General features: G+C 62.5%; 51 protein-coding genes, 1 tRNA gene and 1 pseudogene. 26 read left to right on the top strand and 27 right to left on the bottom strand.

Features of this window, described 5'->3' with window-relative positions:
• From Q0O05_RS01490 to ccsA, 7 genes and pseudogenes are all read right to left on the bottom strand, one after another.
• A pseudogene (locus tag Q0O05_RS01490) lies at positions 1-291 on the bottom strand (ribonucleotide-diphosphate reductase subunit beta); the annotation flags it as partial.
• A 119-nt stretch (positions 292-410) separates the two neighbouring features.
• Entirely contained in the window at positions 411-3,329 is a 2,919-nt protein-coding gene (locus tag Q0O05_RS01485; protein WP_293660065.1) for a ribonucleoside-diphosphate reductase subunit alpha, read from the bottom strand.
• Positions 3,330-3,722: 393 nt separating this feature from the next.
• Positions 3,723-4,331: a 1,6-anhydro-N-acetylmuramyl-L-alanine amidase AmpD gene (ampD, locus tag Q0O05_RS01480; protein WP_293660069.1), complete on the bottom strand. Its 609-nt coding sequence runs from the start codon at positions 4,329-4,331 to the stop codon at positions 3,723-3,725.
• The gene (locus Q0O05_RS01475; RefSeq protein ID WP_293660064.1) at positions 4,324-5,781 is read right to left on the bottom strand and encodes a sigma-54 dependent transcriptional regulator; all 1,458 of its coding nucleotides are present in this window, start codon (positions 5,779-5,781) and stop codon (positions 4,324-4,326) included. The genes ampD and Q0O05_RS01475 overlap by 8 nt, the downstream gene beginning before the upstream one ends.
• 4 nt (positions 5,782-5,785) lie before the next feature.
• Positions 5,786-7,495, bottom strand: coding sequence for a PAS domain-containing sensor histidine kinase (locus Q0O05_RS01470; protein ID WP_293660062.1), 1,710 nt, complete (start codon positions 7,493-7,495; stop codon positions 5,786-5,788).
• On the bottom strand, positions 7,495-7,833 hold the full coding sequence (locus tag Q0O05_RS01465) for a PP0621 family protein (RefSeq protein ID WP_293660061.1): 339 nt from the start codon (positions 7,831-7,833) through the stop codon (positions 7,495-7,497). The genes Q0O05_RS01470 and Q0O05_RS01465 overlap by 1 nt, the downstream gene beginning before the upstream one ends.
• Positions 7,722-8,525, bottom strand: a complete 804-nt coding sequence (ccsA, locus tag Q0O05_RS01460) for a cytochrome c biogenesis protein CcsA (RefSeq protein ID WP_293660059.1) — start codon at positions 8,523-8,525, stop codon at positions 7,722-7,724. Before ccsA ends, Q0O05_RS01465 begins: the two co-directional genes overlap by 112 nt.
• 77 nt (positions 8,526-8,602) lie before the next feature.
• On the opposite strand from ccsA, the gene ffh reads away from it, so the two are divergent.
• A complete protein-coding gene (gene ffh, locus Q0O05_RS01455; RefSeq protein ID WP_293660057.1) occupies positions 8,603-9,967 on the top strand; it encodes a signal recognition particle protein in 1,365 nt (454 codons plus the stop codon).
• A 39-nt stretch (positions 9,968-10,006) separates the two neighbouring features.
• On the opposite strand, the gene Q0O05_RS01450 is transcribed toward ffh, so the two are convergent.
• Positions 10,007-10,990: a sodium-dependent bicarbonate transport family permease gene (locus tag Q0O05_RS01450; RefSeq protein ID WP_293660055.1), complete on the bottom strand. Its 984-nt coding sequence runs from the start codon at positions 10,988-10,990 to the stop codon at positions 10,007-10,009.
• Between the two features lie 89 nt (positions 10,991-11,079).
• On the opposite strand from Q0O05_RS01450, the gene Q0O05_RS01445 reads away from it, so the two are divergent.
• Entirely contained in the window at positions 11,080-11,967 is an 888-nt protein-coding gene (locus Q0O05_RS01445) for a LysR family transcriptional regulator (protein ID WP_293660053.1), read from the top strand.
• A gap of 48 nt (positions 11,968-12,015) precedes the next feature.
• Here Q0O05_RS01445 and miaB read toward each other — a convergent pair whose 3' ends face one another.
• The 8 genes from miaB to Q0O05_RS01405 form a co-directional block, all read right to left on the bottom strand.
• Positions 12,016-13,344, bottom strand: a complete 1,329-nt coding sequence (miaB, locus tag Q0O05_RS01440) for a tRNA (N6-isopentenyl adenosine(37)-C2)-methylthiotransferase MiaB (RefSeq protein WP_293660052.1) — start codon at positions 13,342-13,344, stop codon at positions 12,016-12,018.
• Positions 13,345-13,485: 141 nt separating this feature from the next.
• Entirely contained in the window at positions 13,486-13,893 is a 408-nt protein-coding gene (locus Q0O05_RS01435; RefSeq protein ID WP_293660050.1) for a hypothetical protein, read from the bottom strand.
• 77 nt (positions 13,894-13,970) lie between these two features.
• Positions 13,971-15,200, bottom strand: coding sequence for an FAD-binding domain-containing protein (locus tag Q0O05_RS01430; RefSeq protein WP_293660049.1), 1,230 nt, complete (start codon positions 15,198-15,200; stop codon positions 13,971-13,973).
• A gap of 4 nt (positions 15,201-15,204) precedes the next feature.
• A complete protein-coding gene (locus Q0O05_RS01425; RefSeq protein ID WP_293660048.1) occupies positions 15,205-16,794 on the bottom strand; it encodes a cryptochrome/photolyase family protein in 1,590 nt (529 codons plus the stop codon).
• A complete protein-coding gene (locus tag Q0O05_RS01420; protein WP_293660047.1) occupies positions 16,787-16,954 on the bottom strand; it encodes a DUF2256 domain-containing protein in 168 nt (55 codons plus the stop codon). The genes Q0O05_RS01425 and Q0O05_RS01420 overlap by 8 nt, the downstream gene beginning before the upstream one ends.
• 178 nt (positions 16,955-17,132) lie before the next feature.
• Positions 17,133-18,566, bottom strand: a complete 1,434-nt coding sequence (locus tag Q0O05_RS01415) for a deoxyribodipyrimidine photo-lyase (protein WP_293660046.1) — start codon at positions 18,564-18,566, stop codon at positions 17,133-17,135.
• A 190-nt stretch (positions 18,567-18,756) separates the two neighbouring features.
• Positions 18,757-19,173, bottom strand: coding sequence for a PIN domain-containing protein (locus tag Q0O05_RS01410; protein ID WP_293660044.1), 417 nt, complete (start codon positions 19,171-19,173; stop codon positions 18,757-18,759).
• Entirely contained in the window at positions 19,170-19,415 is a 246-nt protein-coding gene (locus tag Q0O05_RS01405) for an AbrB/MazE/SpoVT family DNA-binding domain-containing protein (protein WP_293660043.1), read from the bottom strand. The genes Q0O05_RS01410 and Q0O05_RS01405 overlap by 4 nt, the downstream gene beginning before the upstream one ends.
• A 402-nt stretch (positions 19,416-19,817) precedes the next feature.
• On the opposite strand from Q0O05_RS01405, the gene Q0O05_RS01400 reads away from it, so the two are divergent.
• From Q0O05_RS01400 to Q0O05_RS01385, 4 genes are all read left to right on the top strand, one after another.
• On the top strand, positions 19,818-20,228 hold the full coding sequence (locus tag Q0O05_RS01400) for an HIT family protein (RefSeq protein ID WP_366519032.1): 411 nt from the start codon (positions 19,818-19,820) through the stop codon (positions 20,226-20,228).
• Positions 20,225-21,130: a phosphorothioated DNA-binding restriction endonuclease gene (locus tag Q0O05_RS01395; protein WP_293660042.1), complete on the top strand. Its 906-nt coding sequence runs from the start codon at positions 20,225-20,227 to the stop codon at positions 21,128-21,130. Before Q0O05_RS01400 ends, Q0O05_RS01395 begins: the two co-directional genes overlap by 4 nt.
• A gap of 179 nt (positions 21,131-21,309) precedes the next feature.
• Positions 21,310-21,639, top strand: coding sequence for a type II toxin-antitoxin system PrlF family antitoxin (locus Q0O05_RS01390; protein WP_293660041.1), 330 nt, complete (start codon positions 21,310-21,312; stop codon positions 21,637-21,639).
• A complete protein-coding gene (locus Q0O05_RS01385; protein WP_293660040.1) occupies positions 21,636-22,139 on the top strand; it encodes a type II toxin-antitoxin system YhaV family toxin in 504 nt (167 codons plus the stop codon). The genes Q0O05_RS01390 and Q0O05_RS01385 overlap by 4 nt, the downstream gene beginning before the upstream one ends.
• Before the next feature lie 89 nt (positions 22,140-22,228).
• On the opposite strand, the gene Q0O05_RS01380 is transcribed toward Q0O05_RS01385, so the two are convergent.
• The 5 genes from Q0O05_RS01380 to Q0O05_RS01360 all read right to left on the bottom strand — a co-directional run bounded on the left by Q0O05_RS01380 (position 22,229) and on the right by Q0O05_RS01360 (position 26,909).
• Positions 22,229-22,305 (bottom strand) — tRNA-Met (locus tag Q0O05_RS01380).
• A gap of 24 nt (positions 22,306-22,329) precedes the next feature.
• Positions 22,330-23,109 carry an enoyl-CoA hydratase gene (locus tag Q0O05_RS01375; protein ID WP_293660039.1) on the bottom strand — a complete coding sequence of 260 codons (780 nt, stop codon included), beginning with the start codon at positions 23,107-23,109 and terminating at the stop codon, positions 22,330-22,332.
• A 49-nt stretch (positions 23,110-23,158) separates the two neighbouring features.
• Positions 23,159-25,003 carry a peptidase M61 gene (locus tag Q0O05_RS01370; protein WP_293660038.1) on the bottom strand — a complete coding sequence of 615 codons (1,845 nt, stop codon included), beginning with the start codon at positions 25,001-25,003 and terminating at the stop codon, positions 23,159-23,161.
• Entirely contained in the window at positions 24,990-25,718 is a 729-nt protein-coding gene (locus Q0O05_RS01365) for a DsbC family protein (protein WP_293660037.1), read from the bottom strand. Before Q0O05_RS01365 ends, Q0O05_RS01370 begins: the two co-directional genes overlap by 14 nt.
• A gap of 60 nt (positions 25,719-25,778) precedes the next feature.
• A complete protein-coding gene (locus Q0O05_RS01360) occupies positions 25,779-26,909 on the bottom strand; it encodes an FAD-dependent monooxygenase (RefSeq protein ID WP_293660036.1) in 1,131 nt (376 codons plus the stop codon).
• 71 nt (positions 26,910-26,980) lie between these two features.
• On the opposite strand from Q0O05_RS01360, the gene ychF reads away from it, so the two are divergent.
• Entirely contained in the window at positions 26,981-28,072 is a 1,092-nt protein-coding gene (gene ychF / locus Q0O05_RS01355) for a redox-regulated ATPase YchF (protein ID WP_293660035.1), read from the top strand.
• Between the two features lie 35 nt (positions 28,073-28,107).
• Here ychF and Q0O05_RS01350 read toward each other — a convergent pair whose 3' ends face one another.
• Entirely contained in the window at positions 28,108-29,058 is a 951-nt protein-coding gene (locus Q0O05_RS01350; protein ID WP_293660034.1) for a LysR family transcriptional regulator, read from the bottom strand.
• A gap of 109 nt (positions 29,059-29,167) precedes the next feature.
• On the opposite strand from Q0O05_RS01350, the gene Q0O05_RS01345 reads away from it, so the two are divergent.
• Together Q0O05_RS01345 and Q0O05_RS01340 are read left to right on the top strand one after the other, a co-directional pair.
• On the top strand, positions 29,168-29,689 hold the full coding sequence (locus tag Q0O05_RS01345) for a glutathione S-transferase family protein (protein ID WP_293660033.1): 522 nt from the start codon (positions 29,168-29,170) through the stop codon (positions 29,687-29,689).
• A 133-nt stretch (positions 29,690-29,822) separates the two neighbouring features.
• Entirely contained in the window at positions 29,823-30,641 is an 819-nt protein-coding gene (locus Q0O05_RS01340; protein ID WP_293660031.1) for a CmcJ/NvfI family oxidoreductase, read from the top strand.
• A gap of 31 nt (positions 30,642-30,672) precedes the next feature.
• Here the strand turns inward: Q0O05_RS01340 and Q0O05_RS01335 are convergent, their stop codons facing one another.
• Entirely contained in the window at positions 30,673-31,137 is a 465-nt protein-coding gene (locus Q0O05_RS01335; protein WP_293660029.1) for a YqaA family protein, read from the bottom strand.
• Positions 31,138-31,328: 191 nt separating this feature from the next.
• Between Q0O05_RS01335 and dusB the strand changes: the two genes are divergently transcribed.
• Genes dusB through Q0O05_RS01315 form a run of 4 tightly spaced genes read left to right on the top strand, consistent with a single transcriptional unit; the run spans position 31,329 to position 34,893 of the window.
• Complete coding sequence (gene dusB / locus Q0O05_RS01330; protein ID WP_293660028.1) at positions 31,329-32,381, top strand: tRNA dihydrouridine synthase DusB; 1,053 nt, start codon at positions 31,329-31,331, stop codon at positions 32,379-32,381.
• Complete coding sequence (locus Q0O05_RS01325) at positions 32,378-32,614, top strand: helix-turn-helix domain-containing protein (protein ID WP_293660026.1); 237 nt, start codon at positions 32,378-32,380, stop codon at positions 32,612-32,614. Before dusB ends, Q0O05_RS01325 begins: the two co-directional genes overlap by 4 nt.
• Positions 32,615-32,637: 23 nt before the next feature.
• Complete coding sequence (purH, locus tag Q0O05_RS01320; protein WP_293660025.1) at positions 32,638-34,290, top strand: bifunctional phosphoribosylaminoimidazolecarboxamide formyltransferase/IMP cyclohydrolase; 1,653 nt, start codon at positions 32,638-32,640, stop codon at positions 34,288-34,290.
• A gap of 9 nt (positions 34,291-34,299) precedes the next feature.
• Positions 34,300-34,893, top strand: coding sequence for an SIS domain-containing protein (locus Q0O05_RS01315; protein ID WP_293660024.1), 594 nt, complete (start codon positions 34,300-34,302; stop codon positions 34,891-34,893).
• A 54-nt stretch (positions 34,894-34,947) separates the two neighbouring features.
• Here Q0O05_RS01315 and hemL read toward each other — a convergent pair whose 3' ends face one another.
• Together hemL and Q0O05_RS01305 are read right to left on the bottom strand one after the other, a co-directional pair.
• On the bottom strand, positions 34,948-36,252 hold the full coding sequence (hemL, locus tag Q0O05_RS01310) for a glutamate-1-semialdehyde 2,1-aminomutase (RefSeq protein WP_293660023.1): 1,305 nt from the start codon (positions 36,250-36,252) through the stop codon (positions 34,948-34,950).
• A gap of 8 nt (positions 36,253-36,260) precedes the next feature.
• The gene (locus tag Q0O05_RS01305) at positions 36,261-37,181 is read right to left on the bottom strand and encodes a bifunctional hydroxymethylpyrimidine kinase/phosphomethylpyrimidine kinase (RefSeq protein ID WP_293660021.1); all 921 of its coding nucleotides are present in this window, start codon (positions 37,179-37,181) and stop codon (positions 36,261-36,263) included.
• A 120-nt stretch (positions 37,182-37,301) separates the two neighbouring features.
• Here Q0O05_RS01305 and Q0O05_RS01300 point away from each other — a divergent pair, with 120 nt between their 5' ends.
• The 6 genes from Q0O05_RS01300 (at position 37,302) to Q0O05_RS01275 (ending at position 46,645) form a co-directional block, all read left to right on the top strand.
• Complete coding sequence (locus tag Q0O05_RS01300) at positions 37,302-37,475, top strand: rubredoxin (RefSeq protein ID WP_293660019.1); 174 nt, start codon at positions 37,302-37,304, stop codon at positions 37,473-37,475.
• A 65-nt stretch (positions 37,476-37,540) separates the two neighbouring features.
• On the top strand, positions 37,541-37,939 hold the full coding sequence (locus Q0O05_RS01295) for a response regulator (RefSeq protein WP_293660018.1): 399 nt from the start codon (positions 37,541-37,543) through the stop codon (positions 37,937-37,939).
• Positions 37,939-38,304 (top strand): response regulator, encoded by a 366-nt coding sequence (locus tag Q0O05_RS01290; RefSeq protein ID WP_293660017.1) that lies wholly within the window; start codon positions 37,939-37,941, stop codon positions 38,302-38,304. The genes Q0O05_RS01295 and Q0O05_RS01290 overlap by 1 nt, the downstream gene beginning before the upstream one ends.
• Before the next feature lie 12 nt (positions 38,305-38,316).
• On the top strand, positions 38,317-38,847 hold the full coding sequence (locus Q0O05_RS01285; RefSeq protein ID WP_293660016.1) for a chemotaxis protein CheW: 531 nt from the start codon (positions 38,317-38,319) through the stop codon (positions 38,845-38,847).
• Between the two features lie 20 nt (positions 38,848-38,867).
• Positions 38,868-41,102: a methyl-accepting chemotaxis protein gene (locus tag Q0O05_RS01280; RefSeq protein WP_293660014.1), complete on the top strand. Its 2,235-nt coding sequence runs from the start codon at positions 38,868-38,870 to the stop codon at positions 41,100-41,102.
• A 68-nt stretch (positions 41,103-41,170) separates the two neighbouring features.
• A complete protein-coding gene (locus Q0O05_RS01275) occupies positions 41,171-46,645 on the top strand; it encodes an Hpt domain-containing protein (RefSeq protein WP_293660013.1) in 5,475 nt (1,824 codons plus the stop codon).
• Here the strand turns inward: Q0O05_RS01275 and Q0O05_RS01270 are convergent.
• Positions 46,591-48,153: a deoxyribodipyrimidine photo-lyase gene (locus Q0O05_RS01270; RefSeq protein WP_293660012.1), complete on the bottom strand. Its 1,563-nt coding sequence runs from the start codon at positions 48,151-48,153 to the stop codon at positions 46,591-46,593. The genes Q0O05_RS01275 and Q0O05_RS01270 overlap by 55 nt on opposite strands.
• Positions 48,154-48,174: 21 nt before the next feature.
• On the opposite strand from Q0O05_RS01270, the gene Q0O05_RS01265 reads away from it, so the two are divergent.
• From Q0O05_RS01265 to Q0O05_RS01235, 7 genes are read left to right on the top strand one after another with little or no spacing between them, the layout of a single operon-like run.
• Positions 48,175-48,774, top strand: coding sequence for a YqgE/AlgH family protein (locus Q0O05_RS01265; protein WP_293660011.1), 600 nt, complete (start codon positions 48,175-48,177; stop codon positions 48,772-48,774).
• On the top strand, positions 48,771-49,217 hold the full coding sequence (gene ruvX, locus Q0O05_RS01260; RefSeq protein ID WP_293660010.1) for a Holliday junction resolvase RuvX: 447 nt from the start codon (positions 48,771-48,773) through the stop codon (positions 49,215-49,217). The genes Q0O05_RS01265 and ruvX overlap by 4 nt, the downstream gene beginning before the upstream one ends.
• Before the next feature lie 5 nt (positions 49,218-49,222).
• On the top strand, positions 49,223-49,750 hold the full coding sequence (pyrR, locus tag Q0O05_RS01255) for a bifunctional pyr operon transcriptional regulator/uracil phosphoribosyltransferase PyrR (protein ID WP_293660066.1): 528 nt from the start codon (positions 49,223-49,225) through the stop codon (positions 49,748-49,750).
• Positions 49,751-49,752: 2 nt separating this feature from the next.
• Complete coding sequence (locus tag Q0O05_RS01250) at positions 49,753-50,715, top strand: aspartate carbamoyltransferase catalytic subunit (protein WP_293660009.1); 963 nt, start codon at positions 49,753-49,755, stop codon at positions 50,713-50,715.
• A gap of 37 nt (positions 50,716-50,752) precedes the next feature.
• Positions 50,753-52,048, top strand: a complete 1,296-nt coding sequence (locus tag Q0O05_RS01245) for a dihydroorotase (RefSeq protein WP_293660008.1) — start codon at positions 50,753-50,755, stop codon at positions 52,046-52,048.
• A 29-nt stretch (positions 52,049-52,077) separates the two neighbouring features.
• Entirely contained in the window at positions 52,078-52,812 is a 735-nt protein-coding gene (locus tag Q0O05_RS01240; RefSeq protein WP_293660007.1) for a lysophospholipid acyltransferase family protein, read from the top strand.
• Between the two features lie 12 nt (positions 52,813-52,824).
• Positions 52,825-53,193 (top strand): FxDxF family PEP-CTERM protein, encoded by a 369-nt coding sequence (locus tag Q0O05_RS01235; RefSeq protein WP_293660006.1) that lies wholly within the window; start codon positions 52,825-52,827, stop codon positions 53,191-53,193.
• A 274-nt stretch (positions 53,194-53,467) separates the two neighbouring features.
• Here Q0O05_RS01235 and Q0O05_RS01230 read toward each other — a convergent pair.
• Positions 53,468-53,661, bottom strand: a 194-nt coding sequence (locus Q0O05_RS01230) for a transposase (protein WP_293660005.1), incomplete at its 5' end; no start/stop codon positions are given.

Genomic DNA, 53,661 nt, shown 5'->3' with positions numbered 1-53,661 from the left:
CTGTGGCATCCAATGGTTGGCGCAAGTGGCCAGATACTTTTCCCAAGCCCACTTGTACTTAAAGGGTACGAGCTGATTGACGTCGGTCTGGCCGTTGATGATGCGCTTGTCAGAGGCATTGACTCGCCGGCCACCTGAGCTCGTAGTGCTGGCCTGTACTGCCTCGGCAGTCACCGGGTTTGACGCAAAAGCCGGAGCGAGAAGCGCCTGTGCAAGGCCCAAGCGGTCAGGCGGATTGCGTGCGAAATTCGACGGCGATACGGGCTTGATTTCTTCTTCCCAGGACAACATAAAAAATTCCAATCAGCGGATTATGAGAGCAGTGGATTAAATTGAAAAGCAATCAAGCAGTTCACAGAAAACTAGTGTTGTTCAGTCGCATCGCAGTGTCATCTGCGATGCGATCGCCATTACTGACAAGCCTCGCACGTGGGGTCATCAACGCCGCAGAATTTGATATCTGTAGCTGCGTTGCCGGCCATCTCCATTTGGGCTTTGGCAGCCGCAGCCGCTGCCTCTAGAGCGCTGGACATTTTGGTAGAGCCTTGCGCGTCGTTGCCCGATGAAACCGCATTAAGGCGCCCCGCGGTGACCGTCGACTTTTCGGCATGAGTCGCCGACATGGTGCGCAGGTAGTAGGTGGTTTTCAGGCCGCGCAACCATGCGAGCTTGTAGGTCTCGTCCAGCTTTTTACCGGAGGCGCCTGCCATATAGATGTTCAGTGACTGCGCTTGGTCAATCCACTTCTGGCGACGCGCGGCAGCTTCCACCAGCCACTGCGTCTCGACTTCAAACGCGGTGGCGTAGAGTTGTTTGATTTCTTGCGGCACACGGTCGATGGGGCTGAGTGAGCCGTCAAAATGCTTCAGGTCCATCACCATCACGTCGTCCCACAGCCCCAGACGCTTGAGGTCTCGCACCAGGTAACTGTTAATCACGGTGAACTCGCCTGAGAGGTTGGACTTCACCGACAGGTTGCCGAAGCAAGGTTCAATGGAGGCGTCGACGCCGATGATGTTCGAAATCGTAGCGGTCGGGGCAATCGCTACGCAGTTGGAGTTGCGCATGCCATCAGCAGCAATTTTGTTGCGCAGTGCGTTCCAGTCCAGGGTGGACGAGCGGTCCACTTCTACATAACCGCCCCGGGCGTTGGCCAGCATGTCCAGTGTGTCAAGAGGCAAAACTCCCTTATCCCAAAGGCTGCCCTTGTAGCTGTTGTACTTGCCGCGCTCCCGCGCCAGATCTGTGGAAGCCCAGTAGGCGTAGTAGCTGATTGCCTCCATGGAGCGGTCCGCAAAAGCCACCGCAGCATCGCTCGCATAGGGAATACGCAGTTCATACAGGCTGTCTTGGAATGCCATCAAACCCAGGCCCACGGGGCGGTGTCGCATGTTCGAGTCGCGCGCCTTCTTGACCGCGTAGTAGTTGATGTCGATCACGTTGTCCAGCATGCGCATCGCGGTAGAAACAGTGCGCTTGAGTTTGTCGTGGTCGAGGTCGCCGTCCTTCAAGTGCTGGAGCAGATTCACCGACCCGAGGTTGCAGACCGCGGTTTCAGTGTCGGAGGTGTTGAGCGTGATTTCGGTGCAGAGGTTGGAGGAGTGCACCACGCCGGCATGTTGCTGCGGCGAGCGGACATTGCACGCATCTTTGAATGTGATCCAGGGGTGACCGGTTTCAAACAGCATCGTCAGCATCTTGCGCCACAGGTCGCTCGCCTGGATGGTGCGCGATGGCTTGATTTCACCGCGTGCCGCTTTCTCTTCGTATGCCACATAGGCTTTTTCGAAGTCTGACCCGAACAGGTCGTGCAGGTCGGGCACGTTGGAAGGAGAGAACAATGTCCAAGTGCCTTTTTCCATCACGCGACGCATGAACAAGTCTGGAATCCAGTTCGCGGTGTTCATGTCGTGTGTGCGGCGGCGATCGTCGCCGGTGTTCTTACGCAGTTCCAGAAACTCCTCAATATCAAGGTGCCAGGTTTCGAGGTAGGTGCAGACAGCGCCCTTGCGCTTGCCGCCTTGGTTCACCGCTACAGCCGTGTCGTTCACGACTTTGAGGAAAGGCACCACACCTTGAGATTCGCCGTTGGTGCCTTTAATGTGGGACCCCAGTGCGCGGACGCGGGTCCAGTCATTGCCCAAGCCGCCAGCGAATTTGGAGAGCAGAGCATTCTCTTTGATGGATTCGTAAATGCCGTCCAGGTCATCGGGCACGGTGGTCAGGTAGCAGCTCGAAAGCTGAGAGCGCAGGGTGCCGCTGTTGAAAAGTGTCGGTGTACTCGACATGAAGTCAAAGGTGGACAACACCTCATAAAACTCGATGGCGCGTGCTTCGCGATCGATTTCATTCAGCGACAGTCCCATCGCGACGCGCATGAAGAATGCCTGGGGTAGTTCAATGCGAACTTTGGCGGTGTGCAGGAAATAGCGGTCGTAGAGTGTTTGCAGGCCGAGGTAGTCGAACTGCAGGTCGCGGTCAGCCTTGAGGGCCCGGCCCAGGCGGTTCAGGTCGAACTGCTGGAGCTTTTCGTCGAGCAGCTCAGCTTCCACACCGCGCTTGATGAAGCTGGGGAAGTAGTCTGCATAGGCTTCCTGCATGTCAGCTTGTGCCACATCGCGGCCCAGCACCTCGCGGGAGATGGTGTGGAACAGCAAGCGTGCGGTGGCGTAGGTGTAGTCCGGGTCTTTTTCAATCAGGGTGCGGGCAGCAAGAATGGACGCTTTGTAAACCTCGTCCAGCGGCACACCGTCGTAGAGGTTGCGCATGGTCTCCGCCTGGATGGGGCCGGCCTTTACGTCGGCTCCGAGTCCCGCGCAAGCGTTCTCGATGCGGGCCTGCAGTTGCGCCAAGTCCAAGGGCACGCGTTGGCCCTGGTCGATCACATGCAGGGTGGGCGTAGCGGGGGCTGCACTGGCTACCTGTTTCGCACGTTCCTGGGTACGGCGTTCGCGGTACAACACGTAAGCACGGGCAATCTCGTGATGTCCGCCCCGCATCAGGCCTAACTCCACCTGATCCTGTACGTCTTCTATATGGAAGGTGCCGCCGCCGGGGCGTGAGCGCACAAGCGCGCGAATCACTTGCTGCGTGAGGCTGTCCACGGTTTCGCGGACGCTGGCAGATGCCGCACCTTGTGTGCCGTGGACCGCGAGGAACGCCTTCATCATGGCGACCGCAATTTTGTTGGGCTCAAAGGGCACGACCGCGCCATTACGGCGAATGATTTGGTACTGCGCGTACATCGTGGAGGAGTGTGCTTCATCCTCGGCGATGGGAGTGAGCAGCGGTTGCGTACCAGCGGGCACTGCGGTGGAGATAGCTTGCATGATTTCCTCGTCTAAATCGGAATTTTTTGTCGTATTCCGGAGCCTGCAAAGATTGTTGCGCTGATGCCGAGCATCGGATTGCAACAAGCAGGCCACACTATATCTGGTGTCTGAACGGGTGGCAAGGCACTACCGGTAGTGTTTTCCTGCCTTATTCAAGATTTATGTGTGAGAACTATTTTTATTTATCGGCCGTGGAATCCGGGTGCCTCGCGCGGGCCGCAACCTGTCGTGTTTTGCACGGTTGCAGCGAGTCTGGATGGGGCTCCGCAAGGGTTTTGGCCCGCTAGCGCCCGTCCTTATTAGGTCGAGGTCTGAGCCAGCGACTATTCAAGCGACAGAAAATTTTCCCGAGTCTGTGAAGCGATGGGGTGACGGGTTGTACCCGCGCTGTCAGGCCGGAAACTGCCACGCCGCCAATTCAGGCCAGGCGCGGACATCTGTCCACAGAAAGCCGGTTCCCGGGTCATTTTTTCGGCCCGGGGCGATGTGCTCGTGTCCGGCTACATGGCCGATGGGGTAGTGCTGCGCAATGGCGGCGCACAGCGTGCGAAGGCTCTGGTACTGCGGGGGCGTGAACTGATCGCCCTCCAGGCCCTCCAGCTCAATACCGATGGAGTCATCGTTGCAGTTGTCGCGCCCCCGGTACGAGGACCGCCCCGCATGCCAAGCCCGCTCGTCGCATCCCACGAATTGCCATACCTGACCCTGGCGGGTGATAAAGAAGTGGCTGGACACCTCAAGGCCCCGGATGCTCTGAAAGTAAGGGTGCTCGTCCCAGTCCAGGGTGTTGGTAAACAGGCGCTGGACTTCGCCCCCACCGTAGCGGCCCGGCGGCAGAGAAATGGAATGCAGCACCACCAGGTCAATGATGGCCCGTGCGGGGCGAGGGCCGAAATTGGGCGAGTGTGCATGCTTTGCCCCAAGCCACCAGCCGCCTTGCCACGTCGGTGCCAGTTCGACAGGCCCGATGACCGGCTGCATCAGAGAAGGATCAGGCATCGTCGACATCGTCATCTCCGGGAGCTTCGATGTTCAAGCGCTGCATGCGGTAGCGAATCTGGCGCAGGCTGATGCCCAGACGCTGCGCGGCGGCGGTGCGATTGAACTTGCTGTCACGCAAGGCGCAGACCAGGATTTCGCGCTCTTGTGCGTCGAGGTGGCCTTGCAAATCAGATGGAATGTCAACCGGGGGCTTGGCGGTCTCTGGATGGTTGGGCTCGTTATCCGGGGCCACTGGGGCTGAAGCGCCGTCCCATCGCAACTCTTTCCCGTCGGAGAGGGCCATGGCGCGGTGCAGCAGGTTCTCCAGCTCCCTGACATTGCCGTGGAGCGGGTGCGATGCAAGTTGCGCGAGCAATTCCTCAGTGAGGGCCGGCACGGGCGCTCCCGTCTCCAGGCCGATCCGCTCGAGGATGGCACGGCTCAACAGGGGTAAATCTTCTTTGCGCTCACGCAGCGCCGGCAGGTGAATATCGATGACATTCAGCCGGTAAAACAAGTCTTGCCGGAATGCGTTGGCAGCTACTTCGGCACGCAGGTCCTTGTGGGTGGCGCTGACCAGCCGCACATCTACCAGCTCCTCGCGGTTGCTGCCCAGAGGCCGGACTTTGCGTTCCTGAATAGCGCGCAGCAATTTCGACTGCATGGTCAGCGGCAGATCTCCGATCTCGTCGAGGAACAGAGTGCCTCCGTGCGCAGCCTGAAAAAAGCCTTCGCGGTCCTGGGTGGCGCCGGTGTAGGCGCCTTTACGCACGCCGAAAAACTCTGCTTCCAACAAAGCTTCCGGGATAGCGCTGCAATTCACCGCCACCCAAGGGCCGCGTCCGCGGTGGCTGCTCGCGTGTATTGCGCGGGCTGCCAGTTCCTTGCCGGTGCCGGATTCTCCGCTGATCAGGACCGGGGCCATGCCGCGGGCTACTTTGCTGATGCGCTCTTTGACCGCCAACATCGGGGCCGACTCGCCGACTAACCGGTCCACAGCGCTCACCGCGCCACTACCGCGCTCCGGGGCCACACTCCGAACAAGGGCGGGCGTGTCGCCTACTGTGGTTTCGGTCCGGTCCATAACGCCTGCCAGGGCCGAGGCAACCGCCGCTCGGAACTGCTTGAGGTCCACCGGCTTGGTCAGGTAATCAAAAGCTCCGGCTTTGAGGGATTCCACAGCGTTATCTGCGGAGCCATAGGCGGTGATGACGATACAGCGCTCGCCGTCCCGCCGCTCGCGCAGGGTGTGCAAAAGGTCGATGCCCGTTCCGTCGGGCAAGCGCATGTCCGAAATCACCAATTCGTAGCGACGCGACTGTAATGCCTGACCCGCCTCAAACACCGAGCCCGCGGTGTCCACCTGGTGGCCTTCACGCAGGAGAGTGAGCTCATAAAGCGTGCGCAGGTCGGGCTCGTCGTCCACAACCAATATGCAGGGTGACGTGATGGGCGAGTGGCTTCTCATGGGCTTAGGGCGCAACATCAATCTGGGCGGCGGATGGCAACAGCTGCAGCGCTAGAAGGAATTCGTTGCCTTCCATTTTCCGGCCCTCGCGAAGGCGCATCGTGCGCTGGTAGGTCAACGTGCCGCCATGTCTCTCGCACAGCTCGCGCGCAATGTACAGCCCCATGCCGCTGGAGCGGCTTTCCGAAGAAAAGAAGGGCTCAAACAAATGCCGCTCCACGGTCTGATCCATGCGCGCGCCATCGCTCCACACTGACACCCAGGCCTGTTCCTGGCTGTAACGGACCGCAATTTGTACGGCCTCCGGCGAGGCGCTGGCATACCGCAGAGCGTTGTCCAGCAAATTGATTAAAACTTGTCGCAGGTGTTCGAGATCAAATCGCACGGCATGGGCTAGGGGGTCAACGTCCATCAAAATCAGCGCGGTCTTCGGGTGTTGCCCCGCCCATTCCCGGGTGATGTGCTGCACCGATTCGCTCAGGCCGAACAAGGTGCCGTTCTCAGCGTGGGAGGCCACCCGTGCCCTCGCCACATTCAATATGTCATCCACAATCTTTTCCAGCCGCAGGGCATTTTGCGAGACCATGCCGGTCAGGCGCAGCTGCGCGGGGTCGGTCAATTCCTCGGCCAGAAGGGCGTTAGCCTGGCTGATGGCCGCCAGCGGGTTGCGGATTTCGTGTGCAACGGCGGTGGACATACGCCCCATGCTGGCCATCTTCTCCGTGCGAAGCCGCGCTTCGGCCTGCCGCTGGTCTTGCAGGAAGAGCACGCACAGGCTGTCTTCGCCAATGCCTTGCGGCGCGGCCAGCCGGGTCCTGGCCAGCATCTTCAGCGGGCCACTGCTCTCGCTGGATAGGGATACCTCCGCCTCTTGATTGCCGCCGCTGCGCAAGCTCAGACGCGCCAGAGCCAGCAGGGGCTGCCACGCGTGCTCGGCCTTCAGGTCAAAGGCGTGGGCCTGGCGGTGCAGGTCGGTGCCCAGCATGGCGCGCGCTGCGGGGTTGGCAGCGCGGACGATGTCGCCGTGGTCCACAATCATCACTCCCTCGGGAAGGGCATCGATGACTAACTCATTCACCTCGCGCTGGATGTTGGCGGCCACTTGACTTTGCCGGGCGCGGCGCCCCTCATTGGCCAAGCGCGTGGCCAGTTGATTGGCCAGGAATGCGATGGCGAAATAGCCCAGGCCGCTGACACCGATTTGCACCAGCGACGCTGTACCACCCAACTCGCTTTGTAGCTGCGCCCAGGCCGCGCCGGCCAGCAGAATCATGGTAACCCCCGCTGCCGTTCCCAGCGCCAGCCGGAGTGACCCGAGCACTGAGGCCACCAGCACCGGTAGGGCGAACAACGGGGCGTAATTTAAGTTGCCGCCTTGCAGCCACTGCAATGCCGAAAAGACCAGTACATCGATGCCTATCAGGCCTCCCCAGCTGCGGGTGAAGGCGCCGCCCAGCGGCCGCGGGCGCAGAAAGAGGCGCGTTGCTACGGTGCCTGCAAAATAGGCAAAGCACAGAGCGAGTATCGCCTCGCTGTGGGTCGAACCGCTGAGATACAGCGCGGTTTGCATCAGGGCCAGCACGGTGCCCAGCACCAGCCGCGCGGTCATAAAAGCCTGCCAGAGGCGTTTGAAGTCGCCGGCGCCGTCGGCGACCTTGAGGGATTGCGGCAGGGACGGGCCGAACCACGAGTGTTCCGCAGCGTCGTGACGCATCAGCGCTCTGCGAGTTGCCGGTGCTCGGTGCTGCAGTAGAGGCCGGCAGGGCCCTGCACCATATCGGCGGCGGGCATGTGCAGGCCGCAGTGTTGACAGGGTCTCATCTCTGCAGCGTTTGGCGGCTCCGCCGGTGGTCGGGGAGGGGCCGGCTCGCGGGACGCGGTCTTTTTGTTACGCCAAAACCAAACGACCACCACAATCACGCCGAGCAAGATCAGGTATTTCACGTCGCGCGTCCCAACAAAACTTCCAGAACAAAGCGCGAGCCGACGTAGGCCAGCAGCAGCAGCACCGACCCCGCGTACAACACCGCCACAGCATGCTTGCCGCGCCATCCGAATCGGCTGCGCCCCACCAGCAGGCCTGCGAAGGTCATCCACGACAGCACGGAGAAAATCGTTTTGTGATCCCAGCGCCAAGCGTGGCCCGCGCCATACACCACGTCCCCAAAAACGTAGCCCATCACCAGAGTGGCGGTGAGCAGGGCAAAGCCAGCCCCGACAAAGCGGTAGGTCAGGCGCTCCAGAGTGAGCAGGGGCAGGCCGCTTTGTGGCTCTGCCGCGCGGCGGATGCGCGCTTCGGTGCGGCTCATCAACCACGCATGCACCACCGCAGTGCCGAAGAGCCCGTAACTTGCCACGCCCAAGGCCAAGTGAATCGGAAGCCACATCGACGCGGATTGCGGCAGGGCTGCGCCCGGGAACACGCATGCCAGCACCACCGCCACTGCCCCCACGGCGGACAGCGTCCACCTGGTTTGAAGCTGGGGGTAAATCTGGATCTCAATGGCGTACACCGCAGCGACCAGCCATGCCGTCATCGACAAGGCCGGCGCAAAACCAAAGAATGCGGGCGTTTGAAGCAGGCCCCAGGTGAGCACCGCACCGTGCAGAAACCAGGCCAGTGCCACCCACGCGCGGGCAATGGATGCGGACTGGCGCGAGGCGCGCAGGGCCGGCCAGGCGTAGGCGCATGCCGCCAAAACCGACAGGCTCACGCTCACGGGGGACGCACTGGCTAAAATCATGTGCACAGTTTAGCGTTTTGCTCCCTGCCGGCACCTTCCGGCTTACACCGCAGGTTGCACCTGCCGCACTACCTCCTATGGCCTCCGCTCTTACCGACAAACTTTCCCGCCTCGTCAAAGACCTCCGGGGCCAGGGGCGCATCACCGAATCCAATGTGGCTGACATGTTGCGCGAAGTGCGCATGGCGCTGCTGGAGGCCGATGTGGCCCTGCCGGTGGTGCGGGACTTCATTGCCCGGGTGAAAGAAAAGGCCCTGGGCGCCGAGGTGCAGGGCTCCTTGCAACCTGGCCAGGTGCTGGTCAGCATCGTCAACCGAGAGCTCGCCGCCACCATGGGTGAGGGCGTCAGTGACATCAACCTCGCGGCCCAGCCGCCGGCGGTGATTTTGATGGCGGGCCTGCAAGGTGCCGGTAAAACCACCACCACCGCAAAGCTTGCCAAGCACCTGATTGAAAAGCGCAGGAAAAAGGTGCTCACCGTGTCCGGCGACGTGTACCGCCCTGCGGCGATCGAGCAGCTCAAGACCGTCACCGCCCAGGCCGGGGCCGAGTGGTTTCCTTCCACGCCCGATCAGAGGCCGGTAGACATTGGCCGTGCCGCGCTGGATTACGCCAAGAAGCATTTCTTTGATGTGCTGCTGGTCGACACCGCCGGTCGCCTGGCGATTGATGACGCGTTGATGCTGGAAATCAAGAACCTGCACGCTGCGCTGAACCCGGTCGAGACGCTGTTTGTGGTGGATGCGATGCAGGGGCAGGACGCGGTCAACACCGCCAAGGCATTTAAGGACGCGCTGCCCCTGACCGGCATCATCCTCACCAAGACCGATGGCGACTCGCGCGGCGGCGCGGCCCTCTCGGTGCGGCAAGTCACGGGCGCGCCCATCAAGTTCGCCGGAACCAGCGAAAAGCTCGACGGCCTCGAGGTATTTGACGCCGACCGCCACGCCGGCCGCATCCTGGGCATGGGCGACATCGTGGCGCTGGTGGAGCAAGTCACCGCCGGCGTGGACATGCAGGCCGCCAAGAAGCTGGCTGACAAGGTCAAGAGCGGAGGTGACTTCGACCTGAACGATTTTCTGGCGCAGATCCAGCAGATGAAGCAAATGGGCGGCCTCTCCAGCCTGATGGACAAGCTGCCCGCCGCCATGACGGCCAAGGCGGGTCAGATCGACATGGACAAAGCCGAGCGCGACATTCGCCGCAAGGAAGGCATCATCCACAGCATGACCCCTATGGAGCGCCGCAAGCCCGACATCATCAAAGCCACCCGAAAGCGCCGCATCGCGACTGGGGCCGGCGTCCAGGTGCAGGATGTCAACCGCATGCTCAAAGAGTTTGAGCAGATGCAGGACATGATGAAAAAGATGAAGGGCGGCGGCATGATGAAAATGATGAAGCGCATGGGAGGCATGAAGGGCATGCCCAAAATGCCCTTCTGAGGGCGCATTCCTTTTTCGCGGGGTACCTAGGAGCGCCGCTTAGCCTCTGGCGCAGGCATAGGCAATCTGGACGTAGGCCGGTATTCCGATAATCAAGTTGATCGGCAGCGTGATACCCAGGGACATCCCCAGATAGATGGCCGGGTTGGCCTCCGGCATCGAGTGCTTGAGGACTGCCGGCACCGCAATGTATGACGCGCTTGCTGCCAGCACCATCAGCAAAGCGAGGTCTGCGGCCGGCAAGCCGGAGGCATATCCCAAACCCAGCGCAATCGCGGCGTGAACCACTGGCGCTGCGATGGCGTAGGCGTAAATCCAGGGTGTCTGCCCCTGCAGTTGAGGCAAATTGCGCGCAGCGCTTAAGCCCATGTCCAGCAGAAAAAAAGCCAACATTCCTTTGAACAAATTGTCGGTAAACGGTTCGAGCGCCAACTTGCCTTCCTGGCCGGTCATAAAGCCGACCGCCATCGACCCCAGTAGTAAGAACTGAGCGCCATCGGTGAGTGATTCGTGCAGCAGGCTGCGCACGCTGTGGCCGGATCGCCCGGTTGCCGATGGCACGCCGCCCGCAGATTTCGTCTTGCGGAGGGCTGCCGCGATCGCAATTGCAATGATGATGGCGGGGGATTCCATGAGCGCCATCGCGGCTGTCATGTGCCCGCTGGTGGCATACCCCCGGTTTTCCATGTACTGGACTGCGGTGATGAAAGTCACCGCACTGACCGATCCATAGGTGGCGGCAACAGCGGCGGCATCAAAGGGCGCCAAAAGTCGGCGCATCAGCAAATAGCCAATGCAGGGGATGACCGTCGCCAACAGCACGGACAGCGCCAACGCAACCCCGACATCAGCGGTCAGCCCCGAATTCGATAAGCCAAAACCGCCCTTGAGCCCTAAGGCCATCAACAGGTAAAGGGACAGGAAGCGGGAAATTTGGGGTGGTACTTCAAGGTTGGATTTCAACAGGCCCGCAGCAACGCCCAGCATGAAGAAGAGGATGACGGGATCAAGAAGCGCATGCATGGGGTGCCTTTCAGGGATTCCCCTGATCCTATGGACTGACTTGTATAAAGTAAACTAAATTTAACTTAATTAAATATAGATAAATATCTATGAATCTGACTTTCCGCCAGTTGCGCGCCTTTTTGGCCTTGGTGGAGCAGGGCAGCATTACCGGGGCCGCCCGTGCCCTGTGCGTCACGCAGCCCACGGTATCCATGCAGCTGAAAGAAATGACCGAAAGCGTCGGGTTGCCGCTGTACGAAGTCACCGGGAAAAAACTGCATCTCACCGATGCCGGGAATGATCTGGCCGCCACTGCGCGCGCAATGTTTCAGGAGTGGGACCGTTTTGAGCAGGGCATTGCCGCCAAGCGGGGCCTGACTGCGGGCCGATTGCGCCTGGCTGTGGTGAGCACCGCGAAGTACTTTATTCCGCGCATGCTCGGGGACTTTTGCCGGATGCACCCCGACGTTGAAATCGCATTGGAAGTCTTGAACCGCGACGGCGTGATCCAACGCCTACGCGACAATTTGGACGACCTCTACATCATGTCCAAGCCGCCTGCCGATGTGGATGCGGTCACCCATGCTTTCCTGGCCAATCCGCTCGTCCTGATTGCCCCGTTGTCCCATCCGCTGGCGGACCGCGCGAACATCACACTGGCCGACCTGCAGGAAGAACGCTTTGTATTGCGGGAAAAAGGCTCAGGCACCCGGTTAAACGCGGTCTCCCATTTCGAGTCGCAACGGTTTGTTCCAAGGATCCGTTTGGAAATGGGCAGCAACGAGGCCCTCAAGCAAGCAGTCGCCGGCGGGCTGGGGCTGTCTGTGGTGTCCCAACACGCGCTCGGGACGGACCTCACCGGACAAGGGCTCACCGTGCTCAGTGTCCAGGGTTTTCCCATCTTTTCCAGCTGGTACACCGTTCACCTCTCCGGTAAGCGCTTGTCGCCATTGGCCGAAGCCTTTATGGGGTATTTGTCCAATTTTTCGGAATGAATGGGCGGCTCTCGGCCCACCTTTTCAGCAGACATTTTTTCAACCGATTTACCCTGCCATGCAAACCTCACCCCTCAAGGTGTAGCTGCGCGTCTCGGTGATCGTCACGTCCACCAGCTGCCCCACCAGGCGCGGTTGGCCGGCAAAGTTGACGACGCGGTTGCATTCGGTGCGGCCCATGAGCTCGCCGTTGTCGCGCTTGGAGGGGCCTTCCACCAGAATGCGTTGCACCGTGCCCAGGCGCTGGTTGCTGATGGTGGCAATGTTGGCGTTAATGGCGGCTTGCAGCTCTTGCAGGCGGGCCAGTTTCACTTCGTGGGGGGTGTCATCGTGCAGGTTGGCGGCGGGTGTGCCGGGTCGGGGGCTGAAGATGAAGCTGAATGAGTTGTCAAAGCCGATGTCGGCAATGAGTTTCATCATCTTGGCGTGGTCGTCGTCGGTCTCGCCCGGAAAGCCGACGATGAAGTCCGAGCTGATGCTCATGTCGGGGCGGATAGCGCGCAGCTTGCGGATGGTGCTCTTGTATTCCATGGCGGTGTAGCCGCGCTTCATCGCCATCAAAATTTTGTCGCTGCCGTGTTGCACCGGCAGGTGCAGGTGGCTCACCAGTTTGGGCAACTTTTCGTACGCGGCAATCAGGCTGGGCGTGAATTCGTTGGGGTGGCTGGTGGTGTAGCGGATCCGCTCGATGCCGGGGATGTCGCTCACGTATTCGAGCAGGGTGGCAAAGTCGGCCATCTCGCCCGAGTCTCCCATCGCGTGCCGCCAGGCGTTCACGTTCTGGCCCAGCAGGTTCACTTCCTTCACGCCCTGGTCGGCCAGGCCGGCAATCTCTACCAAGACGTCTTCAAAAGGCCGGTTGATTTCGGTGCCACGGGTGTAGGGCACCACGCAGTAGCTGCAGTATTTGTTGCAGCCTTCCATGATGCTCACAAAGGCGGATGCGCCGTCTACCTTGGCGGGTGGCAGGTGATCGAACTTCTCGATTTCAGGAAAGCTGATGTCGACCTGCGGCTTGTCCAGCGCGACCCGGGCATTAAGCAGCTCCGGCAGTCGGTGCAGGGTTTGCGGGCCGAACACCACGTCCACATAGGGCGCGCGCTTAATGATTTCTGCGCCCTCCTGGCTGGCCACGCAGCCGCCCACGCCGATTTGCACGCCCCGGGCCTTGAGGTGTTTGATGCGCCCCAGGTCGCTGAACACTTTCTCCTGCGCCTTCTCGCGCACCGAGCAGGTGTTGAACAGAATCAGGTCGGCCTGCTCGACATCGTCGGTGGGTTCATAGCCTTGGGCGGCGCCCAGCACGTCGGCCATCTTGTCCGAGTCGTACTCGTTCATCTGGCAGCCGAAGGTTTTGATAAAGACTTTTTTGGACATGATGAAATCTGTGGTGCTATGAATTAAGGAGCTGCTTGCGCATATCCGGTGAGGGTGAAACGCATATTTGGTGCTAAAAACAGCCGCTTCGGCCAACGCCGTACCGGCAAGCTATCCGCGATGCGCCGGCAGGAAATTGGCTCAGCGGGAGTAGGAAGGCTTGATGGGCATTCGCTGGGCCTCCGGCTCGGTGAGCACCCATACCTCGTGCACCATGCCGCCGGGTTCGCGCAGGTAAACCACCGGCAGCTTCTGTCCTGCCAGCGTGGCCGACAGCACCAGCATGCCATTGGGCCCGCGGATGCGCGAGCCGGGCGAAAGGCGGTCGGTCTTGTCGTCGAGCAACACCTCCGGCGGCGTTTGAACTTCGAGGGTGCCGCGCACCGCATTGGCGGGAAAGGTGCGCAGTGCCAGCACGGTGCCGTCGTCTGCGGTGACGTTCTGGCGGGTGGGGCCGGTTTGCGCTGTGGCGATCTGGGCCAGGCAGCTCAGCGCCAAGGCGCCTGCGGCCGCGCCAAGGGTGCGGCCCCAAAAATTGCAGCGGTTCATGGTGTGTATCCAGAGGCTGTGGAGGGAGCGCGCATTGTACGGGCGGCTACCTGCGCCCCAAAACCCCATCCGCAAGCTCAGGCCAGCAGATGGGTCCGCTTCCACCAGCCCGCGAAGCTGGGGCAGAGTGGCTCTACCGCCGCAAACAGGGCCGGTATTTCCTGCGCCCCGTGGGCTATGGCTGGCGCGGTCTGGCGCAGGCATTGGCCGAGCTGCGCCAAGGCTGCATCAGCATGGGGGTCGGGGTGCCATTGCACCGAGCGCGCAAAGCGCAGGGCGTGCGCCATGGCCTCTGGGCTGCCCCACCAGCGCTGAGCAGTGGTGGCCTGCAAACCTTGGGTTACAAACTGCCAGCGTTGCGCGCTCCAGGGGAAGGCTGCGTGGCAATCGGCGAAACCGGCCCCTACATGCACCGCGCCGGCTGGCGCGATGGCGGGTTCTGCGGCAAGGGCCCACGGATGGTGCAGCCAGACATCCCGCTCGCGCAGGGTTTCTGCGTCTGCTGCCTCGGGGCCTTGCCAGGCCTGCGCAGTGGTGGGGTCACAAGTGAGGGGGCTGGTGTGAAGATTGTTGTGAAGTGGGGGTGCGCCTGCCGCCGCGCCGGCATCTGCCCCCCGCTCCGGCGCGAACGCATCCGGCGCACAGGCCATGGCGTTTAGCGCTTCGTAGCTGGTGTCCAGCACGGTGCCAAAGCTGTGCCACGGCTCGGGCGCGTACTTGGCCACGTTGCCGGCGTTGAATACATAGGGTTTGACGCTGCCGGTACCCGCCACCCACTGCCAGCTCAGGCTGTTACTGGCCACATCGCCATCGAGCAGGTGGGCCAGCATCCAGTCGGCGCCCGCACGCCAATGCACCTTTCTCAGGTGCACCAGGTAGCTGGCCAGCCACATACGCGCGTGGTTGTGCAGGTAGCCGGTGGCATACAGGCAGCGCACGCCCATGTCGATGACGGGTATGCCGGTGCGGGCTTCCAGCACGTCGGCGGGCATGGCTCGGGAATAGGCATCTTCGGGCAGCGGGCCCGCGTGCAGCGACTGCAAAATGCCGTCCCCCCGGTGGGCCCACACGTGCCGGTAATACGCTCGCCAGCCCAGCTCGAACACCAGCTTGTGTTGCGGCTCCAAGGGGTGGCGGGCGTGCACTGCGGTGTAGGCCTCGCGCAGGCTCAGCAGGCCGTGGCTGAGGTAGGGCGAGAGGCGGGTGACTGCGCCGTTCAGGTCATTGCGGGTTGTGGCGTAGGCCGCGGGGTCGATGGCGGCCAGTCGTGCTAAGGCGGCGTCGCGGGTGGGAATGAATTTCGTCATGGCGTTATGGCTTTGCCGTGTTGGCTTGGGCGGCGCGGTGTGCTGCGGCCTGCGCGGCAATGGCGTCGCGGGCTGGTGCATCCAGCCGCCCCAGGTTTTTGAGCTGCATGGCCATGCGGGGGTTTTTCTTCAGCAGGGGCTCGTGGCGTGCCAGAAAGTCCCAGTAGAGCGTTGTGAACGGGCAGGCGCGCTCGCCGGTGGATTGGGCGGGGTCAAAGCGGCAGCCCTTGCAGTGGTTGCTCATGCGGTGGATGTATTTGCCGCTGGCCACATAAGGCTTGCTGGCCATCAGGCCGCCGTCGCCGAACTGGCTCATGCCCAGCGTGTTGGGCAGCTCCACCCACTCCACAGCGTCCACATACACCGCCAGATACCAGGCATGCACCGCCTGGGGCTTCGCGCCCAGCAGCAGGGCATAGAGCCCGGTCACCATCAGGCGCTGGATGTGGTGGGCGTAGCCGTGCTCTAGCGTTTGGGTGATGGCGTCGCGCAGGCAGGCCATGTCGGTCTCGCCGCTCCAGTACCACGCCGGCAACTCGGCCTGCGCGTCCAGCGCGTTCAGCTGCAGGTAGTCGGGCATCTGGGTCCAGTAAATCCCGCGCACATATTCGCGCCAGCCCAGAATCTGCCGCACAAACCCTTCCACCGCCGCTAAGGGTGCGTGGCCTTGCCGGTAGGCGGCTTCGGCGGCCTGCAGCACCTCCCGCGGGTTCAGCAGTTTGAGGTTGAGCGCGCAGCTCAGGTGGGAGTGGTAGAGCCAAGCTTCTCCCGCCCAGATGGCGTCTTCGTATTTGCCGAACAGCGGCAGGCGCTGGGTGATGAACGCCTGCAGCGCTTCCAGGGCCTGCGCCCGGGTGACCGGCCAGCCGAAGGTGTCCAGCCGCCCCGGATGGTCTGCGAACCGTGTCTGAACCAGCGCCATGACCTCCTGCGTGACAGCATCCGGCGCAAATCGGGTGGGTGCCGGCAGGTTCTGCGGGCCCGCCTTGCCAAAGGACTCGCGGTTGTCCGCGTCAAAGTTCCACTGCCCGCCGCAGGGCGCATCGCCGTCCATCAGGATGCCATGCTTTTGCCGCAGCGCGCGGTACCAGTATTCGAGGCGCAATTGCTTTCGCCCCTCAGCGTAGGCTGCGAAATCGCGCACCGTGCTGTAAAAGTGCGCGTCGTCTCGAATGTCCAACGGGAGCTGCTGCTGCGCTGCCACCGCCCGTACATCGCGCAGCACCCGCCAGTCGCCGGGCGCGGTCATCACCAGCGCGGCGGGCTGCAGCCGGGCAATGCTCTGGCGCAGCTGCAAGGCCAGAGTGCCCGGGTTGTCCGCGTCCTCAAGCCGGGTGTAGCTGACGGGATATCCCATGCCTTGCAGCGCTGCCCAAAAGTGCCGCATGGCACTCAAAAAAACGGCAATGCGTTGCTTGGCAGACCCCACATGGGTCGACTCCTCACGCACCTCTGCCATCCACACCACATCGCGCGTCGGGTCGAAATCCTGCAAGGCGGTGGATTGCAGGTCCAGCTGGTCGCCCAGCACGATGACCAGATGACGCACCTGCGCCGGTAGCGTGGCGGCAATTCCAGCAGGGGTCTCACGCATGCGGCTTGCCCCCGGACTTTTTGGCCCGGCAGGCGTCGGAGCAATACAGCACCGATTCCCAGTTTTTGGCCCAGGCCCGGCGCCAGGTCATGGTCCGGCCGCAGACCGCGCACAGTTTGCTGGGCAGGAATTGCTTGTTGCCTTTGAAGTCATTTTTCATCGGGGTGGCGGGCCTAGCTAAATAAGTCGCCTTGAGGCGAGGGACCGGGCGGTGTCACGCTCTTGCGGTGAGTGGTTCGAGGTGGGGTGCGCTGGGTGGTGCGGCTGCTGCCGCGGGTCTGGCCTGTGGGCGGAAGCCCGCTTTTGCGCGAGCCGTGGCGCGCCAGAACCTCGCCGGCCTAGGCGCGGGCTTGCTTCGTTTCGCGCAGGCCGTAAAGGCGGTCTTTGGCGGCCTTCATGGCCGCCTTGTCGTCCACCACCGGAGCCGGGTAGTCGTGCCCGATCAGGCATCCCGCCATGCGCTGCACGCTGATGTCCATCTTCCACGGCTCGGCCAGGTAGGGCAGCGGCACCTTGGAGAGTTCGGACACCCAGCGGCGGATGAAAACCCCTTGCGGATCCTGGTCCTGGGCCTGCTTGGTGGGGGAATACATTCGCAGGGTGTTGATGCCGGTGGTGCCGCTTTGCATTTGCATCTGGCTCCAGTGGATGCCGGGCTCAAAGTCCAGAAACTGACGCGCCAGAAACAGGCCCGGCTCACGCCAATGCAGCCACAGCTGGTAGCTCGCGAAACTCACCAGCATGGCGCGCATCCGGAAGTTGAGCCAGCCGGTGGCGCGCAGCGAGCGCATGCAGGCGTCCACCATCGGGTAGCCGGTGCGGCCCTCGCACCAGGCCGCAAAGTGGTCCGGGTTGAACGCTTCTTCGCGCAGGCCGTCGCACGCCCGGGCAAAGTTATGAAACTCGATGTCCGGCTCGTCCTCGAGCTTTTGCATGAAGTGGCAGTGCCAGCGCAGCCGCCCCGCAAAGCCGCGCAGGCCATAGGCCATGGTGCGGTCCGGGGTGTTGGCAATGGCAACTTCGGTGGCTTGGTGAACCGTGCGCAATGAGAGCGTGCCAAAGGCCAGATGCGGGCTCAGGCGGCTGCAGCCCTCTGAGGCGCTCAAGGGACTGGATAGCGCCTTGCGGTAGTCGTAAGCGCGCTCCTGTAGAAAACTTTTCAGGGTGCGGCGGGCAGCGCGTTCGCCGGCTGGCTGCAATGTTTTGTGGTGGGCTTGCAGGCCCAGCGAGCCTAAGGTGGGCAGGTCGCCTTGGGCGATGCTGGTGGCTGGCGTGAACTCGGCGTGCAGGAGCTGGAGCGGTGTCTCCATGCGGGCCTGCCAGCGTCCGGCCCAGCCGCTGCGGCTGCGCATGCGCCGCACAACGCCGGTTTGGGTGAACTCCTGCCACACCACCTGTTGCCCCCGGCACCAGCGCCCAACCGCAACATCGCGCGTGTACGACCAGCCGGTGCCGGTTTCTTCGTGGCTGAGCAAATGGGTAAAGGCAAGCTCGTTGTGCAGCTGCGTCAGCACCTCGAGCATCGTGCCCACGCGCACCACGAGCGGCAGACCGCGCGCGGCCAGGGCCTCGCGCAGCTCGGCCACACAGGCCAGCGCAAAGTCCACATGGCTGGCATCGCACTCCGGGCTATTCAGCCACTCGGGCTCGACCACGAACAAGCCGATTGCATCGGTGTGCGACAAGGCCGCAACCAGCGGCGCATGGTCGTGCACCCGCAGGTCGCGCTTGAACCACACTACCGCTCGGGTAGAGAAAGGGTGAAAAGACATTGCGGGGACTCTAGCAAGCGAACCCCACCCCTGCAGGCTGGAGTCCCAAAACCCTCGGGATGGTGATTTGCAGTCGGCCTTGGTGCTATTCCAAGTGCTCGTCAGGGTTTTTGCCCGTCGTCGGGCTCGTCCCCCAGTTGACGGTTTTGGGCTGGTTTTTCGTGGCTGGTGGCAACTGTGGAAGTCTTGCTCAAACCCTAAACGGGTTGCGAATCACCAGCGCGTTGGAGCTTGCCGGCCCGGGTACTTTGACGTTGAGCCCGTCTTGCAGGTCCTCTGTATATAAAACGGCGCAATCACTTAGTACGGCAGATGCAACGATATTGGCGTCATACACCGACAAGCTATAGCGATCCATCAAGGTCAGGGCCGTTTGGTGGGTGCGAACGCTTAAATCGATCACATCGCAGGTGTCAATCAAGGTGCTGCAAAGAGCCTCAACATCTGGCAGCGCCATAGCGCGCTTCCTGCGCAGCACATTGGCAAACTCATTGAGCACCTGCACGCTGATAACGGCGTGCTGGGCCAGCAACTGCTCCACCACATCGGCGCGCTCACTGTCGTCTACCCAATAAATGAGCACGTTGGTGTCAATAAACGCCTTCACCGTGCGTTGGCCTCGTCACGGTCAGAGGCAAAGTCTGCGCCCCAGGACCCTCGCAAGTGGCGCACCGCCCGCAAGCGCTCCAACTTGCTGGGCAGGCGGGTCACGGTGACACTGGCCGGCTGCTCCGCTTGCCGGGGTGCCGGTTGCAACACCAACTCATCCCCATCGGCAATGCCCAGCTCCTGCACCAGCGAAACAGGCAGCCGCACCGCCAGACTATTTCCCCATTTGGCAACTTGCATGATGAAACCCCGCTTTAGATATACATAGCAATAAGTATATTGCGCCGTGAGCTCGGACACAATTTTCAAGCGAAATCAGCCGCTAGCCTATGTCTTGTGTGCGCGAGCAGCTACTATTTTCATAGCGAACGTCGTGAGCTGCGCGGCACAGGGTGCGGCTGAAACCGTGCGCACGGACGCGCTGCCAGGATTGACAGTTAGGCCTTTAGCGCCACCAGATTCTTCCGGGCCGACTTCTGTTTCGGACTGGATTCGAGTTGAGCGGGCAGGGGTCGGGTTCCCCAGAGGCCTGGCCCCCGTCGGCCCCTAACCTTTCACAAGCCTTGTTGCTGGCAAGCCCCACGCCTTAGTCAGGGGTCAAGCACCGCTGGTAGGGTCAGCCGCCCGGTCTTGGTACGTGCGATGTCTATGATGAGAGGCATGACAGAAAATAGCCTCAAGTCTTGTGCGTTTTGCACCTTGCCTTCAGCGCGGGTGATTGATGAAAACGCGATGGCCATCGTTATCCGTGACGGGTATCCCGTGTCACCGGGTCACACCCTGTTGTTACCGAAGCGGCACACGGGTTCATTTTTCGACCTGTCGCAACAGGAACGTACCGACCTGTTTTCTCTGCTTGACCGGGCCAAGTTGGTGTTGGACCAAGAATTTCACCCGCATGGCTACAACATTGGCATCAATGACGGTGCGGCTGCCGGGCAGACCGTGCCGCATTTGCATGTGCATCTGATTCCCCGTTTTGAAGGGGATTTGCCAGACCCCAGGGGTGGGGTGCGGTGGGTGATTCCGGGCAAGGCGAAATACTGGCCATGACTCGAGAAGAAGTACTTTCAGCGTTTAACTCCATTCGCGTCTGGACAAATGGCGATAGGAGGGCCGTGCACGAGCCGCTTTTGGTGCTGTTGGCGTTGTCCCGCGTGAACGATGCTACTTCACAAACGATGGATTGGAACGATGCTGAGCCCCTTTTGAAAAATCTGCTCGAAGAGTTCGGGCCGGATGGTTCCGCGACCACGCGGCATTACCCGTTCTGGCATCTGCAAACCGATGGACTTTGGCAGTTGGATGGCCCCCCGGAGATCCTTAAACGCCCCGCGGGTGCAACACCAACTTTGACCGAGTTGCGGCAGAACCATGTTCGGGGCGGCTTCACCATGCCCATTTACAAAGCGCTGAAGGCTGATCCTGAGCTAGTCGGCATCGCGGCGCAACGCATTGTGGATGCGCATTTTCCGGAAAGCATTCGAGGCGATGTGTTGGATGCGGTGGGCCTGGCACAAACCGAGTCCATGGGCACACCAAAGGATCCGCAGCGCAGACGTGATCCTGCCTTTCGGGCCAAAGTGCTGCTGGCCTACCAATACCGCTGTGCGGTGTGCGGACACGACCTGCGCCTCGGGCAGCAGTCCATCGGTTTGGAGGCGGCACATATCAAGTGGTTTCAGGCCAAGGGCCCGGACGATGTATCGAACGGAATTGCTATGTGTTCGCTTCACCATAAGGTGTTTGACCTGGGTGCATTCAAGATCTTGCCGGAGACCTACCAGATGGTTTTCAGCCAGCACCTTAACGGGAGCGAAGCGGCATCGCACCGCATGCTGGCGTACCACGGCGCTGGCCTGATCCTGCCGCAAGCTAGAGAGTACCTGCCCCACCCGATCAATCTGGATTGGCACGCCAGGCAGGTATTCAAAAGCCCGGAGCGGGGCGGTTGACGGGCGAACTTTGCCGGCATCTACAGGGTCTCTTCAGGCATGGGGGCGGTGTCTTTTTGGCGACGGCGACGTCCGCCGATTCTGGCCGCCTTGGAACCTAGCGCTGGATGGCAATGCATTGTCAAGACAAGGCTACTGCATTACCATGCCGACTAACATTTATTTAATCGGAGCGCGCTATGGCTGCTACCCTTGAAGTCGAATCCACTCTGACCGACCGCTACCAGACAACAGTGCCGGAAACAGTTCGCCGAGCCTTGGGGTTGGGCAAGCGAGACAAGATTCACTACGTGATCCGTCCCGGCGGCGAGGTCGTTCTCTCTCGTGCGGAAATTGCCGAGAGTGACGATCCTTTACTCGGTCAGTTTTTGCACTTTCTATCCGGTGACATTGCCAAACACCCCGAACGGATTCAGGCCATCGACGCCAATCTCGCACAACATATCCATTCGCTGGTGGGCGATATCGACATCGATCTCAATGCCGCTCTATCGGCAGACGATGAATGAGCGGAGGGAATCACATTCCCTTGGTGGTCAATGGTTGGACAGTCTTCGCACACCCCCTGTTTCTCGACGAGTTTGAAGCACTCACACTGCAGGTGGAGGCGTTAAAGCACAAAGACCCGGTCGAATTCACAAAGAAGAATGTCTCCAAACGACTGGCCGCGATTGCCAAGCTAGCGTTTGATGTGATCCCACAAGATCCGTCGCGAGCCGAATACCGGCAAGGAAACACGCTGGGCGCCCACCACAAACATTGGTTTCGTGCCAAGTTCTTTCAGCAATACCGGCTGTTCTTCCGCTATCACGCGCCCAGCAAAGTGATCGTTTACGCGTGGGTGAACGATGAGGGCACCAAACGCGCCTACGAGAGCAGCGACGATGCCTATCGTGTATTCCGCAAGATGCTGGAGAGTGGGCATCCTCCGGACGATTGGAATCAGCTACTGGCCGAGGCACGTACCAAGAGCGACCGGCTAACCCAACCAGCGGTGCTTGCCCCCTGACTAGGACGTGAGTCTTGTCGGCAACAATGCTTGTACTGGTCGGCCCAAGAAAAAACCCGCAGAGCTTGCGCGCTGCGGGTTTTTAGGTTTGGTGGTCGTAGGTGGACTTGAACCACCGACATCAGCATTATGAATGCTGCGCTCTAACCAACTGAGCTATACGACCGAAGACGGGCATTATAGACGGGAATCAGCGGTGTTTGAAGACGGCGGGGCGCTTGTTGAAGAAGGCGTCCATGCCTTCTTTTTGGTCCTCGGTGGCGAACAGCGCGTGGAACATGCGGCGCTCGAAAGCGACGCCTTCGCTCAAGCTACCCTCGAACGCGCGGTTTACCGACTCCTTGGCCGCCATCACCGCCACCTGCGAGAAGGCGCAGATTTGCAGGGCGGCGCCCAAGGCCTCTTCCTGGAGCTTGTCCAGCGGCACCACTCGGCTCACCAGGCCGGCGCGCTCGGCCTCGGCGGCGTCCATCATGCGGGCGGTCAGGGCCATGTCCATGGCCTTGGACTTGCCGACCGCGCGCGGCAGGCGCTGGGTGCCGCCGGCGCCGGGGATGATGCCCAGCTTGATTTCGGGTTGGCCGAATTTGGCGTTATCGGCGGCGATGATGAAGTCGCACATCATGGCCAGCTCACAGCCGCCGCCCAGCGCAAAGCCGCTGACCGCCGCGATAACCGGCTTGCGCACCGAGCGGATGGTTTCCCAGTTGCGGGTGATGAAGTCGCCCTTGAAAGCGTCGGCAAAGCTCAGGCTGGCCATGGCGGTGATGTCTGCGCCAGCGGCAAAGGCTTTTTCGCTGCCGGTAATCACCATGCAGCCGATGGCCGGGTCGGCGTCAAAGGCCAGCAGGGCGGCGCCCAGCTCGTCCATCAGCTGGCCGTTCAGGGCGTTGAGCTGTTTGGGGCGGTTGAGGGTGATGACGCCGACTTGTTCGGCCTCGATGCGGGTGGTAATACATTCGTAGCTCATACGGGTTCTCCTTTACGTGGTTTTTTTGAATTGGCCCCAAGCGGGTGCGTCAGGTTGCGTCGTCCAGCCAGCGGTTAACCGCCGCGGCATCGCGCGCCGACAGACGCACCGCCTGGGTGGCCGCGGGCAGGGTGAGGTTCAGCGTCATCAGGCGCTTGTCGCGCGCCACCAGCGCGCCGAGTTTCTTGGCTTTGCCGGTGTAGAGCGTGAGGTCGTCGAGCGTTTGCATGCGCCAGGCGGCCGGCTCGCCCGCGGTTTGCACCGAAATCCATTCGTCGCCGGCGGCAAATCCGGCTTTTTCGGCAGCGCCGCCGCGCAGCACCTGATGAATAAAAACCCCGCCGGACTCTTTGACGCGCAATCCGAGCTGCTGAGCGATCTGGTCGGGCTCGCGGTTAACCTGCACGCCATGCTGCTCCAGCAACTCGGCAACTGGCAGCTCCTTGGTGCTGTGCACCCAGCGGGCCAGTTCGCCGGCAAAAGATCGGCCGCCGAGTTCCTGCAGCACGGCCAACAGGTCCGCCTCAGCCATCGGGCCGCCCTCGCAGCGCTTCCAGAGGCCGCGCATGACCGCGTCCAGCGTGGTGCGGCCCTCGGCGCGCAGGGTGAGATCCAGGCACAGGCCGACCAGCGCGCCTTTGGTGTAGTAGCTCACTGTAGCGTTGGCGGTGTTTTCGTCCTGCCGGTAGTACTTCACCCAGGCGTCAAAACTGCTTTGGGCCACGCTTTGCACCAGGCGCCCCGGCGTCTGCTGCACCTGGTTGATGGTCTTGGTGAGCAGCTTGAGGTAGGTCGCGTTGTCGATGCGCTTGGCGCGGCGCAGTAGCAGGTCGTCGTAGTAGCTGGTGAAGCCTTCAAAGAACCAAAGCAGCCGGGTGTAGTTCTCGCGGCTGTAGTCGTAGGCAGCCAGCTCGGCGGGACGCAGGCGCTTGACGTTCCAGGTATGAAAGTATTCGTGGCTGATCAGGCCCAGCAGCGTGGTGTAGCCCTCGGGCTGCTTGTGGGTGGTGGGGGCCAGCGTGCTGCGGGGCAGGTCTTTGCGGTTGGCAATCAGGGCGGTGGAGTTTTTATGCTCCAGCCCGCCATAGCCGTCGTGAACCATAGCCAGCATGAAGATGTAATTTTTGAATGGAATCGGGCCCTGGAGCTCGTCCTTATTGCGCGGGGCGCTCTCTTTTTGTGAGCGATTATTGGCTTCGCCGTGCCAAAATCGCATCTCGGTTTCGCAAATGGCGCGGGTGTCTGTCAGCAACTGTTCGCCGTCAAAACTCGGCGGTGCGCCGGCGACCACCATCCGGTGGGGCACGCCGAACACCTCAAAACCACCACTCCAGAACGGGCCCATCTCCACCGGGCAATCCACCAGCGTGTCGTAGTCATCCGCGCGATAGAGGCCGAAACCCGCCGCGTCGGTGTCAACCGGCTCCAGCCCGGTAGCCAGCTGCCAGTCGTGTGTGCCCGCTAGCGGCGGGATGCTCATGGTGTGCGGTAATTCGGCCGCCTCGGGCACCTGTAAACACAGGCTGGTGCCGTTAAAAAAACCGCGCTGCGCGTCCAGCCAGGCGGTACGCACCGAGGCGTCAAAGGCGTACACCTCGTATTCCACCTCCAGCGGCACCCCCGGGCGGCAACGGGCCTGCCAGCTGGCTTTGTCCAGCTGCGCCACGACAAGGCGTTTGCCGCCTTGCCGGCAGCTGAGGTTTTGGAGGTGCTTGGCAAATTCGCGCAGCAGGTAGCTGCCCGGAATCCAGACCGGCAGGCGCAGCACCTGGTCGGGCACCGGTTCTGCCACCGTCATGCACACCTTGAACAGGTGGCCGTGCAGGTTACCCGCCTCGATGCGGTAGTGCACCGCGCCCAAGCGTGCGGTGCGGGGCGCTTTAGCCCTTGGCATCTTTAAGCTGCTTCTCTACTTGCTGCGCATCGATGGCGCCGGGGATGCGGCTGCCGTCTTCAAAAAACAGGGTCGGCGTGCCCTGGATGCGGAAGGACTTGCCGAATTCGACATTACGGACCAGCGGGCTGGTGTCGCACATGGCCGCAGCAGTGGGGGCGGGCTGGTCGCGCAGCATCCAGTCCTGCCAGGCCTGTACCTTGTCTTTGGCGCACCAGATGGCCTTGGACTTGTCGGCGGAGTCTTGCCCGAGGATGGGGTAGAGGAACATATAGATGGTCACGTTGTCCACCTTTTGCAGGTCGCGCTCGAAACGCTTGCAGTAGCCGCAGTTGGGATCCTGAAACACCGCCAGCTTGCGCGCGCCGTTGCCCCGCACGATGGTGAGGGCGTCTTTGATCGGCAGGCTATCGAACTTGATGGCGGTGAGCTTGTTGATGCGCTCTTCGGTCAGGTTGCGCAGGCCCTTGGTCTCGAAGATGCTGCCCTGAATCAGGTAATTGCCCTTGGCGTCGGTGTAATAAATTTCGGAGCCGTTGACCCGGATTTCAAACAAGCCCGGGATGGGAGCCGCGCGCACTTCGTCAATCGCCTTGAGTTGCGGCATGCGCTTAGAGATGGCATCGCGGATGGCGGACTCTTGGGCGGGGGCGGCGGTGCTGAAGGCGGCCAAGGCTAGGCCAAGGGCGGCACTGAGCGTGCGGAAGTAATGCATGGGTCAAGGGCTCCGGTGGGGGACTGGTTGGTCTGATGTTGGCAATGAACGGTGAGGGCCTTACATACCCATGGCGCGCTTTGCCACCCAGTGTTTGAGGGGGGCGACGCGGTCAAAGCCGCGCAGGCCCCAGTTGCGGGCGGTTTGCACCAGCGCATGGGGGTGTGCAAAAAGCTGTTGCAGTGCGTCGCCGCTGCCGCCCACCAGCGCAAATTCCGCCTTGCGGGCGCGCTCGTAGCGGCGCAGCAGGCGCATATCGTCCACCGCGCGCCAGTAGCTGCGGGTGTCTATCAGACGCACCAGCTCGGCCACATCGCCCAGACCGAGGTTCAGGCCTTGGCCTGCCAGCGGGTGCACGTTGTGGGCGGCGTCTCCGGCCAGCGCCCAGGTGCGGTTCGCGCCGGCCAGGTGCGTGGTGCCGCACCAGCGCTGCGCAACCGCGTGTTGCAGCGGCCAGCTGGCGCGCGGGCTGCAAAGCCGCAGCCGGCCCACGGCAAACTGCGTGGCAGCGGCAAGGGCTTCGGTGAATTCAATCTCGGGGCAATCCAGCAGCCGGCGCGCGCGCTCGGGGCTGACTGACCAGACCAGCGCGTGTTGCTTGCCCTCCGGTCCCTGCAGGGGCAAGAGCGCGGTGATGTCGCCCGCATGAAACCACTGCCGCGCGGTTTGCTGGTGGGGGAGTTCGCTCTCCACCCGCGCCGCAATGGCCCACTGGGCATAGCGGCTCAACTCGAAGTCCACGCCAAACTCCGCGCGCGTGGCGCTGGCGCGGCCTTCGCAGACCACCGTCAGTGTGGCGGCCTGCGGCGCATCGGCCACCGTGATCAGGGGTTGGAACTGCACGGCCTGGGCCAACTGCTGATCCAGCGCCGGCACGTCCACCATCCAGTTCAGCGCCTCAACGCCCTGCTCTGCAGCGTCAAAGTTCACTTGGGAGTTGGCGTCGGACTGCACGGCCATGCGCAAAACGGGGGTGGCGGCGTCTCCGGCGGGCCAGCAACGCACCGCTTCGAGCAGCGCGCGGGACCGGGGGTTTAGCGCAAAGGCACGCACATCAGCCGCCGCCGATTCGGCCCCGTCTGCCGCGTTGGCTGCCAGCGCAACCCGCAAGCGCTTGGCAGCCAGATGCAAGGCCAGCGTGCGCCCCACGATGCCGGCGCCGCGGATACAAATGTCATAGGTGTGGGCCATGCGGGCATTGTAGGAGTCTGTGCCGAATAGGCATGGCATACACTTGCAACCCTGATTTCTTGAGGTTATCTATGAGTTTGAAGTGCGGCATTGTCGGCCTGCCCAATGTGGGCAAAAGTACCCTTTTCAACGCCTTGACCAAGGCTGGCATTGCTGCAGAAAACTACCCGTTTTGCACCATCGAGCCCAATGTGGGGGTCGTCGAAGTGCCCGACCCGCGTCTGCAGCAGCTCGCCGACATCGTCACGCCCGAGCGCCTGGTTCCGGCCATTGTGGAGTTTGTGGATATTGCGGGCCTGGTGGCCGGCGCCAGCACCGGCGAGGGGCTGGGCAACAAATTCCTGGCACACATTCGCGAGACCGACGCAACCATCAATGTGGTGCGCTGCTTTGAAGACGACAACGTGATTCACGTGGCCGGCAAGGTGGACCCGATTGCTGACATTGAAGTCATCCAGACCGAGCTGTGCCTGGCCGACCTGGGCGCGGTCGAGAAAGCACTGCACCGGGTGACCAAGCTGGCCCGCTCCGGCGACAAAGAGTCCATCAAACTGGTCGCCATTCTGGAGAAGTGCCAGGCCGCGCTCAACGAAGCCAAGCCGGTGCGCACGCTCGACTTCAGCAAAGAGGAGCAGCCCTTGCTCAAACAATTCTTCCTGATCACCGCCAAGCCCGCCATGTTTGTGGCCAACGTGTCGGAGAACGGGTTCGAGAACAACCCACTGCTCGACCGGCTGAATGAATTCGCCAAAGCGCAAAACGCGCCGGTGGTTGCGATTTGCGCCAAGCTGGAAGCTGAAATGTCGGAGATGAGCGACGAGGACCGGCAGATGTTCCTCGAGGAGCTCGGCCAGTCCGAGCCCGGCCTGAACCGCCTGATCCGCTCGGCCTACACCTTGCTCGGCCTGCAAACTTATTTCACCGCCGGCGTTAAAGAAGTGCGCGCCTGGACCATCCATGTGGGCGACACCGGCCCGCAGGCTGCAGGCGTGATTCACACCGACTTCGAAAAGGGCTACATCCGCGCGCAGACCATTGCATTTGAAGACTTCATTGGCTTCAAGGGCGAGCAAGGCGCCAAAGACGCCGGCAAGATGCGCGCCGAAGGCAAGGAATACGTTGTCAAGGACGGCGACGTGATGAACTTCCTGTTCAGCTCCTAACGCAAATACCCGGGTTGTTGGGCGCGGGCCGGACCTCAACCCTGGCTTGCCGTTTTAGGTGTTTTACCCAGGGCCAGCCGGAGGTATTCCAGCAAGGCCTGGTTGCGTGTGAATTTCATGCGTTCCGGGGTGCATAGGGCCACCACTTGGGTGCCAAATTTGGTTTGCGGCTGCCACTGGGGCAATACCCTGATCAGGCTGCCCTGCGCAATGGCGCTCTCACACAAATAGTCCGGCAGCAGGGCCACGCCGAGGCCCGCTACGGCTGCTTCGTACACGGCCTCGGGGTTGTCGGCGCGGTAGCGTCCTGCGACCTTGATCTGCTGGTGGTCGTCGGTCGCTTCGTGTTGTAGGACCCAGGTGTCGTCGCTATTGTCGCGCCGGTAATACAGGCATGAATGCTGCGCCAGCTCGCCCGGCTTGGATGCAAGACCATGTTGCGCTAGGTACAAGGGAGCTGCGGCCAAGAACCAATCCACCGCCGTCAAGGGCGTACTGTTGAACTCATGTTGCGCATGGCGCGACCAGCGCAGGGCGATATCGATGCGCTCGCTGGCAATGTCCATGAGCCGGTCGGCAAGGATCAGTTCAATTTCCAGCGCCGGATGCAGCCGTAAAAACTCCGGCAGGTGTTTTCCTAGAACGCGCTGACCCCACGACACCGGTGCTGTCAACCTTATTTCTCCCGTGAGCTCCGAGCGCAGCGAGCGCATGCGCTCCATCCCGCCGTAGATTTCGCTCAAGGCCCGACGCGCAAATTCCACATAGGCCTCGCCGGCAGGGGTTAAGGCAATCTTGCGCGTGCTCCTGCTGAACAGGGTGGCGTCCAGCTTCTCCTCGAGTTGCGCAATCCGCTTGCTGACGAGGCCCTTGCCCACGTCCAGCGCCAAGGCGGCCTGGCTCACGCTGCGGCTCTCCGCCACCTTCAGGAAGGCGGCCAGCATGTCGGTGGAGATGGGGCGCTGCTGCCGCTCAAGCGGGTTCATTGTTCGCGAAATGAAGACAATTCGTTTGCATTAAAGCAGTTGTGAGGTGGCGGGTCAATTTCTACACTGGCCCGGCGTTAGTTCATGAACACACACAAAAGGAGACAACATGAAGATCCACGCAGACCCCATCACCGTCAATTGCAAAAAAGTACTTGCCGGCCTTCAACTCATCGGAGCGCCCTACGAAGTGATTCATGTCGATTACTTCAAAGGCGCCCAAAAGGAAGAGCCCTATCTCAGCCTCAACCCCAATGCCTCGGTGCCAGCTATGGTGGACGGGGATTTCGAACTCTGGGAGTCCAACGCGATCCTGCAGTACGCGGCCGACAAAATGGGTAACGATGCCGCGTATCCCAAAGACCTAAAAACCCGCGCCGACATCAACCGCTGGCTCCTCTGGGAGTCCTCCAGCTGGTTCCCGGCCTGCTATGTGTTCCTCGTCGAAAACTGCGTAAAGCCCTTGCTCGGCGGCGCGCCAGACCCCGCCGTGCTGGAAGCGCAGCAAACCCAGTTCCACAAGCTGGCTGGAATCTTGGACAAACGCCTGGCCGCAAGCGCCTGGGTGAGCGGGAAAAACGCCACCATCGCCGACATCGCACTTGCCGCTCCGATGCACTTGCACGGCTAGCAGCAATTGCCCTTGGAGAAGCACCACAACCTGCGCCGCTGGTTGCATCAGGGCGTAGAGCAACTGCCTTGCTGGAAGAACACCATGGTGTACCAAGGCTTCACCACCCAAAAACCACTCTGATCTGACAACTATGACGCCTTCGCAACCCGTGCGTGCCACCCTGAACTACTCAGTGGATAACGGCATCCCCCCTGACTATTACTTCTATGAGCCCGAGCCCGAGGTCAAACTCAATCCGCCCGGGACGGATGTGCAGGAAGTCGAGATCCACGACGCATGGCCACAGCGCAACACCATCAGCCTGGACAGGGAGGGGTTCGAGCTACATGATTTCGACCCCTCTTTCAAAGAGTTTGATGACGATGCTTTGGTTAAGCAGACCTTTTATGAGCAGGTCGTAGCGTTTGTGAAGGCCCAAACGGGTGCGAAGCGCGTCGAGGTTTTCGATCACACCATCCGCAAGCGCCTGCCTTCGGACCTCAAGCAGCAAACCGAGGTGCAGCGACCCGCGGTGATGCTGGTGCACAGCGATTACACGGTCCACAGCGGTCCGCAGAGGGTGCGGGACATTCTTCCCGACGAAGCTGAAGACTTATTGAAGGGGCGCGTGGTGTTCTTCAATGTCTGGAAGCCGCTCTACCGCCGGGTGGAGGAACTGCCGCTCGCCATGTGTGACGCGAGTACACACGCTCCGGGCGACATGCTTCGCATGGACTTGAAGTATCGGGAACGCACCGGTGAGATTTATGTCATGCGCCACTCACCGCAGCATCGCTGGATGTACTTCCCTCACATGGAGCCGCACCACGCCCTGCTGCTCAAGACATATGACTCCGCCACCGATGGCCGATGCCGTTTTATGGGGCACTCCGCGTTTGAACACCCAGACACCCGGCCTGACGCCCAAAAGCGCGAGAGCATCGAGGTGCGCACCATGGCATTCTTCTGAGTCAGCGTCGCTGCATCGCCAACGGCTAGGTTCACAGCTGAATGGCGCCCGGAAACACCCACAGCAGCGCCACACTCATAGCGATATAGCGCAGGCACTTGCCGATGGCCATATAGGCCACACAGGGCCAAAACGGCAACTTCAACCATCCCGCCACCGCGCACAAGGGGTCGCCCACCACCGGTAGCCAGCTCCATAGACAGGCCTTTGGGCCTTGTCGTTGTAGCCACAATAAAGCGCGTCGCTCCGAGAACTTGTTGTTGAGGAAAACCTTGCGCGAGCCCCAGCCCATCAGCCAGGTGAGCGCGCCGCCCAAGGTGTTGCCAGCGGTCGCCACCGTGATGGCAGACCAGAACAAATCGGGGTTGAGTTTGATCAGTCCGAAGAGCGCCGGCTCCGACCCCAACGGCAAGAGCGTGGCTGAAATAAAGGCCACGGTAAACAGGGTGCTGAGGCCGAACTCGGGGAGGGAGAGGAGTTCAAGAAAATGCTGCATATCACGGTCGCTTGGATGAGAGAGCTTAGCGGCTTTGTCATTGTCTCTAGGTTCAGGAAGAGACGAAGCCGATGCTGCGGTGCAGCGCCGCCATTTCAATTGCTGAAATTTTGAGCAGTTAGAATCCCACTCGGGCCTGCCGCTGCGTAGGCCCTTTTTGTCTCCGGACGCTTTTCGGTTCCATTGTCTTCATGCAGATCGGCCCGTTCGCTTTGGCGAATCATCTCTTTGTTGCTCCGATGGCGGGGGTCACGGATCGCCCGTTCCGGCAGCTGTGCAAGCGCCTGGGGGCGGGCTATGCCGTGAGCGAGATGGTCACGTCGCGCAAGGATCTCTGGAAGACCCTGAAGACGTCGCGCCGCGCCAATCACGACGGCGAGCCCGGCCCGATTGCGGTGCAAATTGCCGGTACCGATGCGCAGATGATGGCGGAGGCCGCCGCCTACAACATCGACCGCGGTGCGCAAATCATCGACATCAATATGGGTTGCCCCGCCAAAAAAGTGTGCAACAAATGGGCCGGTTCCGCGCTGATGCAGGACGAGGCGCTCGCCATTGCCATCGTCGAGGCGGTGGTGGGCGCGTGCGCACCGCGCAATGTGCCGGTGACCCTCAAGATGCGCACCGGCTGGTGCCAGGCCGAGAAAAACGCGTTAGCCCTGGCCCGCATGGCCGAGGCGGCCGGCGTGCAGATGGTCACCGTCCACGGCCGCACCCGCGAACAGGGCTACCAGGGCCAGGCCGAGTACGACACCATTGCCGCCGTCAAAGTAGCTTTGCGCATTCCGGTGGTGGCCAATGGCGACATCGACAGTCCGGAAAAAGCCCGCGCCGTGCTCGCAGCCACGGGGGCTGACGCCGTCATGATCGGCCGCGCCGCTCAGGGCTACCCGTGGATATTCCGGGAGGTGGCGCACTTTTTGGCCACCGGCACACATTTGGCGCCTCCGCTGGTCAGCGAGGTCAAGAGGCTCCTCATTGAGCACCTGCACGACCACTACAGCCTGTACGACGAATTCATCGGTGTGCGCTCCGCGCGCAAACACATCGGCTGGTATGTGCAGGACCTGCCCGGCGGCGAAGAATTCCGCCAGCGCATGAACCTGCTGGAAGACAGCGCAGCCCAGGTGGCTGCCGTAGCAAGCTATCTGAATCAGTTGAACGAAGAAATGGACCGCATTCCCGCCAGGATTGCAGGCGCCAAGCCGACAAGGGGAAATGAAGTGATGGAAGTGGCAGTATGAGCAACAAGCAACTGGATGATTGCGTGCGCATGAGTCTTGAAAAATATTTCGCGGATTTGGGCGGCACCGAGCCCGATGGCATGTACGACATGCTGGTGCGGGCGGTAGAGAAACCGTTGCTCGAGGTGGTGATGGCGCACGCCGACCAGAACCAGTCCAAAGCGGCGCAGTGGCTGGGCCTGAACCGCAACACCCTGCGCAAGAAGCTGGTCGAGCACCAGATGCTGCCCTGATCGCATCCTCCGCATCCCTTTATATGAACACACACACCACACCCTCCCGCACCGCGCTGCTCTCCGTGTCGGACAAGACCGGCATCGCAGAGCTCGCCCGGGCGCTCCATGCCCAGGGCGTGAAGCTGCTGTCCACCGGCGGCACAGCCAAATTGTTGGCGGACAGCGGCCTGCTGGTGACCGAGGTAGCCGAGATGACCGGCTTTCCCGAAATGCTGGACGGCCGGGTCAAGACGCTGCACCCCCGCGTGCACGGCGGCCTGCTGGCGCGGCGCGACTTTCCCGCCCACATGGCGGCTCTGGCCGAGCACGGCATTGAGACCATAGACTTTCTGGTGGTGAACCTCTACCCTTTCGAGGCCACGGTAGCCCGCGCCGGCTGCACTCTCGAAGACGCGATTGAGAACATCGACATCGGCGGCCCCGCCATGGTGCGAAGCGCCGCGAAGAACTGGAAGGACGTCGCGGTATTGACCGACGCCAGCCAATACGCCACCGTGATCACCGAGCTGCAGGCCAGCGGCGGGGTCAGCGACAAGACGAAGTTGCGCCTGTCGGTTGCCGCCTTCAACCGCATCAGCCAGTACGACGGCGCCATCAGCGACTACCTGTCCGCCATCCAGCTCGGTGATGAGAGCCATGCTGTTCCCGCCGGTGACAAGACTCCCGCGCTGGACCTGTTCCCCGGCCAGAGCAACGGCCGGTTTGTGAAGGTCCAGGACCTGCGTTACGGCGAAAACAGCCACCAGCAAGCCGCCCTTTACCGGGACTTGTTACCAGCGCCCGGCTCGCTGGTAACCGCCAGGCAGCTCCAGGGCAAGGAGCTGAGCTACAACAACATTGCCGACGCTGACGCCGCCTGGGAGTGCGTCAAAAGCTTTGGCGTTTCCGGCGACTTGGCACAGGCTGCGGCCTGCGTCATCGTGAAACACGCCAACCCCTGCGGCGTGGCGGTAGGCGCGAACGCGTTGGAAGCGTATTCCAAGGCCTTCCAGACCGACCCCACCAGCGCTTTCGGCGGCATCATCGCCCTCAACACCGAACTCGACGAGGCCGGCGCGCAAGCCATCTCCAAGCAGTTCGTCGAGGTGCTCATGGCGCCTTCCTTCACGCCGGCAGCGTTAGAGGTGTTCAAGTCGAAAGTCAATGTGCGGATTTTGCAAATTGACCTGCCCGCGGGAGGAGCCACCGATTGGGATAAGGGCCGCAATCGGATGGACATGAAGCGCATCGGCTCCGGCATCCTGCTGCAAACCGCAGACAACCACGAGCTGGCCCAGAGTGACCTGCAAGTGGTGACCACCAGACAGCCGAGCGCCCAGGAGATGAACGATCTGTTGTTCGCCTGGAAGGTGGCCAAGTACGTCAAGTCCAACGCCATCGTGTTTTGCAAGGGCGGCATGACCATGGGCGTGGGCGCCGGCCAGATGAGCCGCCTGGACTCGGCCCGCATCGCCAGCATCAAGGCCGGCCACGCCAACTTGTCGTTGGCGGACACGGTGGTGGCCAGCGACGCGTTTTTCCCCTTCCGCGACGGGCTCGATGTGGTGGTGGACCACGGTGCCACCTGCGTCATTCAGCCCGGAGGCTCGATGCGTGATCAGGAAGTCATTGATGCGGCCAACGAGCGCGGCGTCGCCATGGTGTTTACCGGCGTTCGCCACTTCCGCCACTAAACTTCAGCCATGCAAAACCACATTACCGCCAGCCTTCAAGAGGCTTCGTCCGCGCTGAATGCGCTGTTGGCCAACCCCGCCGCGCTCGCTACGGTAGAGCAGGCCGCGCAACTGTTGATTTCCACCTTCGAGAGCCAGGGGCGGGTGTACAGCTGCGGCAACGGCGGCTCCATGTGCGACGCCATGCACTTCGCCGAAGAGCTGACCGGGCGCTACCGCAAAGACCGCAAGGCCCTGGGCGCTGCCGCTATCAGCGACGCCGGACACCTGACCTGCGTGGGCAACGACTACGGCTACGAGCAGGTGTTCGCCCGCTACATCGAAGGCCACGGCCGCGCCGGAGACTGCCTGGTCGCGCTCAGCACCAGCGGCACCAGCAAGAACATCATCAAGGCCGCCGAAGCCGCCAAGGCGCAGGGCATGAAGGTCATCATCCTGAGCGGGCGCCGCAGCGAAAAGCTCGAGCCCCTGAGCAATGTCTACATCTGCACCCCCGGCGGCCACTACGCCGACCGCGTCCAGGAGCTCCACATCAAGGTGTTGCACATCCTGATCGAACTGACCGAGCGGCACTTCTTCCCCGAGAATTACGCCGGCGAGTAGGCTTTTTGAGGCCTAAAACGGCTTTTTAGCCCGCCGCTATTGCGCGGGCAGCTTCTATCTTGATAGCAAGGCGAATGCCTCGGCGGCAGCGGACACGGTGTCAGCAATGTCCGCATCGGTGTGGGCAGCGCTGATAAAACCCGCCTCGTAGAGCGCCGGGGCGATGTATATGCCACGGTCCAGCAGGCCGTGAAAAAGCGTGTTGAAGCGCGTGTTGTCGGTCGTCATGACCCGGGCGTAGTTCTGCGGCAAGTCCTTGAACAGAAAGAAGCCGAACATGCCGCCCTCGCTGTCGCCGCAAAAATCGACGCCTGCCTTGTCAGCCTCGGCCTTCAGCCCGCTGATCAACAGCTGCGCTTTGCGGCCCAACTCTTCATAAAAGCCGGGTTTGCTGATTTCGGTCAGGGTCGCCAGCCCGCAGGCGGTGGCCACCGGATTGCCCGACAGCGTGCCGGCCTGGTAGACCGGGCCCAGCGGGGCGAGTTGCTCCATCACTTCGCGCTTGCCGCCAAAGGCCGCCAGCGGCATGCCGCCGCCAATCACCTTGCCGAGCACCGTCATGTCAGGGGCAAAGCCGGGCAGGCTGCGGGCGTATACCGCTTGCGCGCTGCCCAGTGCAACGCGAAAGCCGGTCATCACCTCGTCAAACACCAGCAGGACGCCGTATTCGGTGCACAACTCGCGGCAGCGCTGCATGAACGGCAGGCTGGCGCGCACGAAGTTCATGTTGCCGGCAATCGGCTCCATCATCAGGCAGGCCAGCTCTTTGCCGTGCAGGGCAAAGGCTTCCTCAAGCTGCGGGATGTTGTTGTATTCCAGCACCAGCGTGTGCTGCACCACCTCAGGCGGTACACCGGCGCTGGTGGGGTTGCCAAAGGTCGCCAGGCCCGAGCCGGCCTTGACCAGAAGCGCATCGGCATGGCCGTGGTAGCAGCCCTCAAACTTCAAAATCTTGCTGCGACCTGTGGCGCCGCGCGCCAGACGGATGGCGCTCATGCCGGCCTCGGTGCCGCTGCTGACCAGGCGCACCATGTCCATGCTGGGCACCTGGGCCAGAATGGCCTCGGCCAGTTCTACTTCGCGTTCGGTGGGTGCGCCGAATGAAAAACCATCCAGCGCCGCTTTTTGCACTGCCTCCAGCACCGCGGTGTGGCCGTGGCCGAGAATCATCGGACCCCAGGAGCCGATGTAGTCGATGTAGCGCTTGCCATCGGCGTCCCAAAAATAGGCGCCTTGCGCGCGTTTCACAAAGCGCGGTGTTCCGCCCACGGCCTTGAAGGCCCGCACCGGCGAATTCACTCCTCCGGGGATCACGCGCTTGGCGCGCTCGAACAAATCTAGATTACGGTTGGTCGCCATGATGTCGCTCAATGCCGGGTGGAGTTGGGGGGGATGTCGAAGTCGCTCTCCAGGCCGCTGGCCGGTGCGTCTTCATCGTCGGAATCGGGTTGCGCCCAGAACAGGCGGTCGGGCAGCACATGCCCCATGCCGGGGCGAAAGCCATGCTCCAGGCAGCGGTCGAGGTAGCTCAGCGCCTCGGTGACTGCTTCGTTGAGCTCGGTTCCGCTGGCAATCAGGGCCGCCAGTGCCGCGGACAGGGTGTCACCGGCGCCGGTAAAAATCGCCTCAAAGCGCTCAAACTTCTCGCTGCACAGCACCGCCGTGGGCGAGGCCAGCACGTTGTCGATGAACTGGTCGGGCAAGGCAATGCCGGTGACCAGCGTGTAGGGCACGCCGAAGGTGTTGGCCGCCTTGGCAATGTCGCGCGCGGTCGGGCTTTTGCTGGAAGACCAGTCCGGCAGCAGCCAGCGGCACAGGGTGCTGTGGTTGCCCACCAGCAGGGTGGTTTGCGGCAGCAGCAGTTCGGTGCAGGCGTCCAGATACATGTCGATCTTGTCTTCCTCCCACCAGGAGAGGTCGGGCATGTAGGCCACCAGCGGGATGTCGGCGTAGTCCGAGGCCAGCTCCGCAATGGCCGATAGATTCTCGGGGGTGCCCACGAACCCCACCTTGAACACCTGCGCGGGTACGTCTTCCAGGATGACGCGGGCCTGCTCGGTCACCGCCTCGTCGTCCATGGAGAAGTGGTCCACGATTTCGGAGGTGTCGCGCACATAGGTGCCCGTTACTACCGGCAGGGCATGGGCACCCACCGAAGCTATGGCGGTGAGGTCGGCCGAGGTGCCGGAACTGCCGCTGGGGTCATTGGCATTGAAGGCCATCACGCAGGCGGAGGGGCCGTCGTCGTCGGTGTCATGTTCTGTTTCGGGGGATGGGGATGCCGACATCGAGAGACCTTGGTTGGGGTGGTTCGTCGTGCAGAGCGGCCTGGCCATGGCAGACCGTCTTTATTTTGACAAAACCCGCTCTATACAATCATCTCATTCTATTTGAAGGCCCGATACGCTGTGACTGACCCTACTACCTGGATGTGCTTGATTTGCGGATGGATTTACGACGAGGTTGCAGGGGCTCCGGACCACGGAATCGCACCCGGAACCTTGTGGGCAGACGTCCCCATGAACTGGACCTGCCCTGAGTGCGGCGCCCGCAAAGAAGACTTCGAGATGGTGCAAATTTGAGTCCACACGCACTGTGTGGATCCGGCAAGCACTGACCTTCCACACATGCTCCGGAGTGCTGCCCCTTGAACACGAACGCCCCCACTTACAAAGTTCTGGTCATTGACGACAGCAACACCATCCGGCGCAGTGCCGAGATTTTTCTCAAGCAGGGCGGGCACGAAGTGCTGTTGGCCGACGACGGTTTTGATGCCTTGGCCAAGGTCAACGATTTCCAGCCGCACATTGTGTTTTGCGACATCCTGATGCCCCGTCTGGACGGCTACCAGACCTGCGCCATCATCAAACGCAACGCGCGCTTCTCCGGGGTGCCGGTTGTCATGCTCTCCTCGAAAGACGGTGTGTTTGACAAGGCGCGTGGCCGCATGGTCGGCGCGCAGGACTACCTCACCAAACCCTTTACCAAAGACCAGTTGCTGCAGTCCGTGCAGCAGCTCGGTGCCGCCATGCAAGGAGCTCACTGATGCCTATCCAGAACGTGCTGATTGTTGATGACTCCAAGACCGAGATCTTGTTTCTCACCCAGGTACTGCAAAAGCACGGCTTCAGCGTTCGCTCGGCGGAAGGCGCAGACGAGGCCATGCAGCGCCTCGAAGAAGAAAAGCCCCAACTCATATTGATGGACGTGGTGATGCCCGGGCAGAACGGTTTCCAGCTCACCCGCTCCATCAGCCGCAACCCGGAATACGCCGACATTCCGATCATCATTTGCAGCAGTAAAAACCTGGAGACCGACCGGGTGTGGGGCCTGCGCCAGGGCGCCAAGGACTACGTCACCAAACCGGTGGACCCCGCAGATTTACTCGCCAAGATCCGGTCCCTGGAATAGGGCCCACCACCCATGGCCAACAGAGAAGCACTGCGGGAGCTGCAGGCGCGGCTTGCCACCCGCCTGCAGGCGGCGAAAACCGAGGGCATGTCGGTCTCGTGGTTGGCAGTGATAGCTGGAGAGCACAGGCTGCTGTTTCCGCTGGCGCAGGCCGGTGAAATCGTTCCGCTCACGCACGCTCAGCCGGTGCCCTACACCGTGGGCTGGTTCCGCGGCATCGTCAATATCCGCGGGGGTTTGTTTGGTGTGGTCAATCTGGCTGGTTTTCTGGCCGGCGAGCTGGGTCTCCCCGCGCCGGTGGCGCCGTCGCCGGAGCCCAGCGTGGTCACCTTCAACGCGGCTCTGGACCTGAACTGTGCGCTGCAGGTGGACGCCTTGTCCGGCCTGCGCGGTGCCGACGCCTTCAGCCAATCGCGCGGCCCGGCAGAGGGCGCGCCGGATTATTTCGGCAATGTGCTGGTCGATGCAGAGGGCGACGACTGGCAGGAAATAAATTTACGCGTTCTCTCCCAATCTCCGCAGTTTCTGAGCATCAGCGCTTAATTCAACCGTAAGGCCCCACCATGTCCCTCGTTGATCAATTCAAAAGCCGCATTTTCCGAAAGGCCGCAGATTCGGACAGAGATGCGGTCTCCAGCACGGCCTACCAGGATTCTGAGCAAGCCCCAGAGAGCACGCTGTACCAAGCCACCGAGGTGTACGGCGGTGCAGCCACCCGCGCGACCAGCAGCCAGATGATTGATGTGCCCGTGATGGGCTTTCGCACGGTGCAAGAGCACCAGCGCAACCTGTTTCGTGTGTTGGGCGGCTCCTTGGTCTTCCTGGCGCTGGTCACGCTTTATGCGCTCAACCAGTCCGACAAGGTGGCCCAGCAGCTAGGCGCCACCGGCCAGTCTTTGATGCAGTCGCAGCGGCTGGCCAAATCGGTGTCGCAGGCCATGCAGGGCAACGCGGAGGCCTTTACCGATGTGAAGGAAAGCACCGAAGTGCTCACCAAATCGGTCATGGGCCTTAAGTCGGGCGACGACGCGCTCAATATCAGCGCCCTCAGTGACCGTTACGCTCTCGAGCTGCGGCAGGTGACTCCGCTGGTGGAGCGGGGGGACAAGAGCGCGCAGTCGGTGATTGCCCAGGAAAAAATGCTGCTCGACATCGGCGCTTCCTTGCGTCGGATTCGCGTCCAGTCGGCGGAGCTTTTGGAGGCGGCCAATGCTGTTGCCACACTCAAATTGCAACTGGGCGCGCCTGCTGCCGAGGTCGCCGCCGCGGGGCAGTTGCTGATGCTGACGCAGCGCATTGGCAAGTCCGCCGGCGAGTTCATGGCGGTGGAAGGCGGTAACGCCGAAGCGCTGGCCCAGCTGGGCCGGGACCTGGATACCTTCAAAGACATCTCATCAGGGCTTCTTTCAGGCAGTGCGGAGCTCAAGCTCGGCGCCACCAAAGATGCGGCCACCCGTGCGAAGCTGGAATCCCTGATCAAGCTCTATGAAGAAACCCGTGCGCAATCTGTCGCGCTGCTTAGCAACGTGCAGGGCATGGTGGCTGCGCGCGCTGCGCAAGGTTTGATTTTGGAAGACAGCGAGCCCCTGCGCCGCAGCCTGCAGGAGTTGCAGGGCAAGCTGTCCGGTGACGCCGGAATCAGCGGTTTTGTCCTGGTGCTGCTGGTGCTGGCGGCTGCCATTGCCTTGGCCAGCGCGGCTGGCCTGTCGTATGTGCAGCTGCAGGACAGCCGCATCCGCGAGCAGGATGCGGACGCCCAGCGCGTGGATGCCGAGCGCCTGCAGCTTGAGGCCAAGCGGGTGAATGACGCCAACCAGGCCGCTATTTTGCGACTGATGAACGAACTGCAAACTGTGGCTGAAGGCGACCTGACCCAGGAAGCCACGGTGACCGAGGACATCACCGGCGCGATTGCAGACTCGGTGAACTACACCGTGGAAGAGTTGCGCTCGCTGGTGGAAAACGTGCAAAACACCGCCTCCCGCGTGGCGCAAACCACCGCCGGTGTGGACGCCACCTCCACCGAGCTGCTGGCGGCCTCGAACGAGCAGCTGCTTGAAATTCGTGAGACCGGTAAGTCGGTGCTGGACATGGCCGGACGCATTAACGAGGTGTCCACCCAGGCGCAGGAGTCTGCCGCAGTGGCGCGCCAGTCGCTGGAGGCTGCGGAGTCCGGTCTGCAGGCGGTACAAAACACCATCGGCGGCATGAACTCCATCCGCGATCAGATCCAGGAAACCTCCAAGCGCATCAAGCGCCTGGGTGAGTCCTCGCAAGAGATCGGCGAAATCACCGAGCTGATTTCCGACATTACCGAGCAGACCAACGTATTGGCCCTGAACGCTGCCATTCAAGCCGCCTCCGCAGGAGAAGCCGGTAGGGGCTTTTCGGTGGTGGCGGAAGAAGTACAGCGACTCGCCGAACGCTCTGCGGACGCCACCCGCCAGATCTCGGCGCTGGTGAAAGCCATTCAGACCGACACGCAAGACGCCATCGGCGCGATGGAGCGCTCCACGCTGGGTGTGGTGGAGGGGGCCAAGCTCTCCGACAACGCGGGCACGGCGCTGACCGAAATTGACCGGGTTTCCCGCCGCGTGGCCGACCTGATTGAGCAGATCTCAAACGCGGCGTCCCGCGAGGCGCTGCTGGCGAATGAGGTGGCTGAGAGCATCCAGCACATCTTTGCGGTGACCGAGCAGACCGGTGAGGGCACCCGGGTGACCGCCAATCAGGTTCGTGAGCTCTCCACCATGGCCGAAGAGTTGCGCCGGTCGGTGTCCCGGTTCAAGATTGCCTGATCCGCGCACAGCCCCGCCTATCCGCGCCACGCGTGATCGCCCCGTGAACCCCTGAAGAGGCCCAAGCCATGTCGTCATCACTTGTCGCTCACCAAGGTCAGCCGCTTTCGCAGGCCGATCTGGGGCCTTTGGCGTGGGTTCTGGAAGAGCTGCGCAAGTCGCTCGATGGCGCGACCAAAGCGGTTCGCCGTTTTGTGCGCGACGCCGAGCTGGCCCAGAGCTCGGACCCCAGCCTGCTCGATGCCAGCCACCTTCGCATCGCTCGCCAGCAGTTGCACCAGTCGGCAGGCGCGCTGGAGATGATCGGCCTGGAGGCGCCCGCCAAGTTCCTGCGGGCGATGGAGGTTCTGGCGCACAAGTGTGTTCAGCGCCCTGAGATCTGCAACGATGCGGTCGCCGGTTGCCTCGAGCGGGCGAGCTTCGCGCTCAACGAATATCTGGAAGGGTTGCTCAAGGGCAAGTCAGCCTCTCCGGTCGCGCTGTTTCCGCAATATAAGGCCCTGCTGGATCTGGGTGGCGCCGAACGTATTCACCCGGCAGACCTCTGGGTTTCCGGCTGGGAGTGGAAGCCCCTTGCCCTCCCCGAAGGTGCCAAGCCGCACACGACGGGCCCGGAGCTGCGCGGCGAGGTGGACCACGCCATCCTCCGCTTGATGAAATACCAGGACCCGGCTGCGGCGCGACGCTTGCAAGCGCTCAGTGTCGGCCTGGCTGCGGCGGCGCAGTCCGTCGAGGAGCAAGCGTTCTGGATGCTGGGCGCTGCCTACTTCGAGGGCACCTCGTACAAGCTTTTTGAAGACGACATCTATACCAAGCGGACCGCCTCCCGCATCTTGCAGCAGTATGTGGCCCGGTCCAAGGGCCGCAGCGCGGTGTCCGAGCGGCTGGCGCAAGACATTGTTTTTTTCTGCTCGCGGGCAAATCCCGCTGATGTTTCGAAGGCCCCCACGGTGGCGGCGGTACGCCTGGCTTATGGGCTGACTGACAGCCCTGCGGTGGACTACGCGCACGAGCAATTCGGCCGCTTTGATCCCGCTCTGTTGGTGCTGGCACGCAAGCGCATTGCAGCCGCCGCCGAAACCTGGTCGGCGCTGGCCGGCGGTGACCTGAACCGCCTGAAGGCCGCGGGCGAGCAGTTTGCCGCGGTGTCGGATGTGGTTATCAAACTGCACGGGGAGAGTGCCGTGTTGGCCCGCGCCCTGACATCCGCCGTCGATGCTGCGGTCCGCTCAGGCGCCTCTCCCTCGCCCGCCTTGGCCATGGAGGTGGCCACGGCGGTGCTGTATCTTGAAGCCGCCTACGACGACTTGGACCCCGCCGACAACCAGATGGCCGAGCGCGGCGCCCGCCTGGCGCAGCGCCTGCAGCGCGTCATGGCCGGCGGCCTGGCCGAGCCCCTCGAGGCGTGGATGGAAGACCTCTACCGCCGGGTAAGCGAGCGTCAGACCATGGGCAGCGTGGTCAATGAGTTACGCGGCACGCTGGACGAGGTGGAGAAAGCGCTCGACCAGTTCTTCCGGGATCCCGGCGACAACACCCCCCTGCGCGAAGTGCCCAGCCAGCTGTCGCAGATGCGCGGAGTTTTTTCTGTGCTGGGGCTGGACCAGCCGGCGCTGGCCGCCTTGCGCATCCGCAGCAGCGTGGAGCAGTTCATGGTCGACACGGTGGACGCCGCCACCGCCCGCACCGGCATTTTTGAAAAGCTGGGCAACAGCCTGGGCGCCTTGGGGTTCCTTATCGACATGCTGAGCTACCAGCGTGCCCTGGCCAGGACACTGTTTGAGTACGACGAGCTTGCCGGCGAATTCCGCCCGCTCATGGGCCGTGAACGTGAAGCCATTCCTGCGCCTGCCGCCGCAGCTCCGGCCGCTGCGGCTCCGGGGCGGGAGCCGGCTGACGACGACGGCGAACTCCTCGATGTCTTTTTGCAGGAGTCGCGCGAGGTGCTGTTGAAAGGGCAGGAGGCCCTTGCTGCGCTGCGCGCGGAGCCGACCAACCTGGCCGACCAGACCACTTTGCGCCGTGCGTTTCACACCCTCAAGGGCAGCTCTCGGATGGTCGGCCTGCACGATTTCGGCGAAGCTGCCTGGGCCTATGAGCAGTTGCTCAACGCCAACCTGGCCGATCACAAGCCCGCCAGCGAGGCGCTAATGACCAGCAGCACCGAGGCGCTGGCCGCTCTGGCTCGCTGGTCGCAAGCGATTGCGGCGGGCGACGCCTCGGCCTGGAGCCCCGCCGAATTCCGTAAGACCGCGGACGCCTTGCGATTGGGCGGCGAATGGCTGCCCCTGCAGGTTCCGCCCGACGCGCTGGATGCGGAGCCGGAACCCGAGGTGGTGCTGGAGTTCCCACCGATGGAAGAGGCGCTGGAAGTGGCGATAGCGCCTGAGCCTGAGCCTGAGCCCGTCGCCAGCCCGGCTCCTGCCGAGCCGCAGGTTCAGGAGCTGGACGATTGGCCCGACATGGAGGATGCCGAGGAAGTGGCTCCCGCCGTCGAGGTCAAACCGGCCGCCGTGCTCGAAGCAGAGAGCCTGCTCGATAGTTTGGAGTTCAGCCTCGACGACTTTGACTTCGATGAGCCTGACGACATTCCAGCGGCGGCAACCCCGGCCGATCCGCTTGACACCGATGCCGTCGAGGTCATCGAGCTGGGCGAAGAGGAGCCGCAGGATGAGGGAATCAAGGTCATTGGCTCCTTGCGCATCAGTATTCCGCTCTACAACGTCTACCTCAACGAGGCCGATGAATGGTCCCGCCGTTTGCAGACTGAGCTCGGCGAATGGTCGATCGAGCTGGCGGCTCCGGTCTCGGATTCGGTGATTTCTCTGTCGCATTCGCTCTTGGGCAGCTCGTCCACCGTGGGATTCATGGAGCTGTCCAATCTGGCCCGATTGCTGGAGCAGGCGCTGCAGCATGTTCAGCTGCACCGCCAGATCCGCACCGAGCATGCCGCTGTTTTTTGCGACGCCGCGCAAGAGATTCGTCGCCTGTTGCACCAGTTTGCCGCCGGTTTCGTCAAAGAGGCCGATCCGGTTGTGCTCGAAGCCCTGCACGCCATCATCGACACCGAGTTTGCGGCTGGCGAGCCCGACGCGGTGTCGGCCGGGGAGCCTGATCAGCCCGTCGCCCTGCCGGTGGCTGCGCCCTTGCGGGTGCTGGATGCACAAGACGTGGCGCTGGAGTCGCAAGACAGCATTGACCCCGACCTGCTGCTTATTTTTGAAGAAGAGGCCGCAGAGCTCATGCCCCAACTGGGCGCGGCCTTGCGCGAATGGGTGGCCAGCCCCGAGCAGCCCGGCCCGCGGCGTGCGGTCTTGCGCCTGCTTCACACCCTCAAGGGCAGCGCCCGGTTGGCCGGCGCTATGCGCTTTGGCGAAATGGCGCACCGCATGGAGTCTTCCATCGAGCAACTGGGCTCCGAAGGCTTGCAAACCGTGCAGCTCGAGCCATTGCTGACGCGGTTCGATGCCCTGCAGGCCACGCTGGACGCGCTGGCTCAAACAGGGGTGGATGCGCCCGATGAAACCCCTGCCCGGCCCGAAGCTGGCGCGGCCAGCCCCGCCCTGCCGGTGGACACGGCGCAAGCCAAGTCCCGCCCGCTGGTCCATGCGCCGGCGTCCTTCCTGCCGCGGGCGCAGGCCCACCAGACGGTACGGGTGCGTGCGCAGTTGTTGGACCGCCTGGTGAACCAGGCCGGCGAGGTGATGATGTCGCGCTCCCGGATGGACGAGCGCTTGGGGCAGTTGAAATCGTCGCTTGGCGAGCTCACCGGCAACCTGGACCGTTTGCGCCAGCAGCTTCGCGATGTGGAGCTGCAGGCCGAGTCGCAGATGCAGTCCCGCCTGGCACAGACCAAAGATTCCGCGCAGGGCTTTGACCCGCTGGAGTTCGACCGGTTTACCCGCGTGCAGGAACTCACCCGGATGATGGCCGAGTCGGTGAATGACGTGGCTACCGTGCAACGCGCCCTGATGCGTTCAGTGGAAGGCACCGAAGATGACCTCGTGGCCCAGGCCCGTCAGGCCCGCGAGCTGCAAAAAGATTTGTTGCGCACCCGCATGGTGGAGTTCGACAGCATTGCCGACCGCCTTTATGGTGTGGTCCGGCAGGCGGCTAAAGATGCAGGCAAGCAGGTGAAGCTGGACATTGCCGGCGGCTCTATCGAGGTGGATCGCGGCGTGCTCGACCGCATGGCGGCGGCCTTTGAGCACCTGTTGCGCAATGCGGTAGCCCACGGCATCGAGGCCCCTGCGCAGCGCACCCGGCTTGGCAAGCCCGCCACCGGCACCATCAGCATTGCGTTGCAGCAAGAGAGTAATGACATCATTGTGCGCTTCAGCGACGACGGCGCGGGCCTCGATATGGAAGGCATTCTTGCCAAGGCGCGGGCCAATGGCCTGGTCGGCCCGGAAGACACTTTGAGTGTGGCCGACGCCGCCAACCTGATCTTCGCCCCCGGGTTTTCGACGGCGGATGTGGTGACCGAACTCTCCGGCCGCGGCATCGGCATGGACGTGGTTCGATCCGAGGTGCAGGCCTTGGGCGGGCGCATCGAGACCCAAACCGAAGTCCATGTGGGCACCACCTTTGCGCTGGTGCTGCCGCTCACCACGGCGGTGACGCAGGTGGTGATCATGCGCATGGGGGACTACTCCATCGGCGTGCCGGCCAGCCTGATGGAAACCGTGCTGCGCGTGCCTGCGGGACAGGTGGAGGCGGCGTATGCATCCCAGAGTTTTGAGTTTGGCGGGGAGCAGGTGCCCTTTTATTGGGGCGGCGCATTGCTGCAGACCTCGGCGCGCAGCGAGGAGCCGGCGGGCAAGACCCGGCCGGTGGCTATTTTCCGCAGCGCGGGGCAGCGCCTGGCCGCCCACATTGACGAGGTCTTGGGCAACCGCGAAGTGGTGGTCAAGAACCTTGGGCCGCAGCTCGCGCGCCTGCCCGGTCTCTCGGGCATGTCGGTGTTGGCCTCGGGCGCGGTGGTGCTGATTTACAACCCCGTGGCGCTGGTCTCGGTGTATGGCGATCAGGCCCGCGCACTGGCGCATGGCCACAGCGCCGATGAGGTCGCGCGCTTGGCTGCGGCAAGCCCGCCGGCGGCAGACGGCCCGGCCTTGGCCGGCAGCGCAGCGCCCAAGCTGCCGCTGGTGATGGTGGTGGACGACTCCATTACCGTGCGCCGCGTCACCCAGCGACTGCTCAAGCGAGAGGGCTACCGGGTGGTGCTGGCAAATGACGGCCTGCAAGCCCTCGAGCGCCTGCAGGAGGAGGCACCGGTGGTCGTGCTCACCGACATCGAAATGCCCCGCATGGACGGCTTCGACCTGGCCCGCAACATCCGCGCCGACGCCAAGCTCAGCAAGCTGCCCATCATCATGATCACGTCCCGGATTGCTGAAAAGCACCGCGAACACGCCCGCAGCCTGGGCGTGGACCACTACCTCGGCAAGCCCTACTCGGAAGACGAGCTGCTGGCGCTGGTGCGTGATTACTGCGCGCTGGCGCCGGTGGAGGCGTCTGCGGATTTCTTGAGAAAGCCGTAGCGAGCGAGCGTGCGGGCCCGGGCCTCGCTGTGGTCGACCACCGGCTGCGGGTAGTTGTCACCCAGCCGCACACCGGCCATCTCCAACTCCAGCGGTTTGGCTAGCCACGGCGCATGAATCGCCTTGTCAGACAGGGCTGACAGCTGCGGCAGGTAGCGGCGAATGAATTTGCCTTGCGCGTCAAACTTTTCGCTCTGCGTGACCGGGTTGAAGATGCGGAAATAGGGCTGCGCATCGCAGCCACTGGAGGCCACCCACTGCCAGCCGCCGTTGTTGGCTGCGAGGTCAAAGTCGTTCAGCTGCAGGGCAAAGTAGCGCTCGCCCCAGCGCCAGTCCAGCCCGAGGTGCTTGACGAGAAAACTGCCCGCCACCATGCGCAGGCGGTTGTGCATGTAGCCGGTCTGGTTGATCTGCGCCATGGCGGCGTCGACGATGGGGTAGCCGGTGCGCCCTTGGCACCATGCCTGGTAGAGGGCTTGCGCGCGCTCCCCCTGCTCCCAAACAATGGCGTCGTAGTCGGGCTTGAAGGCGCTCTGCGCCACCTGCGGGTAGTTGGCAAGAATCTGGAAATAAAAATCCCGCCAGGCCAGCTCGGCCAGCCACACCGAAGCCCCCTCGCTGCCCGCGCGCAAGCGCTCAAGTGCGAGGTTGACCAGCGTGCGGATGGAGACCGTGCCAAAGCGCAGATGCACCCCCAGATAGCTGGGCCCCTTGACGCTGGGAAAATTGCGGGTCTCGCCATAGCGGTCCATGCGGGGGAGAAAGTCCTCCAAGAGCGCTGCGCCGGCCGCCGCGCCGCCGCGAATTCCGAGCGCTGAGAGGTTGCTTGCTTCAAAACCGATAGCGCTCAGCGCAGGCAGCGCAAGGGTTTCAGCCGGAAAAGGCTCTAATTTTGAGGTGGATGATGTTTCCGATGTTTCGGTCGTTTGGAGACGGGGCAACTCCCCCAGTCCCATCAGCTTGCGCTCTGGCTGGGTCAGGCTATGCGTGGCCACCGGCTCCGCGCCGATTCGAGCCAGCCAGGCCCGGTGGTAGGGGCTGAACACGCCATAGGGCCGCCCGGTTTGGGTGAGCACCTCGCGCTCCTCAAAAATCACCTGGTCCTTGACCAGCACCAGTTGCCGGCCGCGGTGCAGCAGTTGCTGTTGTATTGCTGTGTCTCGCGCCACCGCCGAGGGCTCGTAGTCGCGCGCTGCAAACACCGCATCTGCGCCCACGGCGTCAGCCAGCCGGGGGATGGCGGTCTCTGCCAGGTCGTGCAGGGCCAGCAAGACTTGGCCCGGCCTGCCACGCAGGGCCTGCAGATCGGCGTCCAGCGTGGCGAGCGATTCGTGGATGAATTCCACCCGCCGGTCCTGCCGCGGCAGGGCGTCCAGAATCGCGGTGTCGTAGACAAAAACGCAGATGACGGCGTCGCAGCAAGCGGTGGCGCGGGCCAGGGCGGCGTTGTCGTCAGAGCGCAAATCGCGCCGGAACCAAACCAGCCCTTTGGAGAATTGTGTGTGCATGTCAGCCGCTAAAATCAAACCATGTCCGGCGATTCTGCACCTTTCAACCTCACCAATCACTTTCTGATTGCCATGCCCGGACTGGAAGACGAATTGTTCGGCAAGAGCGTGGTTTATGTGTGCGAACACTCTGAGCGCGGCGCGCTGGGGCTGGTCATCAACAAGCCGGCCGACATGGCACTCACCGCGCTGTTTGACAAGATTGATTTGCCCCTGCACCGTGCCGATTTGCTGGGCCAGAATGTGTTTCAGGGCGGGCCGGTGCAGACCGAGCGCGGCTTTGTGCTGCATGAGTCGGTGGTAGCTGAGGGGCAGGGCGAGGACGAGTCGCTGTATTCATCCACCATGACGATTCCCGGCGGGCTGGAGATGACCACCTCCAAAGACGTGCTCGAGGCCCTGTCCATGGGCTCGGGCCCCAAGCGGGTGCTGGTGTCTTTGGGCTATGCGGCCTGGGGCGAGGGGCAGCTGGAGACCGAGTTGGGCGAAAACAGCTGGCTCACCGTGGCGGCTGATCAGGCGCTTATTTTTGAGACGCCGGTCGATCAGCGCTACGAGCGCGCTCTGGGTTTGCTGGGCCTGCAGTCGTGGATGATTTCGCAGCAGGCGGGGCACGCATGAGCGGGCAGGCAGCACCTGCAAGCTCTGCGACCCAGCCCCCATCGCCCCCCGTGCCCGCCGACCTGACTACCTTTATCGCATTCGACTTCGGCCTTAAACGTACAGGTGTTGCGGTGGGTAACCGGCTTTTGCGCACTGCGCAGCCCCAGGGCTCCATCCACGCCGAGGGCAACGCCCGTTTTGACGGCGTTGCCGCCAAGCTGAAAGAGTGGCAGCCCGACGCCATCGTGATTGGTGTGCCCTACCACCCCGATGGCGCCGCGCACGACAACACCGCCCGTGCCAAGAAGTTCGGCCGTCAATTGCAGGGCCGCTTCGGGCTGCAGGTGTTTGAGGTGGACGAGCGTTACAGCACCACCGAGGCCCTGGCCAGCGGAGCCAAAGACGCCGATGCCGCTTCGGCCTGCATCATTCTTGAACAGTTTTTGAGGAGTCTGGAGTGACCACATTGACGAACGCCTCCGGGCCGTCCCACGGCGGGGGTGCCTTATTGCTGGACGCAGAAGCGCTGTACCGCGAGCTCCTGCGAGGTGTGCAGCAGTTGTGCCACGCCGATACCCGCCTGGTGGGCATCACATCCGGCGGCGCTTGGCTGGCCGAGCGGCTGCAGGCTGACTTGGCGCTGCCCGGGCGGCCCGGGGTGATTTCGTCGTCCATGCACCGCGACGACTTTGCCAAGCGCGGCCTGGCCTCCGGTGGCCAAACGCAACTGCCTTTTGAGGTGAACAGCGCCGATATTCTGGTGCTTGACGATGTGCTCTACACGGGGCGCACCCTGCGGGCGGTCATGAATGAGTTGTTTGACTTCGGCCGGCCCGCTCAGGTGCGGCTGGCGGTACTGGTAGACCGCGGAGGGCGGCAGCTGCCGGTGCAGCCGGACTTCGCGGCGGCGCGGGTCACGCTGGCGGCGCACCAGTCGCTCGCGCTGGCGCGCAGCACCGAGGGCGTGTTTTCCTTTGATGTGCAGGAGGCTTGAGCATGCTTTACAAGCGCAACCCGCAACTCAACAAACACGGTGAGCTGATTCACCTGCTCTCCACCGAAGGGCTGCCCAAGAACATCCTGACGCAGATTTTGGACACCGCCACCAACTTCGTCTCGGTCAACGACCGTGAAGTCAAGAAAGTCCCGCTGCTGCGGGGCAAGAGTGTTTTCAACCTGTTTTTTGAGAACTCCACCCGCACCCGCACCACCTTCGAGATTGCCGCTACGCGCCTGAGCGCGGATGTGATCAACCTCGACATCGCCCGCTCCAGCGCGTCCAAGGGCGAGTCGCTGCTCGACACCATTGCCAACCTCAGCGCCATGGCGGCGGATATGTTTGTGGTGCGCCACGGCGAGTCAGGCGCACCCTATCTGATTGCGCAGCATGTGGCGCCCCACGTGCACGTGATCAACGCCGGCGACGGCCGCCACGCCCACCCCACTCAGGGGCTGCTGGATATGTTCACCATCCGGCACTACAAAAAAGACTTTGCCAACCTCACGGTAGCCATCGTGGGCGATGTGTTGCACTCACGGGTGGCCCGCTCGGACATTCATGCCCTCACCACCCTGGGCTGCGCCGAAGTGCGGGTGGTGGGCCCCAAAACGCTGGTGCCTTCTGACTTGGCCCACCTGGGCGTGCGGGTGTGCCACACGCTGGAGGAGGGCATCAAAGACTGCGACGTGATCATCATGCTGCGCCTGCAAAACGAGCGCATGAGCGGCGCGCTGCTGCCCTCGATGCACGAATTCTTCAAGAGCTTCGGCCTCACGCCCGACAAGCTGCAACTGGCCAAGCCCGACGCCATCGTCATGCACCCCGGCCCCATCAACCGCGGTGTCGAGATTGACTCGGCGGTGGTGGACGGCAACCAGGCCGTGATCCTGCCGCAGGTGACGTTTGGTATTGCCGTGCGCATGGCGGTCATGAGCATCGTCGCGGGTAATGAGGCCTGAGGCCTGAGGCCTGAGGCCGGAATCGAGGACTGACGCTATGAAAATTTTGATCCAGGGCGGTCGCGTGATCGACCCCGCCAGCGGCACCGACCGGGTGGCCGATGTGGCCATCTCCGGCGGGCGCATTGTGTCCATCGGCAGCCTGCCCGAGGGCTTTCAGCCGCAGACCACCATCGTGGCCCAGCATTGCATCGTGGCCCCGGGGCTGGTCGATTTGTCGGTGCGCCTGCGCGAGCCCGGACATGAGCACGAAGGCATGCTGGCCTCGGAAATGGCTGCAGCCGTGGCCGGTGGCGTGACCAGCGTGGTGTGCCCGCCCGACACCGAGCCGGTGCTGGACGAGGCGGGGCTGGTGGAAATGCTGCGCCACCGCGCCGAGCGCCTGCACCAGGCGCGGGTGTTTCCGCTCGGCGCCCTGACCCGCAATCTGCAGGGCGAGGTGCTCACCGAGATGCTGCAACTCACCCAGGCCGGCTGCGTCGCTTTCAGCCAGGCCGAGGTGCCTTTGGTCAACACCCAGGTGACCCAGCGCGCCCTGCAGTACGCCAGCACCTTCGGCTACGCGGTGTGGCTGCGTCCGCAAGAGGCTTTTTTGGGCAAGGGCGTGGCCGCCAGCGGCCCGCTGGCCACGCGCATGGGCCTGAGCGGCGTGCCGGTGGCGGCCGAAACCATTGCCCTGCACACGATTTTTGAGCTGGTGCGTTCTACTGGCGCCCGGGTGCACCTGTGCCGCATCAGCAGCGCCGCCGGCGTGGAGCTGGTGCGCCAGGCCAAGCGCGAGGGCCTGCCGGTGACTTGCGATGTGAGTATCCACTCACTGCACCTCACCGATGTAGACATCGGTTACTTCGACAGCCGCATGCGCCTGAGCCCGCCTTTGCGCCAACAGCGCGACCGCGACGCCCTGCGCGCAGGCCTTGCCGATGGCACGATTGATGCTCTGGTGTCCGACCACACCCCCGCGGGCGAGGATGAAAAAAGCCTGCCCTTTGCTGAAGCGGTGCCCGGCGCCACCGGTCTGGAGCTGTTGCTGAGTCTGGCGCTCAAGTGGGCGACCGAGAGCGGGCTGGGCGTGGCCGACGCACTGGCCACCGTGACCTGCCGCTCGGCAGGCGTTTTGGGCAGCGCCCTGGGTACATTTGCCGCCAGCGCCGGCCGCCTGACCGAGGGCGGTGCCGCCGACATCTGCGTCTTTGACCCCGCCGCCCATTGGGTGGTGACGCCTTCAGCCCTGCGAAGCCAGGGCCGGCACACGCCGTTTGGCGGCTACGAATTGCCCGGTCGCGTCAGGGCGACGCTGGTGGCGGGCCGGGTGGCGTTTACCGCCGACTGAGGTTCATGCGAAGGCCGCTGCTCAGGCTCATGCGCCAACTCAGAGCCGGCTGGCGGCTGACCCGCGTCATCCTGCATTTGCTGACCGGCGCCTGGCGCATCAAGTTTGTGTTTCCGCGTCTGTCGGAAGCTGGGCGTTATGCACAAGTTCAGGCCTGGGCGCAGACCATGCTTGCGCGGCTAGCTATCAAATTGATAGTAGATGGTGCGCCGCCCAAGGCAGGGCCGGTGCTGCTGGCAGCCAACCACATCTCCTGGCTGGACATTGTGGTGATTCACGCGGCGCGGCATTGCCGCTTTATTTCTAAATCCGACGTCAAACACTGGCCGCTGGTCGGAACCCTGGCCACCGGCGCCGGCACTCTCTATATAGAGCGCGAATCCCGCCGGGATGCGATGCGCGTAGTGCACCACATGGCAGAGCGGCTGCAGGCCGGCGAGGTGCTGGCGGTTTTTCCGGAGGGGACAACCGGGGACGGCACCCAGGTGCTGCCATTTCACGCCAACTTGCTGCAAGCCGCCATTGCGGCCGGTGCGCCGGTGCAGCCGGTGGCGCTGCTTTTCAAAGACGCGCAGGGCCGGCAGAGCTTTGCGCCCTGCTACATCGGCGACGACACCCTGCTGGGCTCCCTCTGGCGCACGCTGTGCAGCGACGGAATTCAGGCGGTGGTGCGCTTTGGCGAAGCCCAAGCCGCCGCCGGCCGTGACCGCCGAGCTCTCGCCGCTGCCCTGCGCTGCGAGATCATTGCCCTGCGCCAGGGCTGATTTGCTCATCTTTTGATAGCTGCCTGCGCTTATCCGGCGGGCTGTGCATCTATCCGAACGGACTATTCCGCCCGCGAAAACCGCGCAGCCGGGGACAACGGTCTTTCCTTCAGCTTTGGCTCTTTGAGTGGAACAGTTCTGGAAAATACCGCCGGTTTGCAAAGCGGTAACGACTGGATGAACTACAAGGGCCAGGTCGCACTCAACGGCGCTACAGAGTTGATTTTCAGCGGCATCGGCACCTCAAACAGTTATGGCGGGTCCTTGGACAACGTGGCGGTGACCGCAGTCCCGGAACCCGAAACCTATGCCATGCTGCTCGCTGGCCTGGGTTTGATAGGCACCATAGCGCGTCGCCGCAAAGCCAGTTCCGCTGCATAAGCAAGCCTCATCTTGCAAACGACAACGGGGGCTTTGGCTCCCGTTTGTTTTTGGGGCTGATCGCATCCGGGGAGGCTTTCGAGCCGACTAAATGGTGCCTGAAAGAAACCCTATTCGGGCACACAGGCCTTACCAGGGCTGAAGCGATGTTATTTGGAAAATAAATCTAACCACTCGGTGCAGCGGTCAGGTTGACAGATAGCTCGAATTTTCCTGGAACGCTTCTTTCGCTGGGTAATCCCCCCGATTTCCACAGGACCTAAAAGTAGAACGGTTATGCAGCCATGGCCAGATGCTGCTTTGGGGTGAAACCGCCCAAGGCCATATTCGGGCGATCGTGATTGTAGGAGTACATCCACTTTGTGGCGTAGTCCTGAACCTCTTCAATGCTGGACCAGTAATACTGGGATAGCCATTCGTAGCGGACGGTTCTGTTGAACCGCTCGACATAAGCATTCTGTTGTGGCT

The organism is Rhodoferax sp. OV413, assembly GCF_945881795.1.
Lineage (GTDB): Bacteria > Pseudomonadota > Gammaproteobacteria > Burkholderiales > Burkholderiaceae_C > Allorhodoferax.
This window is presented reverse-complemented; position numbering and strand designations above follow the sequence as displayed.

Excerpts from the sequence above, each read along its gene's own strand:
- Q0O05_RS01485 (WP_293660065.1), bottom strand. The coding sequence starts at position 3,329 with ATGCAAGCTATCTCCACCGCAGTGCCCGCTGGTACGCAACCGCTGCTC.
- ampD (WP_293660069.1), bottom strand. The coding sequence starts at position 4,331 with ATGCCTGATCCTTCTCTGATGCAGCCGGTCATCGGGCCTGTCGAACTG.
- Q0O05_RS01475 (WP_293660064.1), bottom strand. The coding sequence starts at position 5,781 with ATGAGAAGCCACTCGCCCATCACGTCACCCTGCATATTGGTTGTGGAC.
- Q0O05_RS01470 (WP_293660062.1), bottom strand. The coding sequence starts at position 7,495 with ATGCGTCACGACGCTGCGGAACACTCGTGGTTCGGCCCGTCCCTGCCG.
- Q0O05_RS01465 (WP_293660061.1), bottom strand. The coding sequence starts at position 7,833 with ATGGCGCGGCAAGCATGCTGTGGCGGTGTTGTACGCGGGGTCGGTGCT.
- ccsA (WP_293660059.1), bottom strand. The coding sequence starts at position 8,525 with ATGATTTTAGCCAGTGCGTCCCCCGTGAGCGTGAGCCTGTCGGTTTTG.
- ffh (WP_293660057.1), top strand. The coding sequence starts at position 8,603 with ATGGCCTCCGCTCTTACCGACAAACTTTCCCGCCTCGTCAAAGACCTC.
- Q0O05_RS01450 (WP_293660055.1), bottom strand. The coding sequence starts at position 10,990 with ATGCATGCGCTTCTTGATCCCGTCATCCTCTTCTTCATGCTGGGCGTT.
- Q0O05_RS01445 (WP_293660053.1), top strand. The coding sequence starts at position 11,080 with ATGAATCTGACTTTCCGCCAGTTGCGCGCCTTTTTGGCCTTGGTGGAG.
- miaB (WP_293660052.1), bottom strand. The coding sequence starts at position 13,344 with ATGTCCAAAAAAGTCTTTATCAAAACCTTCGGCTGCCAGATGAACGAG.
- Q0O05_RS01435 (WP_293660050.1), bottom strand. The coding sequence starts at position 13,893 with ATGAACCGCTGCAATTTTTGGGGCCGCACCCTTGGCGCGGCCGCAGGC.
- Q0O05_RS01430 (WP_293660049.1), bottom strand. The coding sequence starts at position 15,200 with ATGACGAAATTCATTCCCACCCGCGACGCCGCCTTAGCACGACTGGCC.
- Q0O05_RS01425 (WP_293660048.1), bottom strand. The coding sequence starts at position 16,794 with ATGCGTGAGACCCCTGCTGGAATTGCCGCCACGCTACCGGCGCAGGTG.
- Q0O05_RS01420 (WP_293660047.1), bottom strand. The coding sequence starts at position 16,954 with ATGAAAAATGACTTCAAAGGCAACAAGCAATTCCTGCCCAGCAAACTG.
- Q0O05_RS01415 (WP_293660046.1), bottom strand. The coding sequence starts at position 18,566 with ATGTCTTTTCACCCTTTCTCTACCCGAGCGGTAGTGTGGTTCAAGCGC.
- Q0O05_RS01405 (WP_293660043.1), bottom strand. The coding sequence starts at position 19,415 with ATGCAAGTTGCCAAATGGGGAAATAGTCTGGCGGTGCGGCTGCCTGTT.
- Q0O05_RS01400 (WP_366519032.1), top strand. The coding sequence starts at position 19,818 with ATGTCTATGATGAGAGGCATGACAGAAAATAGCCTCAAGTCTTGTGCG.
- Q0O05_RS01395 (WP_293660042.1), top strand. The coding sequence starts at position 20,225 with ATGACTCGAGAAGAAGTACTTTCAGCGTTTAACTCCATTCGCGTCTGG.
- Q0O05_RS01390 (WP_293660041.1), top strand. The coding sequence starts at position 21,310 with ATGGCTGCTACCCTTGAAGTCGAATCCACTCTGACCGACCGCTACCAG.
- Q0O05_RS01385 (WP_293660040.1), top strand. The coding sequence starts at position 21,636 with ATGAGCGGAGGGAATCACATTCCCTTGGTGGTCAATGGTTGGACAGTC.
- Q0O05_RS01375 (WP_293660039.1), bottom strand. The coding sequence starts at position 23,109 with ATGAGCTACGAATGTATTACCACCCGCATCGAGGCCGAACAAGTCGGC.
- Q0O05_RS01370 (WP_293660038.1), bottom strand. The coding sequence starts at position 25,003 with ATGCCAAGGGCTAAAGCGCCCCGCACCGCACGCTTGGGCGCGGTGCAC.
- Q0O05_RS01365 (WP_293660037.1), bottom strand. The coding sequence starts at position 25,718 with ATGCATTACTTCCGCACGCTCAGTGCCGCCCTTGGCCTAGCCTTGGCC.
- Q0O05_RS01360 (WP_293660036.1), bottom strand. The coding sequence starts at position 26,909 with ATGGCCCACACCTATGACATTTGTATCCGCGGCGCCGGCATCGTGGGG.
- ychF (WP_293660035.1), top strand. The coding sequence starts at position 26,981 with ATGAGTTTGAAGTGCGGCATTGTCGGCCTGCCCAATGTGGGCAAAAGT.
- Q0O05_RS01350 (WP_293660034.1), bottom strand. The coding sequence starts at position 29,058 with ATGAACCCGCTTGAGCGGCAGCAGCGCCCCATCTCCACCGACATGCTG.
- Q0O05_RS01345 (WP_293660033.1), top strand. The coding sequence starts at position 29,168 with ATGAAGATCCACGCAGACCCCATCACCGTCAATTGCAAAAAAGTACTT.
- Q0O05_RS01340 (WP_293660031.1), top strand. The coding sequence starts at position 29,823 with ATGACGCCTTCGCAACCCGTGCGTGCCACCCTGAACTACTCAGTGGAT.
- Q0O05_RS01335 (WP_293660029.1), bottom strand. The coding sequence starts at position 31,137 with ATGCAGCATTTTCTTGAACTCCTCTCCCTCCCCGAGTTCGGCCTCAGC.
- dusB (WP_293660028.1), top strand. The coding sequence starts at position 31,329 with ATGCAGATCGGCCCGTTCGCTTTGGCGAATCATCTCTTTGTTGCTCCG.
- Q0O05_RS01325 (WP_293660026.1), top strand. The coding sequence starts at position 32,378 with ATGAGCAACAAGCAACTGGATGATTGCGTGCGCATGAGTCTTGAAAAA.
- purH (WP_293660025.1), top strand. The coding sequence starts at position 32,638 with ATGAACACACACACCACACCCTCCCGCACCGCGCTGCTCTCCGTGTCG.
- Q0O05_RS01315 (WP_293660024.1), top strand. The coding sequence starts at position 34,300 with ATGCAAAACCACATTACCGCCAGCCTTCAAGAGGCTTCGTCCGCGCTG.
- hemL (WP_293660023.1), bottom strand. The coding sequence starts at position 36,252 with ATGGCGACCAACCGTAATCTAGATTTGTTCGAGCGCGCCAAGCGCGTG.
- Q0O05_RS01305 (WP_293660021.1), bottom strand. The coding sequence starts at position 37,181 with ATGTCGGCATCCCCATCCCCCGAAACAGAACATGACACCGACGACGAC.
- Q0O05_RS01290 (WP_293660017.1), top strand. The coding sequence starts at position 37,939 with ATGCCTATCCAGAACGTGCTGATTGTTGATGACTCCAAGACCGAGATC.
- Q0O05_RS01285 (WP_293660016.1), top strand. The coding sequence starts at position 38,317 with ATGGCCAACAGAGAAGCACTGCGGGAGCTGCAGGCGCGGCTTGCCACC.
- Q0O05_RS01280 (WP_293660014.1), top strand. The coding sequence starts at position 38,868 with ATGTCCCTCGTTGATCAATTCAAAAGCCGCATTTTCCGAAAGGCCGCA.
- Q0O05_RS01275 (WP_293660013.1), top strand. The coding sequence starts at position 41,171 with ATGTCGTCATCACTTGTCGCTCACCAAGGTCAGCCGCTTTCGCAGGCC.
- Q0O05_RS01270 (WP_293660012.1), bottom strand. The coding sequence starts at position 48,153 with ATGCACACACAATTCTCCAAAGGGCTGGTTTGGTTCCGGCGCGATTTG.
- Q0O05_RS01265 (WP_293660011.1), top strand. The coding sequence starts at position 48,175 with ATGTCCGGCGATTCTGCACCTTTCAACCTCACCAATCACTTTCTGATT.
- ruvX (WP_293660010.1), top strand. The coding sequence starts at position 48,771 with ATGAGCGGGCAGGCAGCACCTGCAAGCTCTGCGACCCAGCCCCCATCG.
- Q0O05_RS01250 (WP_293660009.1), top strand. The coding sequence starts at position 49,753 with ATGCTTTACAAGCGCAACCCGCAACTCAACAAACACGGTGAGCTGATT.
- Q0O05_RS01245 (WP_293660008.1), top strand. The coding sequence starts at position 50,753 with ATGAAAATTTTGATCCAGGGCGGTCGCGTGATCGACCCCGCCAGCGGC.
- Q0O05_RS01240 (WP_293660007.1), top strand. The coding sequence starts at position 52,078 with ATGCGCCAACTCAGAGCCGGCTGGCGGCTGACCCGCGTCATCCTGCAT.